The sequence below is a fragment of the Flavilitoribacter nigricans DSM 23189 = NBRC 102662 genome (assembly GCF_002646595.1).
In the GTDB taxonomy this organism is placed as follows: domain Bacteria; phylum Bacteroidota; class Bacteroidia; order Chitinophagales; family Saprospiraceae; genus Flavilitoribacter; species Flavilitoribacter nigricans.
Genome location: NZ_PDUD01000034.1, coordinates 57,672 through 115,342, shown reverse-complemented (window position 1 = coordinate 115,342; position 57,671 = coordinate 57,672). Strand labels below are relative to the sequence as shown.

Annotated in this window: 52 protein-coding genes, 1 tRNA gene and 1 pseudogene (1 of these 54 only partly in view); 25 read left to right on the top strand and 29 right to left on the bottom strand. The window is 50.6% G+C overall.

Annotated features, from left to right (window positions below; genetic code table 11):
• The first annotated feature begins 23 nt into the window (after positions 1–23).
• From CRP01_RS28865 to CRP01_RS28850, 4 genes are all read left to right on the top strand, one after another.
• Entirely contained in the window at positions 24–1,325 is a 1,302-nt protein-coding gene (locus CRP01_RS28865; protein ID WP_099153538.1) for an aminopeptidase P N-terminal domain-containing protein, read from the top strand.
• A gap of 412 nt (positions 1,326–1,737) precedes the next feature.
• A complete protein-coding gene (locus tag CRP01_RS28860; RefSeq protein ID WP_099153537.1) occupies positions 1,738–3,894 on the top strand; it encodes a carboxy terminal-processing peptidase in 2,157 nt (718 codons plus the stop codon).
• 267 nt (positions 3,895–4,161) lie between these two features.
• Positions 4,162–6,039 (top strand): ABC-F family ATP-binding cassette domain-containing protein, encoded by a 1,878-nt coding sequence (locus tag CRP01_RS28855; RefSeq protein ID WP_099153536.1) that lies wholly within the window; start codon positions 4,162–4,164, stop codon positions 6,037–6,039.
• Between the two features lie 163 nt (positions 6,040–6,202).
• Positions 6,203–8,125 (top strand): LamG-like jellyroll fold domain-containing protein, encoded by a 1,923-nt coding sequence (locus CRP01_RS28850; RefSeq protein ID WP_099153535.1) that lies wholly within the window; start codon positions 6,203–6,205, stop codon positions 8,123–8,125.
• 64 nt (positions 8,126–8,189) lie between these two features.
• Here CRP01_RS28850 and bcp read toward each other — a convergent pair whose 3' ends face one another.
• The 17 genes from bcp to CRP01_RS28765 form a co-directional block, all read right to left on the bottom strand.
• Complete coding sequence (gene bcp, locus CRP01_RS28845) at positions 8,190–8,669, bottom strand: thioredoxin-dependent thiol peroxidase (protein WP_099153605.1); 480 nt, start codon at positions 8,667–8,669, stop codon at positions 8,190–8,192.
• Between the two features lie 59 nt (positions 8,670–8,728).
• On the bottom strand, positions 8,729–10,453 hold the full coding sequence (locus tag CRP01_RS28840) for a M23 family metallopeptidase (protein WP_099153534.1): 1,725 nt from the start codon (positions 10,451–10,453) through the stop codon (positions 8,729–8,731).
• A gap of 59 nt (positions 10,454–10,512) precedes the next feature.
• Entirely contained in the window at positions 10,513–11,130 is a 618-nt protein-coding gene (locus tag CRP01_RS28835; RefSeq protein ID WP_099153533.1) for a hypothetical protein, read from the bottom strand.
• 18 nt (positions 11,131–11,148) lie between these two features.
• Entirely contained in the window at positions 11,149–12,030 is an 882-nt protein-coding gene (gene rfbA, locus CRP01_RS28830) for a glucose-1-phosphate thymidylyltransferase RfbA (RefSeq protein WP_099153532.1), read from the bottom strand.
• Between the two features lie 344 nt (positions 12,031–12,374).
• Positions 12,375–12,722, bottom strand: a complete 348-nt coding sequence (locus CRP01_RS28825; protein WP_099153531.1) for an Hpt domain-containing protein — start codon at positions 12,720–12,722, stop codon at positions 12,375–12,377.
• Entirely contained in the window at positions 12,719–14,620 is a 1,902-nt protein-coding gene (locus tag CRP01_RS28820) for a response regulator (protein WP_233752783.1), read from the bottom strand. Before CRP01_RS28820 ends, CRP01_RS28825 begins: the two co-directional genes overlap by 4 nt.
• 310 nt (positions 14,621–14,930) lie before the next feature.
• Entirely contained in the window at positions 14,931–15,287 is a 357-nt protein-coding gene (locus CRP01_RS28815; protein WP_099153529.1) for a hypothetical protein, read from the bottom strand.
• A gap of 4 nt (positions 15,288–15,291) precedes the next feature.
• Positions 15,292–16,701 (bottom strand): 23S rRNA (uracil(1939)-C(5))-methyltransferase RlmD, encoded by a 1,410-nt coding sequence (gene rlmD, locus CRP01_RS28810; protein WP_099153528.1) that lies wholly within the window; start codon positions 16,699–16,701, stop codon positions 15,292–15,294.
• Positions 16,702–16,746: 45 nt separating this feature from the next.
• Complete coding sequence (gene hisIE / locus CRP01_RS28805) at positions 16,747–17,337, bottom strand: bifunctional phosphoribosyl-AMP cyclohydrolase/phosphoribosyl-ATP diphosphatase HisIE (RefSeq protein ID WP_099153527.1); 591 nt, start codon at positions 17,335–17,337, stop codon at positions 16,747–16,749.
• A gap of 9 nt (positions 17,338–17,346) precedes the next feature.
• Entirely contained in the window at positions 17,347–18,102 is a 756-nt protein-coding gene (gene hisF / locus CRP01_RS28800) for an imidazole glycerol phosphate synthase subunit HisF (RefSeq protein ID WP_099153526.1), read from the bottom strand.
• A gap of 77 nt (positions 18,103–18,179) precedes the next feature.
• Positions 18,180–18,899: a 1-(5-phosphoribosyl)-5-[(5-phosphoribosylamino)methylideneamino]imidazole-4-carboxamide isomerase gene (gene hisA, locus CRP01_RS28795; RefSeq protein WP_099153525.1), complete on the bottom strand. Its 720-nt coding sequence runs from the start codon at positions 18,897–18,899 to the stop codon at positions 18,180–18,182.
• Positions 18,900–18,966: 67 nt separating this feature from the next.
• Positions 18,967–19,557: an imidazole glycerol phosphate synthase subunit HisH gene (gene hisH / locus CRP01_RS28790; RefSeq protein WP_099153524.1), complete on the bottom strand. Its 591-nt coding sequence runs from the start codon at positions 19,555–19,557 to the stop codon at positions 18,967–18,969.
• A 24-nt stretch (positions 19,558–19,581) separates the two neighbouring features.
• A complete protein-coding gene (gene hisB, locus CRP01_RS28785) occupies positions 19,582–20,715 on the bottom strand; it encodes a bifunctional histidinol-phosphatase/imidazoleglycerol-phosphate dehydratase HisB (protein WP_099153523.1) in 1,134 nt (377 codons plus the stop codon).
• A gap of 82 nt (positions 20,716–20,797) precedes the next feature.
• A complete protein-coding gene (gene hisC, locus CRP01_RS28780; RefSeq protein WP_099153522.1) occupies positions 20,798–21,841 on the bottom strand; it encodes a histidinol-phosphate transaminase in 1,044 nt (347 codons plus the stop codon).
• Positions 21,842–21,865: 24 nt separating this feature from the next.
• Complete coding sequence (gene hisD, locus CRP01_RS28775) at positions 21,866–23,152, bottom strand: histidinol dehydrogenase (RefSeq protein ID WP_099153521.1); 1,287 nt, start codon at positions 23,150–23,152, stop codon at positions 21,866–21,868.
• Positions 23,153–23,154: 2 nt separating this feature from the next.
• Positions 23,155–24,018: an ATP phosphoribosyltransferase gene (hisG, locus tag CRP01_RS28770; protein WP_099153520.1), complete on the bottom strand. Its 864-nt coding sequence runs from the start codon at positions 24,016–24,018 to the stop codon at positions 23,155–23,157.
• A 179-nt stretch (positions 24,019–24,197) separates the two neighbouring features.
• A tRNA-Phe gene (locus tag CRP01_RS28765) sits at positions 24,198–24,270 on the bottom strand.
• 304 nt (positions 24,271–24,574) lie between these two features.
• On the opposite strand from CRP01_RS28765, the gene CRP01_RS28760 reads away from it, so the two are divergent.
• From CRP01_RS28760 to gldD, 6 genes are all read left to right on the top strand, one after another.
• Positions 24,575–25,396, top strand: a complete 822-nt coding sequence (locus CRP01_RS28760) for a zinc-dependent peptidase (protein ID WP_170110581.1) — start codon at positions 24,575–24,577, stop codon at positions 25,394–25,396.
• 541 nt (positions 25,397–25,937) lie between these two features.
• Positions 25,938–26,477, top strand: a complete 540-nt coding sequence (locus CRP01_RS28755; protein WP_099153518.1) for an RNA polymerase sigma factor — start codon at positions 25,938–25,940, stop codon at positions 26,475–26,477.
• Between the two features lie 119 nt (positions 26,478–26,596).
• Positions 26,597–27,676, top strand: coding sequence for an A/G-specific adenine glycosylase (mutY, locus tag CRP01_RS28750; RefSeq protein WP_099153517.1), 1,080 nt, complete (start codon positions 26,597–26,599; stop codon positions 27,674–27,676).
• A gap of 58 nt (positions 27,677–27,734) precedes the next feature.
• Positions 27,735–28,208, top strand: a complete 474-nt coding sequence (locus tag CRP01_RS28745; RefSeq protein WP_099153516.1) for a single-stranded DNA-binding protein — start codon at positions 27,735–27,737, stop codon at positions 28,206–28,208.
• A gap of 68 nt (positions 28,209–28,276) precedes the next feature.
• On the top strand, positions 28,277–29,725 hold the full coding sequence (gene gldE, locus CRP01_RS28740; RefSeq protein WP_394337776.1) for a gliding motility-associated protein GldE: 1,449 nt from the start codon (positions 28,277–28,279) through the stop codon (positions 29,723–29,725).
• Between the two features lie 50 nt (positions 29,726–29,775).
• Positions 29,776–30,378 (top strand): gliding motility lipoprotein GldD, encoded by a 603-nt coding sequence (gldD, locus tag CRP01_RS28735; protein WP_099153514.1) that lies wholly within the window; start codon positions 29,776–29,778, stop codon positions 30,376–30,378.
• A 31-nt stretch (positions 30,379–30,409) separates the two neighbouring features.
• Here gldD and CRP01_RS28730 read toward each other — a convergent pair whose 3' ends face one another.
• Positions 30,410–30,967, bottom strand: coding sequence for a glycoside hydrolase family 73 protein (locus tag CRP01_RS28730; RefSeq protein WP_099153513.1), 558 nt, complete (start codon positions 30,965–30,967; stop codon positions 30,410–30,412).
• Positions 30,968–31,297: 330 nt separating this feature from the next.
• On the opposite strand from CRP01_RS28730, the gene CRP01_RS28725 reads away from it, so the two are divergent.
• Positions 31,298–31,906 (top strand): tetratricopeptide repeat protein, encoded by a 609-nt coding sequence (locus tag CRP01_RS28725; protein ID WP_143473571.1) that lies wholly within the window; start codon positions 31,298–31,300, stop codon positions 31,904–31,906.
• Positions 31,907–32,135: 229 nt separating this feature from the next.
• A complete protein-coding gene (locus tag CRP01_RS28720) occupies positions 32,136–32,333 on the top strand; it encodes a hypothetical protein (protein WP_099153511.1) in 198 nt (65 codons plus the stop codon).
• 295 nt (positions 32,334–32,628) lie between these two features.
• On the opposite strand, the gene galE is transcribed toward CRP01_RS28720, so the two are convergent.
• The gene (gene galE / locus CRP01_RS28715; protein ID WP_099153510.1) at positions 32,629–33,651 is read right to left on the bottom strand and encodes a UDP-glucose 4-epimerase GalE; all 1,023 of its coding nucleotides are present in this window, start codon (positions 33,649–33,651) and stop codon (positions 32,629–32,631) included.
• A gap of 145 nt (positions 33,652–33,796) precedes the next feature.
• Between galE and cysQ the strand changes: the two genes are divergently transcribed.
• On the top strand, positions 33,797–34,582 hold the full coding sequence (gene cysQ, locus CRP01_RS28710) for a 3'(2'),5'-bisphosphate nucleotidase CysQ (protein WP_099153604.1): 786 nt from the start codon (positions 33,797–33,799) through the stop codon (positions 34,580–34,582).
• On the opposite strand, the gene CRP01_RS28705 is transcribed toward cysQ, so the two are convergent.
• Genes CRP01_RS28705 through CRP01_RS41985 form a run of 3 tightly spaced genes read right to left on the bottom strand, consistent with a single transcriptional unit; the run spans position 34,561 to position 36,258 of the window.
• Positions 34,561–35,418: a YndJ family transporter gene (locus CRP01_RS28705; RefSeq protein ID WP_099153509.1), complete on the bottom strand. Its 858-nt coding sequence runs from the start codon at positions 35,416–35,418 to the stop codon at positions 34,561–34,563. The genes cysQ and CRP01_RS28705 overlap by 22 nt on opposite strands.
• Entirely contained in the window at positions 35,411–36,016 is a 606-nt protein-coding gene (locus CRP01_RS28700; RefSeq protein ID WP_099153508.1) for a DUF1990 domain-containing protein, read from the bottom strand. Before CRP01_RS28700 ends, CRP01_RS28705 begins: the two co-directional genes overlap by 8 nt.
• Entirely contained in the window at positions 36,013–36,258 is a 246-nt protein-coding gene (locus CRP01_RS41985) for a hypothetical protein (RefSeq protein ID WP_143473570.1), read from the bottom strand. The genes CRP01_RS28700 and CRP01_RS41985 overlap by 4 nt, the downstream gene beginning before the upstream one ends.
• Before the next feature lie 28 nt (positions 36,259–36,286).
• Between CRP01_RS41985 and CRP01_RS28695 the strand changes: the two genes are divergently transcribed.
• A complete protein-coding gene (locus CRP01_RS28695; protein WP_099153507.1) occupies positions 36,287–38,146 on the top strand; it encodes a gamma-glutamyltransferase family protein in 1,860 nt (619 codons plus the stop codon).
• 63 nt (positions 38,147–38,209) lie between these two features.
• On the opposite strand, the gene dnaN is transcribed toward CRP01_RS28695, so the two are convergent.
• Entirely contained in the window at positions 38,210–39,325 is a 1,116-nt protein-coding gene (gene dnaN / locus CRP01_RS28690) for a DNA polymerase III subunit beta (RefSeq protein ID WP_099153506.1), read from the bottom strand.
• A 332-nt stretch (positions 39,326–39,657) separates the two neighbouring features.
• Here dnaN and CRP01_RS28685 point away from each other — a divergent pair, with 332 nt between their 5' ends.
• The 8 genes from CRP01_RS28685 (at position 39,658) to CRP01_RS28650 (ending at position 48,855) form a co-directional block, all read left to right on the top strand.
• Positions 39,658–40,941: a M16 family metallopeptidase gene (locus CRP01_RS28685; RefSeq protein ID WP_099153505.1), complete on the top strand. Its 1,284-nt coding sequence runs from the start codon at positions 39,658–39,660 to the stop codon at positions 40,939–40,941.
• A gap of 269 nt (positions 40,942–41,210) precedes the next feature.
• Complete coding sequence (locus tag CRP01_RS28680; protein WP_099153504.1) at positions 41,211–42,242, top strand: rod shape-determining protein; 1,032 nt, start codon at positions 41,211–41,213, stop codon at positions 42,240–42,242.
• A gap of 151 nt (positions 42,243–42,393) precedes the next feature.
• Entirely contained in the window at positions 42,394–43,209 is an 816-nt protein-coding gene (gene mreC, locus CRP01_RS28675) for a rod shape-determining protein MreC (RefSeq protein ID WP_099153503.1), read from the top strand.
• A gap of 2 nt (positions 43,210–43,211) precedes the next feature.
• Complete coding sequence (locus CRP01_RS28670; RefSeq protein ID WP_099153502.1) at positions 43,212–43,736, top strand: hypothetical protein; 525 nt, start codon at positions 43,212–43,214, stop codon at positions 43,734–43,736.
• Positions 43,737–43,739: 3 nt separating this feature from the next.
• Entirely contained in the window at positions 43,740–45,620 is a 1,881-nt protein-coding gene (gene mrdA, locus CRP01_RS28665) for a penicillin-binding protein 2 (protein ID WP_099153501.1), read from the top strand.
• A gap of 76 nt (positions 45,621–45,696) precedes the next feature.
• A complete protein-coding gene (locus tag CRP01_RS28660) occupies positions 45,697–46,839 on the top strand; it encodes a CapA family protein (protein ID WP_099153500.1) in 1,143 nt (380 codons plus the stop codon).
• 114 nt (positions 46,840–46,953) lie between these two features.
• Entirely contained in the window at positions 46,954–47,463 is a 510-nt protein-coding gene (locus tag CRP01_RS28655) for a dihydrofolate reductase (protein WP_099153499.1), read from the top strand.
• A gap of 120 nt (positions 47,464–47,583) precedes the next feature.
• The gene (locus CRP01_RS28650; protein ID WP_099153498.1) at positions 47,584–48,855 is read left to right on the top strand and encodes a DUF2851 family protein; all 1,272 of its coding nucleotides are present in this window, start codon (positions 47,584–47,586) and stop codon (positions 48,853–48,855) included.
• A gap of 73 nt (positions 48,856–48,928) precedes the next feature.
• On the opposite strand, the gene CRP01_RS28645 is transcribed toward CRP01_RS28650, so the two are convergent.
• The 3 genes from CRP01_RS28645 to CRP01_RS28635 all read right to left on the bottom strand — a co-directional run bounded on the left by CRP01_RS28645 (position 48,929) and on the right by CRP01_RS28635 (position 50,253).
• Positions 48,929–49,225 carry a muconolactone Delta-isomerase family protein gene (locus CRP01_RS28645; protein WP_233752778.1) on the bottom strand — a complete coding sequence of 99 codons (297 nt, stop codon included), beginning with the start codon at positions 49,223–49,225 and terminating at the stop codon, positions 48,929–48,931.
• 188 nt (positions 49,226–49,413) lie between these two features.
• Positions 49,414–49,734, bottom strand: coding sequence for a phosphoribosylpyrophosphate synthetase (locus CRP01_RS28640; protein ID WP_099153497.1), 321 nt, complete (start codon positions 49,732–49,734; stop codon positions 49,414–49,416).
• Between the two features lie 81 nt (positions 49,735–49,815).
• Positions 49,816–50,253 carry a (4Fe-4S)-binding protein gene (locus CRP01_RS28635; RefSeq protein WP_099153496.1) on the bottom strand — a complete coding sequence of 146 codons (438 nt, stop codon included), beginning with the start codon at positions 50,251–50,253 and terminating at the stop codon, positions 49,816–49,818.
• 566 nt (positions 50,254–50,819) lie between these two features.
• On the opposite strand from CRP01_RS28635, the gene CRP01_RS28630 reads away from it, so the two are divergent.
• Positions 50,820–52,565 carry a hypothetical protein gene (locus tag CRP01_RS28630; RefSeq protein WP_099153495.1) on the top strand — a complete coding sequence of 582 codons (1,746 nt, stop codon included), beginning with the start codon at positions 50,820–50,822 and terminating at the stop codon, positions 52,563–52,565.
• A gap of 88 nt (positions 52,566–52,653) precedes the next feature.
• Here the strand turns inward: CRP01_RS28630 and CRP01_RS28625 are convergent, their stop codons facing one another.
• The 3 genes from CRP01_RS28625 to CRP01_RS28615 all read right to left on the bottom strand — a co-directional run bounded on the left by CRP01_RS28625 (position 52,654) and on the right by CRP01_RS28615 (position 56,082).
• Positions 52,654–53,580 carry a succinylglutamate desuccinylase/aspartoacylase family protein gene (locus CRP01_RS28625; RefSeq protein WP_233752777.1) on the bottom strand — a complete coding sequence of 309 codons (927 nt, stop codon included), beginning with the start codon at positions 53,578–53,580 and terminating at the stop codon, positions 52,654–52,656.
• A gap of 46 nt (positions 53,581–53,626) precedes the next feature.
• Positions 53,627–54,556, bottom strand: coding sequence for an ATP-grasp domain-containing protein (locus CRP01_RS28620; RefSeq protein ID WP_170110580.1), 930 nt, complete (start codon positions 54,554–54,556; stop codon positions 53,627–53,629).
• A gap of 83 nt (positions 54,557–54,639) precedes the next feature.
• Complete coding sequence (locus CRP01_RS28615) at positions 54,640–56,082, bottom strand: ATP-grasp domain-containing protein (protein WP_099153492.1); 1,443 nt, start codon at positions 56,080–56,082, stop codon at positions 54,640–54,642.
• Between the two features lie 283 nt (positions 56,083–56,365).
• Between CRP01_RS28615 and CRP01_RS43505 the strand changes: the two are divergent.
• Together CRP01_RS43505 and CRP01_RS28605 are read left to right on the top strand one after the other, a co-directional pair.
• Positions 56,366–56,749 (top strand): annotated as a pseudogene (locus CRP01_RS43505) (TraR/DksA family transcriptional regulator); the annotation flags it as partial.
• A 477-nt stretch (positions 56,750–57,226) separates the two neighbouring features.
• Positions 57,227–57,671: the start of a carbon-nitrogen hydrolase family protein gene (locus CRP01_RS28605; RefSeq protein WP_099153491.1), read on the top strand. 1,115 nt of this gene lie beyond the right edge of the window; 445 of the gene's 1,560 nt are visible here — the first part of the coding sequence; its start codon is at positions 57,227–57,229; its stop codon lies beyond the right edge, outside the window.

Genomic DNA, 57,671 nt, shown 5'->3' with positions numbered 1-57,671 from the left:
TCGCCTCAATCACTTTGACGACCATGCGTTACGAACCTTTGAGCTCCGATTTATTCAGATTTAACCGTAAGCGGTTTACGCGAAAAATGAGTCCGGATTCTATTGCTATTTTTCATTCGAACGATCGAATGCCCAGAAATGGCGATACCACCTACCCGTTCCGGCAAGATTCCTCTTTGTTTTATCTCTCTGGCCTGGACCAGGAAGAAACGGTTTTGATCCTCTTCCCGGACTGTATCAAGGATGGCTTCCACGAGCTGGCCTTCATTCGCCGTACCAGCGACCAGATCGCCGTATGGGAAGGGGAGGGGCTGACCAAAGAGCAGGCCCGACAGGTATCGGGTATCGAAAAGATCTACTGGCTGGACGAGATGGAGGTGATCCTGCACGAGCTGATCCTCCTGGCCAAACGCGTCTACGTCAACCTGAATGAACACGACCGTTTTAATTCGGACGTGGCGGATCGAAATCTCCGGTTTACCCGGGAACTGCAGAGCCGCTATCCGGCCCATAAATTCCACCGGGCGCAGCCCATTCTGAAGAAACTGATGATGATCAAACATCCGATGGAGGTGCAGATCATCCAGCATGCGATCGACATTACCGGCCATGCGTTTCAGCGTGTGCTGGAGTTCGTACAACCGGGCGTGATGGAATACGAAGTGGAAGCGGAGATCACGCACGAATTCATCCGCCGCCGCGCCAACGGCCACGCTTACGAGCCGATCGTCGCCAGCGGAAAGAATAATTGCGTACTGCACTACATTAAAAATGATCAGCGATGCCAGGCCGGTGAACTGGTTCTGTTGGATTTTGGCGCGGAGTACGCCAATTACGCCGCCGATCTGTCCCGCACCATTCCCGTAAGCGGGCATTTTACCGAGCGGCAGCGCAAGGTGTACGATGCCGTATTGCGGGTGTTGCGCCGGTCCAGTAACCTACTGGTGCCGGGCCTGACACTCGACGATTATCAAAAAGAAGTCGGCAAACTGATGGAAAGCGAATTGCTGGACCTGGGTTTGCTGGATAAGACCGATATTAAGAACCAGGACGAGAAACGCCCGGCCTACAAGCGGTACTTTATGCACGGTACCAGTCACCATCTTGGCCTGGGCGTGCACGATCTGGCCAACCGCTACGATCCGATCCAGGCGGGTATGTTGTTTACCTGCGAACCGGCGATCTACATCCCGGAAGAAGGATTCGGCATTCGCCTGGAAAACGATATCCTGGTTACGGATCACGCTCCGATAGATCTGATGGACCGTATTCCCATCGAAGCGGAAGAGATCGAAATGCTGATGAATGCAGCGGTAGTCGGCTAGGAATTCGAAATGGAGGCTGTATCGCTACGTTCGATCGCTAAATATTTGACTTTCAGTTTGCTATTTGCCTGAGTGCAAAATAGTTGCCCGCCAACTATCTCCCCCCGAAGCGTCGGTTGAGGCGCATCGACCTAAAAACCCCCAGCCGGTCACCGTTTTTAATGATCTGTCACAGAAACGTTAGAAATAGGTTAAAAACCCGGTTTGGCATGATTATAGCAGAACTTTTTATACAAAAAAAAGTATTTTTATCTGAGGAATGCCGTTAATAGTATGGTGAATGATTAAAGAGTGCCAATTTATTAATCTTAACGCCTGAATTTTACGAAATTCAAATTGGCCAGCGGAATGGTTGGATTGTAAATCCACAATAGATAGCAACCGGCTGTTTCCCCAAAAAAAAAAATCAAACATGAAAAAAGGACCAATCTTTTTTTCCCTGGTAGCATTAGTATTACTAGTCGCTGCTTATTTCCCATGGGTAGACAACGAACAAAAAGAAGCTGTTTTAGTAAGAACTTTGATAAGGGGGCTCGAGTACATGCACTTTGAACCCAAAGAGATCGACGACAATTTTTCCGAGCAGGCTTTTAACCTCTATCTGGAGGATATCGACGGCGCCCGCCGTTTGCTGACGCAGGAAGATATCGCTAAAATGGAAGCGTACAAATTCGAAATTGACGATGAGACCGCCAATGGAGATATGACCTTCTTCAACCTTTCCCTGGAGATCATTGATAATGCACTGACGAAAACGCAGGCTTATTATCAGGAGATCCTGGCCAGCCCTTTTGATTTTGATATCAAAGAAAAAGTTCAACTCAACGGCGAGAAACGCGGCTGGCCGGCCACGGACGCCGAGTTGCAAGACTACTGGCGCCGTTTCCTGAAATACGAAGTCATGCAGGAATACGCCGAAAAACTGGAAGCCCAGCAAAAAGAACAGGAAAAAGAAAACGGTAATGAAGAGATCCTGGCCAAGTCCAAAGAAGAATTGGAGGCCGATGCCCGCCAGGAAGTACTCACACTGTTCGACCGCTATTACGAGCGGCTCCGCAAACTCAAGCGGGAAGACCGCCTGAGTACTTTCCTCAATACCATTACCAGCCTTTTCGATCCGCATACTGCCTATCGCAAGCCATTTGACAGCGAGCAGTTCGATATGCGCATGAGCGGTAAACTGGAAGGTATCGGTGCCACGCTGCAGTCCGAAGGTGATTACACCAAAGTAACCCGCGTAGTGGTGGGAGGACCGGCCTGGCGCGGAAAAGACCTGGAAGCAAATGACCTGATCACCGCAGTTGCCCAGGGTGATGACGAGCCCGTCAACATCAAAGGGATGGTGCTGGATGATGTTGTACAGATGATCCGCGGTAAAAAAGGAACGGAAGTACGACTGACCATCAAAAAAGAAGGTGGTGAAGAGCAGGTGATTTCCATCATCCGCGATGTGGTGGAACTGGAAGATGTATTTGCCAAGTCACTGATCTTTGACGGTGTCGGTGAAGGCGAGCGCATCGGCTATATCTATCTGCCCAGCTTCTATGTGGACTTTAACGATCGCAACGGCCGCTCCTGCGCTAAGGACGTTGCCAAAGAGCTGGAAAAACTAAAAGACGAAGACGTCGACGGCGTTATTCTCGACCTGAGAGATAATGGTGGCGGTGGCCTGAATGAAGTGGTGGATATGTCCGGTCTGTTCATTGAAAAAGGACCGATCGTACAGGTGAAATCCCGTGGCCGCGCTCCCGAAGTACTAAAAGATACGGACTCCAAAGTACAATACGACGGTCCGCTGGTGGTAATGACCAACTTCAACAGTGCCTCTGCTTCGGAGATCCTGGCGGCTGCCCTGCAGGATTACGGTCGCGCGGTGATCGTGGGAAGCAATTCCACCTTCGGTAAGGGTACCGTACAGCGGGTGATCGACCTGGATCGCACGATCCGCGGATTCGATCAGTACAAGCCGCTCGGTGATCTGCACCTGACCATCCAGAAGTACTACCGGATCAACGGTGGTTCCGTACAATTGCGCGGAGTAACTCCGGACATTATCCTGCCGGATGTATACCACTACATCAAAACGGGTGAGAAAGATCAGAAATACCCACTGGCCTGGACGGAAATCGAACCGACCGACTACAGCCAGGATGTGATCCATCTGGATTATATGACTGATCTGAAGGAGAACAGCATGGCCCGGGTAGATGCCAACGACAAATTCCAAAAAGTAAAAGATTACGCCCGCTGGTTCAAGGATCAGCGCGACGATAGCGAATACTCCCTGTTGTTCACCGACTATCAGGCGCGTGAGAAAAAGCAGCAGGAAACCTCCGAAAGTTTCCGTAACCTGATGAAGGAAGGAATTTCTTCTACGGTAAACAATCTGGCGGTGGATATGTCAGAGATCGAAAAGGATGAGAGCCGGGTTGCCCGCAACAAGAGCTTCATCGAATCGAAATCTAAAGATATTTACATCGAAGAGACGCTGAATGTAATGCACGATATTCTGGAAAAAGAAAGCGTGCGGAAAGCAGCTCAGCTGAAGCCGGATCAGGGCCGGAACTAATCCGGATCCAATTCTGCTGACTTCAAGCGGAAAAGACCTCTCAATTCCATCTGGTGAATTGGGAGGTCTTTTCTTTGAGTGGTATAATATTTCAACTAAAAACCGGAAATTATCTCCGGAGACTCTAACTTCGCAACCGAAATAGCCGCCCTGCAGTCGGTTGTTGAAATGGGAAAAATAGTTTTTCTTTACCGTAGCCGTAAAAGCCGGTATCGGATGCCCGGACGGCCCACTGCTCTTCAATTAATACCTTAAAATACAACGACCTTGAACTACCTGACACTGGAAAATGTGAGTAAGATGTACGGCGAGAAGGTGCTGTTCGATAATATTTCCCTGCAAGTGAATCAGGGACAGAAGATCGCGCTCGTAGCCAAAAACGGCTCCGGTAAATCAACGCTGCTGCGGGTGATCGCTGGAAAAGAACCGCCCGAAGGAGAGAACAGCAAGGTAGAACTGCACCGCAGTGTGAATCTGCGGTTTTTGGATCAGGATCCCGATTTTTACGAAGAGCATACCATTCTCGAAGCGGTTTTCGATTCCGATAATCCGATGATCCAGGCTATTAAGGAATACGAACGTACTCTGCTGTTCAAGACGGAACCGGCAGTGGCCCAGGCGGCGATCACCCGGATGGATGACCTCAAGGCCTGGGATTTTGAAGCGCGCATTCAGGAAGTACTTACCCGTTTTGAGATCCACCGGATGGACCAGTTGGTGAAGACGCTTTCCGGTGGGCAGAAAAAACGACTGGCGCTGGCCAAATTGATCATCGACGAACCGGAAATGGTTATCCTGGATGAGCCTACCAACCACCTGGATCTGGATATGATCGAATGGCTGGAAGAATACCTGTCCCAGCCCAACCTGACGGTATTTATGGTGACGCACGACCGTTATTTCCTCGAACGCGTCTGCGATGAGATCATAGAGTTGGACCGCGGCAAGATCTACCGCTATTCGGGTAATTACTCCGCATTTTTGGAAAAGAAAGCCACCCGGCACGAAAACGAGGCCATCGCTCTGGAAAAGGATAAAAAACTGTTTAAAAAAGAGCTGGATTGGGTAAATCGCTCGCCCCAGGCGCGGACCACCAAAGCTAAATCGAGGGTGGATGCCTTTTATGACCTGAAGGATAAAGTAAGCGGCAATAGGGTAGAGGGCGAACTGCAGATCGATATCAAAGGGCAACGCCTGGGTAAAAAGATCCTGGAAGCGCATAATATCGGCAAAAGTTTCGGCGACATAAAGATCATTGAGGGCTTTTCCTATAAGTTCCAAAAGAAAGAGCGGGTGGGCATCGTCGGTCCCAACGGCGTAGGTAAGTCGACCTTCCTGCAACTTCTGACCGAGGAGATCCGACCGGATACCGGGAAAGTGGTGGTTGGCGGTAATACCGTATTCGGGTTCTACAGTCAGGATGGTATCCAGCTGGGCGAGGATAAACGCGTGATCGACGTGATCCAGGATATCGCTGAATTTATTCCGCTGGATAAAGGCCAAAAGCTGACGGCGCCCCAACTGCTGGAACGCTTCCTGTTTGATCGCAAACAGCAGCAGGTGTATGTTTCCCAACTGAGTGGTGGTGAAAAACGGCGGCTGTTCCTGTTGTCGGTACTGATGGAAAACCCCAATTTTCTGATCCTGGATGAGCCGACGAACGATCTGGATATCATGACCCTCAACATCCTGGAGGATTTTCTACTCGATTTCCCGGGCTGCATCATCATCGTTTCTCACGATCGTTATTTCCTGGACAAACTGGTCGACCACCTGTTCATCTTCGAAGGGGAAGGACAGATCCGGGACTTTATCGGGGATTATTCCGAATACCGGGTATTGCAAAAGGAGCGGGAGCGACAGCAACGTCGGGAGGATAGAGCCGAACAGCAACGCAAAAAAGAAGCGGAGCAGGAACAGAAACCCGCAGAAGGCCTGACCTACGAGGAGCGGAAAACCATGAATAAACTGGAAAAAGAGATCAGCAAGCTCGAAGAAAAAAAGAAACAGCTGGAAGCCAAATTCCTGGAAACCGATCAGTTGACTCCCGAACGGATCACCGAACTGGCCAAAGAACTGGATGAGCTCAAAGCCACGATCGAGGAAAAGGAAATGCTCTGGATGGAATACGCGGAAAAAGCCTGATCCGATTCCCCATTGATGCGTCTTCTTTCCGATGGTAGGCGACCAGTCTTAGCATTTGAAGCCCAATCCTTTGCGGTCAGCTATTAAATATTCCCTCCGATTGGTATATTTATAGGCAGTATTTACTGACTACTCTGATAGTTCTTCCGCAAAACGCTTCAAGATGAGCCTGATCCGCGTTCTTTCTCTTCTGATCTGCCTATGGCTGGCCATTCCGTCCGGCTATTCCCAATTCGAAAAAGTGCTGGTACTAAATGGGTGTACCGACTACGCAGAAATACCGGATCATTACCTCGGTATACTGGATGATCATTATTTCACGACTATCGAGTGCTGGATACTGCCGAATTGTATCGACGGCGAGCAGGCGATTTTTTCCAAACAGTGGTGTAATGGAGAATTTGGATATTCGCTTTCGGTGAATGAAGGTAAGTTGCGTTGGGTGTACTCCCTGGACGGGAGCTGTAATTTGCTCAGCATTCATGAAACTGTAGACAAAGTTATCCCCTCCAACGAATTTACCCACGTAGCCATCCGGCACCTGCCCAACTCAACTGAGATGGTGATCAACGGAAAAACCATATCATCGGTACAACTCCAGGGTGAATACGGCCAGATCAAGGACAGCGCGGAACCCCTGCGGATCGGAGCCTACCGGGAAGAAGACGGCTCTATCAATCGTTACTTCAGTGGGTTGATCGATGAACTAAGGTTTTGGAGTGCGGCGCATCTGGATACTACCCTGCAGAAATATATGAATATGCCCATCGAGGGAAATGAGAATGGATTGCTGCTTTATCTGGATATGGAAGAAGAGGGCAAAGGACCCGGAATGCCCCTGCACAATCATTCCAGCCTGGGCAAAGAACAGGATGGCATGGCGGTCGGGGGTACCGCCAATACGCCCTATACGAGCACTTATGCCGATTATCTGAAAAATCCGGTAGACCTGGGAGCGGACCGGGCGATCTGTGACGGTACAGTTACGTTTGCCCTGGATTATGAAAATTATAAAAGTGTATTGTGGAGTACCGGCGTGATGAGTAACTCAATCGAGGTGTCTTCCTTTGGCACCTATTCAGTACTCGCAGAGCGCGAGCGCTGTCGTTTTTTTAGCGATACGGTTGCCGTGGGGCCGGCGGAGTATGCCTACCGGTTTGCAGATTATACGATCTGTCCGGATGGAGCCGTGGTCTTCAATAACCGGACTTATTCCAATGAGGGCACTTACCGCGATACCCTTGCCTCCGTGATGGGGTGCGACACCATTTATGAATTCGCGGTATCCTTTTATCCGCCGCTTACCGCTGCGGTGGAGCTCGAAGCCTGCCCCGCCGGCACGACCCGCTACCAGGGAGAGGAACTGGCCGTAGGCGATACGGCCTCCTTTTTGCTGACCAGCAGTCGGGGATGCGATTCGGTGGTAACGGTGACAGTTGTGCCGCGATCGACGATCCGGGAGGAGTTGGTGATCTCTGCCTGTGAAGGGGTGCCGGCTGTATTTGACGGCATGCCTTTGCTGCCGGGTACCCGTACGGAATTTGCTTATGTGACGCCCGCCGGTTGCGATTCAATTGTCGGGGTAAGTGTGGAACTGGCCCTTCCGATGACCGGTTTTCTGGGGGTAGATCGGGTTACCTGCGCCCAGTCCTTTATCCTCTCCGGGCCGGGCGAACAAACGGTATGGAACGACGGTACCCGAGCGCAGCAAATTACCATCGGCACTTCCGGCGTGTATATTGCCGAATATACCGACCCGGCGGGTTGCATTCATCGGGATTCCGTGAACGTGACCTTTGCGGACAAGACCGTATACGTACCCAATGCCTTCTCGCCCAACGAAGATGGCATCAACGATTGCTTTCAACCGCAGTTCTCCAATGCGGTTACTGTGGAAAATTACAAGCTATTGATCTACGATCGGTACGGAGCCCTGGTATATCAGACTTCGGATCCGGATGATTGCTGGGACGGACGTTACCGGGGAGAGACCATCCGGGGCGTCGTAGTCTGGATGATCCGCGGCGTGCGGGCAGAATGTGAGGAAAATGAAGTGTTGATGGGCGATCTGGCGGTATTACCCTGATCAGATAAGATGAGAAAGGTGGTGGCCGGGTCGGGACATGGTCTGATCCGGACCCGGCCAGCACTTATCCGGCATTTTCGGATTCCAGTACTTCCAGTATCTGGGCGGTGTGGTCTTTGGTCTTTACCTTGTCAATGACCGCTTCAATAACACCGTCCTCGTCGATCACAAAAGTAGTCCGATGGACGCCGATATAGGATCTCCCCATAAATTTCTTGGGTCCCCAAACCCCGTAAGCCTGCAGCGTTTCCTGTTCAGTATCCGCCAGCAGGGGGAAGGGCAAACTGAATTTTTTAATAAAATTCTGGTGTTTCCGCTCCGAGTCGGGGCTAACGCCCAACAGTTCAAAACCCGCATTTTTCAGCTCGGAATAATTATCCCGCAGATTGCAGGCTTCGGCCGTACAGCCGGGAGTGTTGTCTTTCGGGTAAAAGAAAAGGATGAGTTTTTTCCCTTTATAATCCGATAAAGAGACCGTTTCTCCGCTCTCAATAGTCCCGCTGAATTCCGGCGCTTTATCACCTACCTTCAAAGTAGTAGCCATATCCATTAAATTTTTTCGTCTGATAAACGCGAATAAAACAGTCGGCGACCGAAAAGGTTTTAGCGGGTAAAGCTTCTTTCGAATACCGTTTCATTTCCTACCGCATCCGTCAGGGTAAGTCGGAATTCGTGCTGTCCGGGAGGAATGGTATCGTCGAAGTAGTGGGTGATCCGGGCATTTTTAGCATCGTATTTCATCAGCACCCAGCGGCCGTCTACCGTAGCCCGGAATTTTAATCCGGCGGCGGTTCCGCCCGTGCGGAAGTTATCCCAAATGGAAAAATCAATCCGGTCGGCCCCTTTCAGGTTGGAGCTGAAGTTGACCGGACGAATGGTGGGTGGGACTTCATCCACCATAATGCAAAAATCACCGAAGGTGCGGACCCGGGTGGTGAGCATGCCGTTTTCCCACTGGCCGCCGCAGTTGACGATATTATTTCCACACAGGGCAACGAATGCCTTATCCCGCAGGCTTTCCGGTAATACGACCGGCCGGATGGCCAGTTCGAAATATTCGTGAATGGGAAAAAGGTCGTTGTGCAGTTTGTGTACCGATGAGTAAACATTATCGGATCGATCGGTAACTAACTGGTACTGCAGGTAGCAATTTTCGTAAAGTGCTCCCCTGGGAATATGGACGCGAATAGAACCGTTGTCGATCACGCTTTCCTGATTGAAGGGCAGAAAATAATTATACGGCAGGCTTTCTTCCTCCAGATCATTTCCGGGCCTTTGCTTAATCCAGAAAACGAAATAGCTTTGGTTACCGGCCAGGTCCGAGGCGATCATTTCTACCTTTTTGGCGCGTTTGGAGGAAAGGCGCACTACGCCCTCCTCCGGCTGTTCCCGGTAAATGGATAAGCGGTTACCGGGAAGCCGGTAACAACGGTTGAAATAGGCCTTATTTTGTACCTGTTCGGCATAATCGAGGTGGGCATTCAGGTAGCGGGTCTCGTTGAAGGGGAAGGTCTCCATTTCAAACTGATAGATGAGGGAATCCTCCAATTTGACATCCAGTTTATAGATACCGTTCCAGTTATTGACCCCGGTCATATGATCATAGACTTTCAGGCCGAAACCCGCCTGCCGGGTATCTACCACCAGCGTATCTCCCCGTACCCCGTATCCACCGTGTTTGGATACCAGGGAATGGATCTCCGAATCAATAGTTTCCAGCTGTTCGTTGAGGCCGTATACCTTGAGCTGGTGCATGCGTGGACTTTGGTCGTCCGCAACCTTATAGCCAAACAGGAGGGGATTGATCGGCGCTCCCGTTTGGGTATTGCGCATTTCAAAATGGAGGTGTGGGCCGAAGGAATAACCCGTAGTCCCCATTTCACCGATCTTATCGCCTTTTTTCAGTGGGAATTGATCCCGTTCCAGTTCCAGATCCAGATCAAAGCTTTCGTTAGCGTATTGCTGGCTTTTAACGAAGGTTTCTATCTCCGGAATATATTCGTTCATGTGGGCGTATACGCTGGTGTATCCGTTGGGATGGGTAATGTAAAGCGCATTTCCGTAACCACCGCCTTCGATCTTGATCCGGGAAATGTAGCCGTCGGCCACCGTATACAGCGGCACGCCGATGCCGCCTTTAATATCGATGCCGCTGTGGAAGTGGTTGGAACGCAATTCACCGAAAGTTCCGCTCAGGCGCAGTACGCCTTTGACCGGCGGCGCAAAGTAGTCCGTAGGGTAGGGGTCGGTATATTCCCCGGTAAAAGAGTAGAACGAACCGGCGAAAAGGATCGCCAAAAATGAAATAGTTGCAGCAATACGGGACATAGCCTTGGAAATTTTGAGGTTATCAATGGTTCTGGAGGCGATTTTGATCTTTGGTGCCGTTAGTAATCCCGCCGGTAAAGTCCGTGGTACCAATACCGCGGCATCCGGCTGGTGTCGTCGCCTTCGTAGTAGCCCCAGCCAATGATGGTATACCGGTTGTCGGATACCGTCTCCTGAAAATATTCGATCTTCTGGGGAGACGTTTCATGTCGTTGCCAGATGATGGTCTCCGGGCCTTTGGTGCTGCCCTCGTGGATTACGGTTTCATCCGGTTTGTGTACTACACACCACATCTTACCGTCCTGCACTTTATTGACACCGGAACTAACCACAACCCGGCCATCGCGGTACGTATCTTCGATATCCACCCGCTGAAAAAAGGGAGTGAGGGATTCGTACCGCTGGTGTACCCGGATCACGTCCACCGATCTCAGTTCCGGCCGGTTCAGAACGGATGGGGTCAGCTGGTAGAGCAGAGCTTCATCGCGCGGAGCGCCGCTTTCATCCAGGTAGATCTCAAAATCGCCGACCCACAGACCGTGCAGGCTCTGGTAGACATTTTTGTAAACGCTGTCCGCCGGGCTTACTTCCGGAATATTCGTGATATCGTCAATAGCGGTCCGCTGCCCGCAGGCGAGCAGACTAAAGCTGATGATCCAAGCCAGTACGTATTTCATACTTATGCCTTTTACCTGCTAAAAATGGCCTTCTTTTTCTTTCTGGAGAATATCCAGCAGGTATTCTCCATAACCGCTTTTCAGGAATTTATTGCCCAGTCGCTCCAGCGATTCTGCATCGATGAAGCCCATATTGTAAGCGACCTCTTCGATACATCCGATCTTGAGCCCTTGACGGTCTTCGATGACTTCGATAAACTGACCGGCCTGCATCAGTGACTTGTGTGTGCCGGTATCGAGCCAGGCGACTCCCCGGCCCAGCATACCGACTTTCAGTTTTTCCTGTTGCAGATAGTATTTGTTCACGTCGGTGATCTCGTATTCACCCCGGGCACTCGGCTCGAGGTTTTTGGCGATCTCCACGACATTGTTATCGTAAAAATAGAGACCGGGTACAGCGTAGTTAGATTTGGGCTTCGCGGGTTTTTCCTCGATGGAAATAGCGTTGAAGTCCCGGTCAAATTCAACCACTCCGTAGCGCTCCGGATCGGCTACCCAGTAGGCGAAAACGACGCCGCCATCCGGATTGACACTATCGCGGAGTACCTGTTCAATACCCGCGCCGTAAAAAATATTATCACCCAGGATCAGCGCCGCCGGATCGTTTCCAATGAACTGCTCTCCGAGCACAAAAGCCTGGGCCAGACCATTGGGTTCATACTGGGGGATATAGGAAAAGTTACAACCGATCTCACTGCCGTCTCCCAGCACCTGCTGGAAATTCGGCAGGTCTTTCGGGGTACTGATGATCAGAATATCCCTGATCCCCGCGGACATCAAAGTCGAAAGGGGATAGTAGATCATTGGTTTATCGTAGACGGGCATTAACTGTTTACTGACCGCCAGGGTTAGGGGATAAAGCCGGGTACCGAGGCCGCCGGCGAGAATGATTCCTTTCACAATTAGGTTTTTATATACTAAAAATATAGGGCAACCTTCACGTTTTACGGAAGGATGGATCAGGGTTTTTACGCTGATCTTACTCCGAACAACAGCGTTCAGAATACCGATGTTGCCAGGTCACAGGCCCAAAAGGCAAAATACGTGGGGCAGTGTGCAGGGAAACCAGGAGATTCCCTGCAAACCGGGCCAATCCTCGCAGGGATCGTAGCCGGTTAACCGGTGTTTTGCACCATGAGGCGTTGTAACCTGGGTTAAATGTGAATGTTGGGGCAAAGATAAAGAAGTTGAGCAAGAGAAACCGGTCTAATCCAATATCTTAAATAGGTATACGGATGCTTAAATTAATTGGCTAGTTCCTGCTGCAATTCTTTTCGGATAGGGCCGGAAAGGTGATCGTATTTTGATAACCAGGTGCCGAAATCTGCCTCGTAGTTTCTTTCTTCCAGGCAAGACAACATATCCTGGTTAAGGGTAGTCAGTTCCTGATTACCTATAAACGCCAGCGTGGACTTTAACTTGTGAACGATGCTGTGTAATTCTTCCCATTGCTGATCTTCCAGAGCCTGATTCATTTCCGGCACCGCAGCCGAGAGTTCGGCCTGGACCATTTCCAGTAAAGTTTGTCTAAGTTGTGGATCGTCTCCGGCTATCGTATCTAAATATGCTAATTGAATGTACTGATAGGTCATTTAGGTTGAGGTTTCGCAAGATGATAGGTGATTTTTGTGAATAATTCGTTGGGTTTAAATGGCTTTAAAATGTAATCGTTCATACCGTACTGATGGTATTTTCCATCCTCCGAGATGTGGGCGTGTGCCGTCATGGCCAGTATGGGCACCAAGGCCACTTCGCCGTCCATTTCGTTCCGGATATAAGCCGCCGTTTCGAAACCATCCCGGACGGGCATCAGCAGGTCCATTAATATAATATCTACTTCCTGATTTTTGTTTAAAATTTCAATGGCTTCATCACCGTGGTTAGCCATAATGATGTTTACGTTGGGCCATTGTTTCTCCAGGGTTTTTTGGATCACCATCTGGTTGATCTGGTGGTCCTCCACTACCATTATGGTGAACGGCATATCCGGATCGATATAAGGCTGCGGCGTTTCCTGCGGATTCAGCGGTTGAGCCGCCTGATCGGTCTTGAAAAACTTTAACTCAAAAGAGAATACCGACCCTTTGCCTTCTTCGCTTTTGGCCCAGATCCGGCCTCCCTGTTGCTCGATCAGTTTTTTGGCAATGGAGAGTCCCAGTCCGGTACCTTCCGTTATACGATCTTTACTGCTGATCCGCGTAAAGGTTTCGAAAATGGATTCGATCTTATCATCGGGAATGCCGATACCGGTATCTTTCAGATCAAATTGAAGCAAAAAATGATCGTCGGTCTCCAGCGCTTTACGCACATTCAACTCGATGAAACCCTGATCGGTAAATTTGATCGCATTGCCGATCAGATTGAAGAGGATCTGGCTGAGACGGATCTGGTCCCCGTGGATCTGATCGGGAATATCCGGATCCAGGTTGATCTGAAAGATCAGCTCTTTTTCTCCCAGCTTAGGGCGCATAACGGCCTTCAGCTGTTCGGTGAGCTCCAACAGACTGAACTGTTTGTTCTTGAAAACGATCAGCTCGTTCTGCAGCGCAGAGATCTGTAGAATATCGTTGATAATCCCCAGCAGTACGTCCGACGACTGCTTGATGGAGTTGACAAAGTTGAGTTGTTCTTCACTGAGCGAAGAGGATAGCAGCAGGTTGGTCATGCCTACGATCGCATTCATGGGCGTCCGCATTTCGTGACTGACGCTGGCCAGTACCTGTTCGCGGATCTTTGCGGTCTGCTGGGCCAGATCGTGGGCCTTCTTTAATTCCTCCGACTGCATCCGTTCCGTGATATCCTGAATGATACCCGAATACACGTACTGATCCTCTCCGATCTTTTCCGCCTGGCACTGCAGGGACAGACATCTTTTCTGCCCGCTGTTGGTCTGGATCGTGATATCCTTTTTAGCTGCGCCGTTGGGTTTGGTCTCCTGCTCGATCTCCATCAGGGGAGCGAAGGGCGAATCGGGCGCCTGCAGATCTTCACAGGTGAAATGGACTTCCGCCGGATCGAGATCGAACAGACGGTAAGTTTCTTTAGATGCGTAAAAATACCGACCCGCCGGATCGCATTCCCAGTGGCCGATCTGGGCCCTGCGCTGGGCGTCTTCAAGGCGGGAAAGTACATTTTTCCGTTCGATGGAATACCGCAAAGCTTTGGCCAGCTGGTCTCCGTCGAATTCCCCCTTGACCATAAAATCCTGGGCGCCGGCTTTTACGGCCTTTATACCCAATTCTTTATCTACCCGTCCGGTGAGTACGATGATATTGTGATCGGAAAATCGGTGCAGCATGGTTTCCAGGGTCTCGAAACCGGTACTGTCGGGAAGGGTAAGGTCCAGAAGTACGGCGGAAAACTCTTCGGCTTCCATGGCTTCCAGACCGGCATTCAGCGTATGGCGCTTGACAACTTCGCAGGATAAAAGACTGGACTCATTGAGCAATATCTCGATCAGTCGAGCATAACTCACATCATCCTCAATCATCAAAACCTTAGATCTCGTACTGAAACTAGGTAAGCTTTTATCCATCTTTCACTAGTTATAATATGGCGAGTTGTATGCTATCCGTCGGGTTGGAGAAGGCTATTGGGTTTAACCAAAGGGTAACTTCAATCAAGTTTGCTGAAGGTTTGGCTGTTATTTGGCTCCGAAACTACCCGTAATTCGTGAATGCGTCTAAAATATGGGGGAGTGCATTTATATACAAGAATAGGAAATTTTATCGAACCTTGAAAATAAACAGCTAAGAACTTAGTCAGAATACCGGTCTTTTAAAATGCAGCCGACAACTTAACTAATTGTCGACGGAAATTCTTGGAATAAAGACAAATTTGGCCTCCTGCTCATCGACTACGAACAGGCAAAGAAATTCGGCAGGGTCCTTATAGACTTCCCGGAAATGATCTACTTTTCCCATCTCGATCACCTTTTTGGTCGCGAGCTCTTCCAGCGTGGAAGCGTGGATGTAGAGCGGTTCTTCCTCGGTCTGTTCCACGATGGCAATCCCGAGTGGAATGGATTCCGTCAGGATAATAAAAATGGGATAGGAAGAAACGTCCTGGTTCAGGATCGTATCGGCCGCATTGCCCATAACGAGATTATAGGGTGCCAGTTTTTTTGCCAGCTCATCGTATTCTTTCGGATATTGCATCTATCTATTTTAGCGCCAGTAGCGCAACATTCTCTATATGGGAGGTTTGCGGGAACATGTCCACCGGCTTCACTTTTAATACCTTATATTTTTCACTCAGCAACTGCAGGTCCCGGGCCTGGGTCGCCGGGTTACAACTTACATAAACAACTTTCGGCGCTGCCAGTTCAAGCAGCATACTGACTACCTGCGGGTGCATACCTGCCCGTGGAGGATCGGTGATCAGCAGATCCGGTTTGCCGTGTTTTTGGGCAAATTCAGCGGTCAGAATATCCTTAACGTCACCCGCGTAGAAAGTGGCATTCCCGATCTGATTGAGTTCCGCGTTCACCTTGGCGTCCTCGATTGCAGCTTCGATCTCTTCGATCCCAACCACCTGAAGGCATTTATCGGCTACGTAGAGAGCGATACTGCCGAGCCCGGTATAGAGGTCATAGACGTTTTCGGTGCCTTTTAAATCGGCAAATTCCACAACCGTATCGTACAGGGCCTTCCCCTGGTGGGTATTGGTCTGAAAGAAGGATTGCGGGCCGATGCGGAAACGCACGTGTCCCAGTTGCTCTTCGATGTAACCCGGCCCGGAGTAGGTTTCCATATCCACCCCGTAGAGGGAGTCGTTGGCTTTGTCGTTTATACCGTAAAAGACGCTGGTGAGGTCCGGGAACTGTTCGATGACCGTATCGAGAAAGCGTTTGATCTTATCCATGTCGGGCTGCGTAAAGATCACGATCAGCATCACTTCGCCCGTGGTGGCCACCCGTACCACCATCTGACGCATCATGCCACTGCGGGAACGGACATTGAAAAAAGACAGGTCCTGATCATTGGCAATGGCTTTGATGGCGAGCCGGAGCGCGTTGGCGGGTTCATCTTCCAGCCAGCAGTGTTTGATGTCCACAATGTGGTCAAAACGACCCGGCAGGTGGAAACCAAGCGCACCGCTGGGGTCGCGCGGCTTACCGCTGTCGAGTTCTTCTTTGGTCATCCAGGCGCGGTCGGAAAAGCTGAATTCCAGCTTGTTGCGGTAATAGGTCGTCCGTCCGGCCGCCAGAATGGGATACCACTGTTCGACGTCTACCTTGGCAATTCGCTGGAAGGCATCCCGGACGACGGTTTCCTTGTGGCGGACCTGGGCCTCGTAGGTGATGTGCTGCCAGCGGCAACCGCCACATTCGTTGAAGTGCTGACAGAACGGCTCGGTGCGATCTGCCGAATACTTGTGGATCTCTACGACTTCCCCCATGGGAACGCCTTTCTTTTTCCGTCGCACCAGTACATCGGCGACATCGCCGGGAGCGGCTTTGGTGGCAAAAAGCACTTCGCCCTCGGGCGTACGGCCTACGCATTGCCCTTTGTCCGCAATACCGGTAAAAGTTACATCTTTATAGATCGTCGGTTTCCTTCTTCTGCCCATGCCAGCAATGATTCAATTTTAAAGTATTTTGATATTGGTTGGAAGTTATTGGTGCCGGCGGCGCAAGATCGCCAGCACTTCTTCCCACCGATAGCCTTTTTCCACTAACAACACCAGGAGGTGATAAGTTAAATCCGCCGCTTCGTTTAAGAAAAGATCTTTGTCGTTGTCTTTGGCCTCGATCACCAGTTCTACCGCTTCTTCTCCCACTTTTTGGGCGATCTTATTGATCCCCTTCTGGAAGAGGGAAGTCGTATAGGATTTTTCGGAAGGATTATCCTTGCGGTCCTGGATCACATTTTCCAGATGGGCCAGAAAGTTATCCGCCTGGTTGGTCTCATTGAAGCAGGTGTCACTGCCCGTATGGCAGGCGGGACCCACCGGATGTACCCGTACCAGCAGCGTATCCTGATCGCAATCGACTTTGATGTCGACCAGGTTCAGGAAATTACCGGACGTTTCACCTTTGGTCCACAGCCGTTGTTTACTGCGACTGTAGAAGGTCACCCGGCCTTCGGACCGCGTTTTTTCCAGCGCGGCTTCGTTCATATAACCAAGCATCAGTACTATATTGGTTTCGGCATCCTGAATTATGGCCGGGACCAGTCCGTCCCCTTTGGTAAAATCGATATTCATAGCTTGGATTTAAATGCGTACCACTACGCCTTCTTGTTGCAAATATTGCTTGAGGTCGATGATCTCGATCTCTTTAAAGTGAAAGATACTGGCGGCCAGTCCGGCATCCGCTTTACCGGTGGTAAAAACGTCCTTAAAGTGCTCCATCGTGCCGGCGCCGCCGGAGGCGATCACCGGAATGGACAAAGACTCGGATACCCGCGCGGTAATGTCGTTGGCAAAACCCGCTTTCGTACCGTCGTGATCCATAGAGGTGAACAGGATCTCTCCGGCTCCGCGATCTTCGGCTTCTTTCACCCAGGGGAGCAGCGGAATATCCGTCTTGATCCGGCCTCCGTTCAGATGCACGTACCATTCATTGTCTACAAATTTCGCATCTACGGCCAGAACCACAAACTGACTGCCAAAATGTTTGGCCATTTCGCTGATCAGTTCCGGTTGCCGGACGGCCGCGGAATTGATCGAGATCTTATCTGCTCCGGAATTCAGGAGTACCTCTACATCTTCAACTGATCTGATCCCGCCGCCAATAGTGAAAGGGATATTGAGGTGTCGGGCAATTTCCCGGGCCAGTTGCGCCAGTGTTTTCCGTTTTTCGTGCGTAGCGGTGATATCGAGGAAAACCAGCTCGTCCGCACCCGCTTCGCTGTACCGGGCCCCCAACTCAACCGGGTCACCGGCATCGCGCAGGTTGACGAAATTGCCCCCCTTTACCGTACGGCCATCCTTAATATCCAGACAGGGTATAATGCGCTTTGCAAACATGTCTTGTTAATTTAAAAAGTAAAGTGCTCAAACGGCCACAAAAAGCCGAATAACCATGGCGACGTCCCAGTGTCCTATCATCCTACAAACGCCCGCAATTCTCCCAAGCTGATCTTCTGCTCGTAGATCGCTTTCCCGATGATCGCGCCGAAACAGCCGATCTCCGCCAGTTGCTCCACTTCCTGCATGGAAGTAACGCCGCCGCTGGCGATCAGATTCAGGTCCGGGAAGGTTTCCCGGATCTGCCGGTAGAGGTCCAGGGCGCTTCCCGCCAGAAGACCGTCCTTGGATACATCCGTACAGATCGTATAACGAACTCCTTTCGCCAGATAATCCTGCAGAAAGGGGAATAATTCGAGCTGACTTTTCTCCTGCCAACCGCTGACGGCCACCATGCCGTCCTTGACATCCGAGCCGAGGATGATCCGGTCGCTGCCGTACTGCTGCAGCCAGCCCTCAAACAGTTCCGGATCCTTAACGGCCACCGTTCCTCCGGTGATCTGCCGGGCTCCGCTGTCAAAGGCAATGCGTACATCCTCGTCGGATTTCAGGCCGCCGCCAAAATCGATGTGCAGGCCGGTATTGGACGCCAGGCGCTCCAGCACTTTATGATTAATGATCCGGCTGGCTTTGGCGCCGTCCAGATCCACCAGGTGCAGGCGTGTGAGGCCGGCATCTTCAAACTGCTGAGCCACCTCCAGCGGGTCTTCATTGTAGACCTTTTTCTGTTGGTAGTCTCCCTGGGTCAGGCGGACGCATTTGCCGTCGATAATATCAATTGCTGGAATGATTTGCATAAGAGAAGTCGTTGGTCAGATAGAACTTTTATATGAATAGCCCGGATCCGGGCCAGAGCTTTGATCTCTACTGGGCCAGAAAATCCTTCAGGATCTGTTCGCCCACCTTGCCCGATTTTTCGGGATGGAACTGCGTAGCATAGAAATTATCCTTGCGCAATACGGAAGTGAACGGCTGACAATAGTTCGTTGTGGCGGCCGTGTAGGGCCCCTTTTCCACATAATAGCTGTGGACGAAATAAGTGTATTGGCCGTCGAGTTCCGGACTGAGCCAGGTGCCGGGCTGCAGATCAAGAGAGTTCCAGCCCATATGGGGTACTTTCTCACCGTTGCCCGGTTGGAACAAACGCACATGCTGGGGAATGATCCCCAGGCATTCCGTATCGTTCTCCTCGGAATAGTCGCAGAGCAACTGCATGCCCAGGCAAATACCCAGCACCGGCTGAGTCAGACTGCGAATGAGGTCGTCCAGCCCTTTTTGGCGCAGGTGCTTCATCGTCGAATTAGCTTCGCCTACTCCCGGAAAGATCACCTTATCCGCCGTCCGGATCAACTCGTGGTCATCGGTCAGCGTGGCGTCTATACCCGGCAGCCGGTCCATGGCGAATAAAACGGATTGAACGTTGCCGGCATTGTAATTTATGATCGCTACTTTCATTGCAATAAGGTTGACGTTGAGTGGCTATAAAGTACCTTTGGTAGAGGGCAGACGCATGTGTTCCGGATCGCGTTTTTTGGCCATTTTTATGGCCCGGGACCAGGCTTTGAAAATGCCTTCGATCTTGTGGTGTTCGTTGTCGCCTTCGGCCTTCACATTGAGGTTGCAGGCGGCCGTATCGCTGAAGGATTTGAAGAAGTGGTAGAACATTTCGGTGGGCATCTGGCCGATCATTTCCCGCTTGAAGTCGGCTTCCCACACCAGCCAGGGGCGTCCGCCGAAATCAATGGCCACCTGCGCCAGGCAGTCATCCATGGGCAGGCAGTATCCGTAGCGTTCGATGCCCATTTTGTCGCCGAGCGCTTTGCGAAAAGCCTCTCCGAGCGCCAGGGCCGTATCTTCAATGGTATGGTGCTCGTCAATGTGAAGGTCCCCCTTTACATGGACGCTGAGGTCGCTGTTGGAGTGTTTGGCCAGTTGGTCCAGCATGTGGTCGAAAAAACCGATGCCCGTCTGGTTGTCGGCCCGACCGGTGCCGTCGAGGTTGAGCTCGATCCGGATGTCCGTTTCCTTGGTGGTCCGCACCACGGATGCCTTACGGGCCGGCAGTTTGAAAAATTCGTAGATCTCGCGCCAGGAAGTCGTTTTAAGCTGAATAACGTCTTCGAGGCTGGCGGCTTTCCCGTCCAGTTCCCCGGCACCCAGTTTCGGATCGTTATTGATCCAGATGCCGCGGCAACCCAGATTTTTCGCCAATTCCATATCCGTGAGCCGGTCCCCGACTACAAAGGAATTCGCCAGGTCAAAATCCCCTTCCAGGTAATGCGTCAGCAGACCGGTACGGGGTTTGCGGGTCGGAGCGTTCTCGTGGGCGAAGGTGCGGTCGATCACGATCTCCCGAAAGGTGATGCCTTCGTTTTCCAGGGTTTTGAGCAGCAAATTGTGCGGTGGCCAGAAGTCCGTCTCCGGAAAAGAATCCGTACCGAGACCGTCCTGGTTCGTCACCATGACCAGCTCAAAATCGGTTTCCTGTACAATGCGGGAGAGGTGCTGAAATATGCCCGGATAGAATTCCAGTTTATCCAGACTGTCCAGCTGGTAATCATCCGGTTCTTTGACCAGCACACCGTCGCGATCGAGAAATAATATCTTCTGCATGTTATTTTTATTGGGACGCTCTGTCGTACGTCTTATTATTGAGTTTAGTTCCGGAGCTTTCTCCAGGGAATAAGTACATACCCTAATTTTCGAAGGTTTTCAGGGCCGCCATCAATTGCTCATTCTCATCCGGCGTTCCCACCGTAAACCGAAGGCAACCTTCACACATCAGCACTTTGGAGCGATCCCGGACGATGATGCCCCGCTCCGTCAGGTAGTGGTACAGCTTCTGGGGTTCATCCACTTTAGCCAGCACAAAGTTAGCATCCGAAGGATAGATCAGTTGCACGAAATCCAGTTGATCCAAAGCGCTGGTCAGCTGGCCGCGCTGGTCAATGATGGTTTGCAGTTTTTCTTCGTAATCAGTTTCCTTTTGCAGGGCCTCCAGCGCTGCCCGCTGGGTGAGTTCATTGACGTTGTACGGAGGTTTCACCTTGTTGAAATAACCGATGATCTCTTCCGAGGCGAAGATCATACCGAGCCGGATGCCGGCCAGGCCCCAGGCTTTGGAAAAGGTCTGCATGACCACAAGATTGGAGGCGGTGGCCAATTGTTCCGTAAAACTCGGCTGATCCGCAAAATCAATGTAGGCTTCGTCGATAGCGACAATGCCGGGGAACTGCCCGATCAACTGCTGGATAGCCCCGGCATCCAAACTATTGGCCGTCGGGTTATTCGGACTGCATAGGAAAAGGATCTTGGAATGCTGGTCGGCTGCGGCCAGAATACCGTCCACATCCGGTTGAAAGCCCGGCAACAAGGGCACTTTTTTTACCGGCACATTGGCGATGTCGGCACTTACCTGGTACATCCCGTAGGTAGGCGGTAGCGTAATGATGTGATCTTCTCCCGGTTCGCAGAAGATCCGGATCAGCAGATCGATCACCTCATCGCTGCCGTTCCCCAGGGCAATTTGCGAAACGGGAACATGCTTGATCGCACTGATCCGCTCCTTAACGGCCCACTGCAGCGGATCGGGATAACGGTTGAGCCCGTTCTCAAAGGGGTTCTCGTTGGCATCCAGGAAGATGTCGGCCCGGCCTTTGTATTCACTGCGGGCGGAAGAATAGGGCGTCAGTCGGCGGATATTGGGCCGTACCAGCGCTTCGATATTTGTTGTAGTCATAATCGAAAACGGATTATGGGTAGATCAATTGGTCAATTTTCGGAGGCGGATACTCACCGCCTGTTTGTGGGCCTCCAGTTCTTCCGCGGCCGCCATGGCCTCCACCGTTGGCCCCAGCCGGCGCAGCCCCTCCGGACTCAGCCGCTGAAAAGTGATCTTTTTAACGAATGCGTCCAGGGAAACGCCACTGTAGGAACGTGCGAATCCGTTGGTCGGCAGCGTATGGTTGGTACCCGAGGCGTAGTCTCCCACGGATTCGGGCGTATAATTCCCCAGAAAGACGGATCCTGCATTGATCACCCCTTCCGCGAATTCATCCACTTGTTTCAGCGAAAGGATCAGGTGTTCCGGAGCATAAAAATTGATCATCTCCAGAGCTTCCTGTCGTTCGGTCACTACCATGGCGGCGCTGTTATCCAGCGCAGCGCGGGCGATCTCGGCCCGGGGCAAAACTTCCAGTTGGCGATCGATCGCCTCTCGTACGTCCTGAATGAACTGCTCGGTAAAACCGATCAGTACCACCTGGCTGTCCGTACCGTGTTCGGCCTGAGACAGCAAATCGGCGGCTACGTATTCCGGATCGGCAGTCTCATCGGCGCACACCAGTACTTCCGACGGTCCGGCGGGCATGTCAATGGGAAGGCCCGCTTTGTTGACGAGCTGTTTGGCGGCCGTCACGTACTGGTTGCCGGGGCCAAATATTTTATAAACCTGGGGAACGGATTCCGTTCCGTAAGCCATGGCGCCAATGGCCTGGACGCCACCGATCTTGAAGATCTTGGTAATGCCCACCAGATCCGCCGTATAAATAATGGCGGGGTGGATGCCCCCCTGGTGCGTCGGTGGTGAGCACAGTACGATCTCCCGGCAGCCGGCGAGGCGGGCCGGGATCCCCAACATTAATACGGTGGAAAAAAGCGGTGCCGTTCCGCCGGGGATGTAGAGGCCGACTTTTTCGATGCCGACACTTTTGCGCCAGCAACTGACGCCCGGCATGGTCTCCACGACCTGGGGCTCCTGGTGCTGACTGGCGTGGAAGCGCTCGATATTTTGAGCGGCCTGCTGAATGGCGGCCTTTAATTCCGGATCCAGGGATTTGCGGGCGCGGTCGATCTCCTCGGAAGTGACCAGCATGTGCTCCGGGCGGACACCGTCAAACTTTTCGGTATAACGGAGTACGGCCGCATCGCCCTCGGCTTTGATCTCCTGCAGTACGCCGGCTACGGTATTTTCCAGTTGGGAATGATCCAGAGCGGGTCTTTGCAGGATATGATCCCAGTTTTCTTTATTGGGTTGGAGGTACGTTTTCATAGTTACAGGATCATTTTTTCGATAGGAACTACCAGAATACCCTGAGCCCCGGCATCCTTCAACTGATCGATGATGTCCCAGAAGCGGTCTTCGGCGATCACCGTATGGATAGAGCTCCAGCCCTCAGCGGCCAGCGGCATTACGGTGGGGCTTTTCATGCCCGGTAGAACTTTGATAATGGTCTCCACCGAAGCGTTGGGTGCATTCATCAGCAGATACTTGTTGCTGCGGGCCGCCAGGACGGACTTTATCCGGAACAACAATTTGTCTAAAATGGCCTGGAGTTCGGTACTGAGTTGTTCACCGGCGACAATAGCTGCTTCGGATTTGAGAATAATGTCTTTTTCTTCCAGTCCGTTTTTGAATAGGGTGCTTCCGGAGCTGACGAGGTCGCAGATCGCATCGGCCAGCCCGATGTTGGGCGCAATTTCTACAGAACCGGATATTTCGTGGATTTCGGCGGAGATCTGGTGGCGATCGAGGTACTGGCGGAGGGAGTTGGGATAGGAAGTCGCGATCTTTTTGCCGTTGAGGTCTTGCGGGCCGGAGAATTCCGTGTCTTTGGGAAGTGCGATGGAGAGGCGGCAGGTCGAAAATCCGAGGGGCAGTATTTCTTTAATGGCCTTTTGTTTTTCGACCACGGTGTTCTGCCCGATGATCCCGATATCGGCGACTCCATCCTGGACGTATTGCGGAATATCGGAATTTCGCAGGTAGAGGATATCGACGGGGAAGTTGCGGGCCCTGGCCTTCAGTTGATCCTTACCGTTGTCGATACTGATGCCGCATTCTTTGAGGAGTTTTAGCGAGTCATCCAGTAAACGGCCGGATTTTTGAACGGCAATTTTCAGGCGTGTTGTTGACATGATTTTGGATTCTGGACATTCTGAAAATAAAAAAAGAGGTTTACCGACAAATGGTAAACCTCTTTTTAGCTTTAGTGCTGATATGCTAGTTACACAAAGGAATCACCATTCGCCCCGGGGAGCAAAGAAATGATGGTGATGATGACGATGTGTAAAACGCATAATGGTTATTATAGAAGTGGTGCGGGGCAGAATCGAACTGCCGACACCAGGATTTTCAGTCCTGTGCTCTACCAACTGAGCTACCGCACCATAATTTCAATTGTGCCCTTTTTCGTAAGGCGGAGCAAAAATAGGCGGTTTTTTTAAAAAACACAACATCCGCCAAAAAAAATGTGAATATTTGAGAAAAGATACCACTTCATCCAATATATAGCTGTTCTTAAAGGGTTGTATTTTGGCGCGATCGTAGCGTTTGATCGCAATTGCCCGACCGGAAATTTTTTTTAGCCGGATGGGTGGTCATTCATTTAAAGCACGGAGGCCGCAAAGTCACGCTGGAATTCAGCGCAGCGCCGGTCTGTTGCCTCGGGATAATATAGAAAACGAAAAAGATATGCCATCAAGGATCATTGCGGTTCCCCTTATGTTACTCGCCGGATTATTCGGTTATCTGACTTACGAATACGGAGAACATTACACTTACGGTTTGGTCCTTGCGGTGGTCTTCCTGGTACTGGATTTTGTGTTTGCTCCCCAGATCAACTGGTGGTGGTGGATGCGTTTTCCGCCCGATCTGCCCAAGAGCCTCCACTTACCGGTTGAACAGACTCCCTTTTACCAGCGCTTGTCGGAAGAGGATCAGCGCATTTTCCGGCGACGGGTATTTCTATTCAGTCAGGCTCAGATATTTCGTCCCCAGGCGATCAAAGAAGTTACGGAGGATGTGAAAACGGCCATCTCCACCGCGGCGATCCAGGTGAATTTTCACCGGCTCAACTTCCTTTATCCGGATTACGAAAATATCATCGTCTACCTCCATCCTTTTCCTTCGCCCCAGCACCCGGACCATATGCATGCCTCCGAGTTGTTTGAGGACGAACACGGCAACGGCCTGATCTTTTCTATAGAACACGTACTGCGCTCTTTTCTCGAGCCGGCCGCCTACTATAATGTCTGTATCCACGAATATGCACTCCTGCTGGTAAAGACTTCTCCGGAAGTACAGTTCCCGGAGGTAGGAGAGGAGCACTGGCCGGCCCTGGAACAGATAAGCGGGTTCACCCGGGAGAAGCTGCTGGAATATATCGGGCTGGAAGAAATGGATCCTTTACTGGTGGCTATTCACCATTATCTGGTCTTCCGGGAACGTTTCGATTCGGTCCTTCCGGATCTGGCCGAGGCATTGGATGCCATTTTTCGCCAAAAACCACAATAAGGGGTCTGAAATCATGCCTCCGCAATCCGAACGCTGCATTTTATCGTATCTTAAAGTATATCACCGGTTAGATTCAATACCGGTTCTGAACCGACCACCGACATCAATTGCACATCTTGTTTAACGCTATCGGAGCACCGGTAGCCTGACTTCCAATGTTTACCGGTTATTCTAAAGCAAAGATTTTTCGCTTAAATTATTGTTATTCAGTTGTTTATGGGCTGAATGTGTGACATTTTAGGGTAATTGTCACACCGGTTCTGTCTCTCGGAGATTTCTGGCAAGTCACCAGGAATAAGCAGGGTTTTACAACTTTCATTTATTATTGAAAATAAAATTTATGCTCGGTTAAATTGCAAAAATGTGTTTAATTAACTGATTTACAGGAAATTAAAATTAATATAATAATTTAAAATTAAAATAATTGCATTCTAAATAAATATTTTTTTGTCCATAATTTGGAATTTTGTTTAAGTTTTGTGTAATTTTGGTTCAACAAATCGGATATATTTCCGTTGCCCGTTAAACAAAGTCCAAAATTATGTCTCAACTAGAGTTTTACACCCGTTTCGATCAGCTCTCTACTCTATTGCAGTCATTTGCCTACAATCTGACCAAAAACACCGAAGATGCGAAAGACCTGTTTCAGGAAACCGCTTTTCGGGCCATGACCAACCGGGATAAGTTCCGGCCGGGTACCAATTTGAAAGCCTGGTTGTTTACCATTATGAAAAATATATTCATCAACAATTACCGGAAGAAGGCCAAGGCTAACACGATCATGGATTCAACCGATAATCTATACTACCTGAACTCGGGTAAACAATCCATAGCCAACGGAGCCGAATCCAATATTATGATGGAAGAACTGATCCAAATGATCTCCGGTCTGGATGACAGTATCCGGATCCCTTTCCTGATGCACTATCAGGGATTCAAATACCAGGAGATTGCCGATCATCTGGATCTGCCGCTGGGTACCGTAAAAAGCCGGATATTTTTTGCCCGCAAGGAGCTTAAAGAATTGATCCGGGGGCATTACGGCAGTCTGGAACTGGCGCAAACTGCTGCCGCTCGCTAGCACGGGGAGGCAGCACGGGATTTCAACGGAATAGATCCAGCCGAAAATGATCAGGGCGATGGGGATACGGACCCCCATCGCCCTGATTATTTTTATTTTTGCGGAGATCAAATGAAACTATGGTAGACACTTCATTCGCAACATATTTTCGGGAACGCCTGCTAAACTGGGCGGCGGAGATCGAGCGGCCAATGCCCTGGAAGGGCGAAAAAGATCCTTACCTGATCTGGTTGTCGGAGATCATTCTGCAGCAGACCAGGGTAGAGCAGGGAATGCCCTATTTTGAAAATTTTAAACGGGATTATCCCACCGTGCAAGCACTGGCCGAAGCTCCGGAAGACGAGGTCATGAAGCTCTGGCAGGGACTGGGGTATTATTCCCGGGCGCGCAATCTGCACGCTGCCGCCAAGATCGTCAGTAGCACATACGAGGGGAAATTTCCCGCGGATCACCGGCAACTGCTATCCCTGCCGGGTGTAGGCCCGTATACGGCGGCTGCAATCGCGTCCTTTGCCTTCGCTTTACCCTACGCGGTGGTGGACGGCAATGTATTCCGGATCCTTTCCCGGGTACTGGGCATCGATACGCCGGTGGATACGACGGCCGGGAAAAAGGAGTTTGCCCGCATCGCGCAGGAACTGCTGGATCAGGAAGACCCCGCCCGTTACAATCAGGCGATTATGGATTTCGGGGCCCTGAAGTGTGTGCCGCGCAATCCGGATTGCGAGCGGTGCCCCCTGGCGGATCGCTGCATAGCCCTGCGGGACGGACTCATTGATCTGTTGCCGGTAAAGGAAAAGAAACTCGTCAGGAAAGACCGGTATTTTCAGTATTTCATCCTACAGTGGAAAGATCAGGTGGTCATCCGCAAGCGGACCGCGAAAGATATCTGGCGAAAATTGTATGAATTCCCGCTCATAGAAACTACCGGAATAGAGTTTGGGGGCTGGGCGCAGAGCGATCTGTGGCGGGAATTGGGACTGAAAGAAGCCGGTGAGCTGAAACGCACGGCCGGCCCGTTCCGCCAGCAACTTACCCACCAGCGGATCGTGGCGGTATTCCGGGAAATTGAACTTGCCGGGCCTCCATCGGAGCTTCCGGAGGACTACTTGGTGGTAGATCGAAAAAACTTAGCTAAATTTGCGTTCCCTAAGCTTATAGATTGCTATTTACGGGATAATTCTTTAAATTTATTTTAAGAGAAGTGTATCGTGCATTTCTCAGATTTGATCACGTTTTTTTTAAACCAACTTGCTAATGGTTAATCGCGTAATACTGATCGGTAATCTCGGAAGAGATCCCGAAGTACGTCGCTTGGAGAATGGAGCGGTAGTGGCTAAATTTTCGATCGCTACCAATGAAAATTATAGAGATAAGAGTGGAGAATGGCAGAGCCTTACCGAATGGCACGATATCGTGATGTGGCGCTCCCTGGCCGAGCGGGCAGAGGGCCAGTTGAAGAAAGGCATGCCGGTTTATGTGGAAGGGAAACTGACCCACCGTACCTGGGAAGACCAGGATGGCAATAAACGCAAAACTACCGAAGTGGTAGCTAACTATTTTCGCTCACTGGCTTCCCGTCGGGATGGAGAAGGCAACAACAGCTACTTCCCATCTGCGGACGATGAGTACCCGGGCGGCGGATTCAGCTCTTCATCTGTGGAATCAGATAATTCCTCTTCCGAAGCACCTGTTTCATCAGATGCGGCAGATGATGATTTACCATTCTGAGCAAGAAGGACTGATGGTCGAGGCTTCCCGGCCGGGAATCACTCCAACCCGTCTTCCTGCCTTGCCTATTGTTGCACTTAATTACGGATTCATTGGAAACCGAACCTGGTAGGCTACTTTCAGATAACTTGCCCTTGCTATTGGCGATACCTCCAACTGAGGTCTTTCTGGGAATACTGGCAATTTTATTTTTATTGTTGTGTTCTGCCCTGGTTTCGGGCTCGGAAGTCGCCTTCTTTTCATTGACCCCCAATGATTTTGAGAAACTGCAGCAGGATAATTCCGGAAGCAGCCAGCGCATCCTATACTTAAAGGACAAGCCCAGAAAGCTGTTGGCCACGATATTGATCAGTAATAACTTCATCAATATCGGCATCGTCATTCTTTCGGAGTTTGTACTCAGTAATCTGATCTCTCCGGATATCTTCGACTATTGGGCGGAATCTATTTCCGTGGGTATCCCCTGGTTGTCTCTTTCCAAAGAGGGACTTGCTATTACGTTCAACTTTCTTATCACGGTCGTGTCCGTCACTTTCCTGCTGGTTCTCTTCGGGGAAGTAGCGCCCAAGGTATACGCGCGGATCAACAACCTGCGTCTGGCCCGCATTATGTCCACCCCGCTGGATATCCTGATGCGGATCCTGAACCCCTTCAGTGCCATCCTGGTCAACTGGACCAAAGTGCTGGAAGGTCGCCTGCTCCTGACGGCAGCGGGTGCGGGTCTGGCCAGCCGGGAAGATATCGACGAGGCGATCGAACTGACGGTAAGTAACGGTGAGGACTCCGGTCAGGAGGTGGACCTCTTGAAGAGTATCGTCAAATTCGGCGAAGTGTCCGTCAAGCAGATCATGCGGTCCCGTATCGACGTCATTGCCGTGGATCACCGCATCAGCTATCCCGAATTGCTCGAAGTGGTAAAGGAATCCGGCTACTCCCGGATCCCGGTCTACAATGAAGATTTCGATAATGTGATCGGCCTGCTCTACGTCAAGGACCTGCTTGGATATTTGCACCACGACGAATCTTTTGCCTGGCAAAAGCTGATCCGTACGAACATGCTCTTTGTACCGGAGGCGAAAAAGATCGACGACCTGTTGCGGGAATTCCAGAAAGAACACCTGCACATGGCCATCGTGGTGGACGAATACGGCGGTTCGGCGGGGATCGTTACGCTCGAGGATATTATGGAGGAGATCATCGGGGAGATCCAGGATGAATTTGATGATGACCCCGAGGTGATCTACCACCAGATCGACGACAACAACTTTGTTTTTGACGGTAAGACCCTGCTCAACGACGTTTGCCGGATCGTGGGAATAGATACTTCTACCTTTGACGAGGTAAAAGGCGAAGCGGATTCCGTAGCCGGTCTTTTACTGGAACTTACCGGCGATATGCCTACCGAAGGCGAGGAGATCGTGCAAAAAGAATTCATCTTCCGGGTACTAAAAGTAAGCGAACGACGTATTGAAAGTATACAGTTTACTTTACCCGAGACGACGGCTTCCACAGTTTGAGGTCCGTACTTCCGGATCATCGCTCCCAATTTTTCAAAAGCATACTATTCATGACCCGATATATCAGCTCGTTTTTTTTACTCTGTCTTTTACTGATCTGTTTTGCCTGTGGAGAAGAAGGCGTGATCACGCCCCGTCCGAGAGCTTATCCCAAAATCGATTTTCCAGTGAAGAATTACGAGGCGTTCGATAAGGATTACTGCAATTTTAGCTTTCAATATCCCGCTTATACGGAGATCGTGCAGGATACCAGCTTTTTTAACGAAAAGCCGGCCCATCCCTGCTGGTTTGATATCTTCTATCCTTCCTTCGATGCGCGTTTGCATTTTACCTACGCATCGGCGGATAGTCCGGAAGCATTGAGCGAACTCAAAAACGATGCATTCGAACTGGTGGACTGGCAGAATAAGCGGGCTAACTATATCGAAGAGATCCGCATCCAAAAACCGGATGCTAATTTGGAAGGCATGGCCTTTGATATTACGGGGCCGGCCGCTTCCCCTTTTCAGTTCTATCTGACGGATAATCGTGAGCATTTTGTGCGGGCTTCCCTTTATTTCAATACCCACATCAATCCCGATTCTCTGGCTCCGCTGTACGATTTTGTGAAGATGGACATCACCCACCTGATCGATACTTTCGAGTGGGAATAGACCCGGCAGGGGGGCTTTGAATCGTACCGGTCTAATTGACCCGGTGGAGATGATATTTTTCCACCATGCGGATCAGCTTGTTTGCGTAAGCCGGATCGGTAGCGTAACCGGCATCCTGCAATCCCTGGGCCCATCCTTTATAATCCTTCCAGGATAGATCGAAAAGTGCGGCGTAACGGACGTCATTATTGAGCCAGTCGGCAAAATCGCGGTAACTTTCCTCTACATTGTCGTACGCCCGGAAACAAGCCTTGATCCGGGTTGCTTTTCCTTTTACGTATTCTTTGGTACCACTGCAGTATCGGGCCCCGGCGGTGCCTTTGCCTTTCATGCCAAAGTGGTTTTTTCCCTCCTGGGCCAGTTTGCTTTTTCCCCAGCCGCTTTCGAGGGCACCTACGGCGAGGATGATCGCCGGGGGTACGCCGGTATCCCAGCCTACATCCAGGGCCGTTCTTCCGAATTGTTGCACGTAGGCTTCGGCCTGTGCGGGCCTTTCGTATACGGCCCGGGAATTGGGCCACACCCAAAACGAGATCAGAAAGACCAGATAACACAAAAGCAAAAAACGAAGATGGCGTCTTATACGCATGACCTAAATATTATACCTCAAGATATTTGGTAAATAAATGGGTTAAAGATGCGGGGGTGGATCGACGAGATCCGGGGCAAAATTCGGGATTTTTTCAGGTTTAAACAACCACCCGGGAAAAATGGATCCGGAAGGCAGCGTTCGGCATTGCCAGACGCTCTTTTGATACGCGCGGAGCGCCTGCGGGCCGAAAAAATAACGACTTATTAGAGCGGTAAATTGCCGGGAGTCTCTTGGTGCCTGTTGGCTGCTTTGATCCTGTTTTTCCCAGGCTTGGTCCTTAAAACTGGAGATTGCCGGATAAAAGGGATAACTCTAAATAAAAAAATTATGGGATGGTCAGGTTGGGATATGCCCAAAGAACACAAGCTGAGGAAGAACCGGAAAGTATTCGCCAGAAGAAAAGCTCAGGTCGAATTCAAAAGGCGGACTGCGGGCGGAAGTGGGCAAGGGGCTGATACTCCGGTCCGGCGGGATACACCGAGGTGGTCCCGGGACCGAAAAAGTCCCGTCTGGCATTACCTGCTGATGATCTTCATTTTGGGTACGGTAGGGGTGTTAACGTGGAGTGTATTCCGCGGCTATTGGACCTTCTCCGGGGAACGGGAAAAACTGGCTCTGGAAAATGAAGCGTACCGTCGCCACCAACTGGAACGACAAAAACAGGAAGCAGTAGCGTTGGCAATCGACAGTGGATGGGATGCCCTGTCCCACCGGGAATATACGGTGGCTGAAGAGGAATTTGCCCAGGCACTCCGGCTTTTTCCGGAGCATCCGGACGCCCGGCGGGGCCTGGTTTGGAGTCGGGTCCTGATCTGCGAGACAACCGCTCAGGATTGCCGGCAGGCACTGGAGCTTCTGAATGCTTATCTGGCGGATAACCCGGATGCCGAACTCTCCATTTACCAGTCCCGGCTGCAGGGCAGGGGGCAGAAGTAGCTGATCTTCGGAGGGTTACCGGATGGCCGTAAAGCAGAAAAACCTTAACAATCCGGCAACAAAACGCACATGACTACCATAAACTGGTGTTAAATAAGTAAACAGAGGGTAATGATTTTCCTTTTCATGACATATAGTATATAGAGAAGCGTCTAAAAAAGCCTAGTAATTATCGAAAGAAATGGCTGATCTACCAATTGGATGCTAGCTTTGACTAAAACACAGGACTATGAAAAAGCAATTTAAAAATCGTCTCGAAGCCATTGACTGGATGGCCGAATTCGCCGAAAACGAAGGACAATTCGAAGTCCTGCGTGAACAGCTTGAATTCAATTTCATTTATACCGGTACGTTGTTTCTGGATATTGGTGAGAAGCCCGCCGAAGTAGTGTGGCTGGGACAAAAAGAAACGCCGAAACGTCTGTGAAAATCGGTTGGTCAGGCAAGTCGCCACTTAGGGCAGTCCATGCATCTATCAGATCATTTCCTAAACCCGGTAAACAGCAAAATGCGAGCTTTGGAGCAAAGGACAAGGAGTAATACGAACGCTGTACAATTGCTCCGTTGGGTCCAGTGCTCCTCCACTCTTATACCTTTTCAGATAAGCGGAGAATTATATGTGGTGCCGAACGGTAAAGCCCGGCCCGTTTTAAAGAGCTTAAATATAGAGGCTTTTATTGATAAGTAAACTATCTGATCTCCAAATAAATGGAAACTTAGCGCTATTTACCCGAACGGGCGCGCTCCCAGGCCCAGGCCGACTCCATAATAGCGTCGATATCCCGCTCCGGTTTCCAGCCTAATTCCCGTTCCGACCGTTCTTTATCGGCATAAATAGCCACCACATCTCCCGGCCGCCGGGGACCAATCTCATAATTCAATTTTTCACCGGATACTTTTTCGAAAGCCTTGATGGCTTCCAGTACGGATACGCCTTCGCCGATCCCGAGATTAAAGATCTCACAGTTGGTGGCGTTCTTTTTCTGCAGCAGGAATTGCAGTGATTTCGTATGCGCGTTGGCGAGGTCCATCACGTGGATGTAGTCCCGGATGCAGCTGCCGTCCCGGGTATCATAATCCGCACCAAAAACGGTCATGGATTTCCGTTTTCCGATAGCCGTCTCCGTGATCACCGGCACCAGATTGCTGGCGGGGTTGGAAGGCGCTTCGCCGATGATGGCACTTTCGTGGGCACCGGCCGGATTGAAATAGCGGAGCAGCACGGCCTGGTGATCCGGATGTACTTTGGCAAAATCCCGGATGATCTGTTCACCCATCTGTTTGGTGCGGGCGTAGGGCGATTCCGCTTCCTGAAAGGGCGTATTTTCCGTAACCGGAAGTTCTTCGGCATTGCCGTAGACGGAACAGGAGGAGGAGAAGATGAGGTTCGCCACCTCAAAGGTTTCCATACAGGTAAGCAGATTGATCAGCCCCAGCAGGTTGTTCCGGAAATAAGCGAGCGGTTTTTCTACCGATTCGCCCACCAGTTTGTAAGCAGCAAAATGAATGATCCCTTCGATATCCGGATGATCCCGGAAGACCTGGAGCAGACTGGCCAGATCAACCAGATCAATACGGTAGTTAGTGACTTTTACGCCGGTGATCTTTTCGATCCCCTCCAGTACATCATCATTGGAGTTGGTTAGATTATCGATGGAAACTACCTCAAATCCGTTATTGATCAGGTCTATAATGGTGTGGCTGCCGATGTAACCCGTACCGCCGGTGACCAGTACTTTGCTCATAATTTTGCTTGTTTTGAATGGCGAAGGTACTGTTTTTAGATTCAAAATGGGACCGGTGGCCGACCTTTATCGGCCAATATATTTTGCTCCCTCCGGAATCCTTCTAACTTTGCCGGCTCAGATTTTTGTAAAAAACCAAATGCCCATGATTAATTGGAAAGACCTCGCTGAAAATGTTATCGAAATTGCAGAAGCGGCGGGTGCCGCCATCCTCGATATTTACCGCAATGAGGCCGATTTTAACGTTGAAATGAAATCGGATGACTCCCCGCTCACCAAAGCCGACCGGGCGGCTAATGCCGTTATCTGTGAAGGCCTGGAAAATTTATCTCAGGTATTTCCAATTGTTTCCGAAGAGAATAAAGCCATTCCCTACGAGGAGCGCAAGGATTTTGCCTACTACTGGCTGGTAGATCCGCTGGACGGTACTAAAGAATTCATCAAGCGCAATGGCGAGTTCACCGTCAATATCGCATTGGTGTACGAGCAGCAACCGGTATTCGGCGTGGTGTATGCACCCGTACTCGAGGAAATGTACTGGGCGATTAAAGGGCAGGGAGCCTGGATGCGCAAAGGAACAACGCAGCAGACGCTCCGGGCAAATACCTTCAGCATGTCCGACGAAGGTTTGAAAGTCGTGTGCAGCCGTTCTCACCTCAACGAAGGGACCCAGGCGTTTATCGACGCCCTGAATCAGCCGGAAAAAGTATCCCAGGGAAGTTCCCTGAAATTCTTGCTGATGGCCAAAGGTGCCGCTCACGTGTATCCCCGCCTCGGACCGACGATGGAATGGGATACGGGCGCCGCTCAGATCGTTTTGGAAGAAGCCGGCGGAAAAGTGATCGACGAGGAGACCAAAGCGCCGCTGCGCTATAATAAGGAGAACCTGCTGAACCCTTATTTCATCGCCTACGGCAATATAACCGACTGATCGCTTCGTTGAAAATACCAGCCCAATAGCGCCGGAAGCGCAAAACCCAGGGAATTCAGGCTACCGTGTACCGCGTACATCCAGGGAATAGAGAGCCACGGGATCGGATGGTAGTACCGCCATCCGTATAAGATCGCCAGGCTCATACCCAGCAGCAGGGATACGCCGGCTAAAGACCAGCAAATACTGCAAATGACCGCTTGCTTTCCAAAAAAGGCTGCCCGCAGATAGCTCAGGCCGACCGCTATACCTCCGGCAGCCATGATCAGCACCGCAGCGGTTTCTATCCACGGTGACCAACCCCACTGGGAGGTGGTAATGCCCACCGCCGTCAGTGGTACTCCGAGTGCTACCGAACTGAGCAGATAGTTGACCCATTGCGGATGCTCCCATTGCAGGGCTTTACCGGCAAGCCAGAGCAGGGCAAAGCCGGCGTAATGGAAGTGCACCGCGGTGAGCAGTACGATCAGCGGATCAAACCCCAAAGGTTGCCAGCTAAAACGGTCAGCTACGGCCCACATAGCGCCGATACACAGGTAAACCAGTGCCAGTAGCCGGACGAGCCAGAAAAGGGACAAAGGCGCTTGCCTGGATCTCCATTGTCGATAGACCGATAGCAAAATATAACCTGAGAATAGTAACCAGGGAGTGGCCAGCAGTCCACTCAGCGGCCCCGGACCCAACAGGTGAGCAAGGAGTAAAGAACCGGCGGCAATGGGATAGTAAGCCTTTCCGGCCGCGGTTGGGCCGGTACCCATCCGGTCGGTTTTCAGCGCCAGAGGAACGATCAGGCCAACGGCGAGTAGTAATATGCCCTGTACCCAGAGATTATCCATGATCGGCCGTATTGTGGGTTAAATTTTTCATCAATGCCATGGATTCCCGGACAAATCGCCGTTGCTGACTGCGGGCAAAGGGATAGACCAGCCTTACGATCAAGTAGGCCGGGCGGGAAAACGCCTTGATCTTATACCAGACCTTTCCATGCTCATCCATTTCCACCAGAAATAGTTCTTCTCCCGATTCTACGTGTCCCGGCAGGGTGCCGTAGGCAAACCCGAAACGGCTGTCCTCGTCAATGGTATATCGGATCTCGCTGGAGTTCCACCACCATACTCCCAATAATTTAAAAAGTACCAGGACCTGTTGGCCGGTTGTGATCGGAGCGTTATCCGGATAGACTTTAGTCCAGTTGGGAGGAAACATCTTCCAGTTCCGGATCGCTGCTTTGGCTGTCGCAAAAACGGAGGGCCCGCTTCCCAGACAGACCTTACGTTCATCGTAATCGTATTTTCCGGTCAGCGGCGTATTTAGTTTTTCCCGAAAGTCAAGGCGGGTACCGAATTGCCCGGGATAGACCGGGGATAAAGTCTTTCTGCTGATCAGGAACTGATCGAGCTGGAGAGGAGTGGGCGTAGTGAAACCTACTTTCATAGTAGCGGATTTATGGTGATTGGATGCAGGAATGGCGGTAAATCCGGCCAGACCCGGTTTTCATCCGTTTTAATAGCTAACAAAAATAAACTTTCATTAGTTTCAAAAAATATTGAAAATTTTAATTTTGAACTGATCTGGCCTGATTGCTCTTGAATATTTTCTAACTTAACGTGAGCTATTATCTGCAGGATGAGGGCTTTACTGGCATAGCCGGTAACGGCAATAAGTAAAGTGCCCACTTGTCAAAACTCACCGAAAAAAGGGGATATGAAAAAAATTACGATCAGTCTGCTGTTACTTTTATGCATTCAGTCAGTACTGCCGGCCCAACGTAAAGAACGCACGGAAAAACCGGCCCTACACGGAAAACACTGGATGGCGATCACCGGTAAACCGCTGGGTGCCACCGCCGGAGCCATGATCTTTCAACAGGGCGGTAATGCGATAGACGCGGCCTGCGCAATGTTGGGCGCCACCAGCACAATGTGGGATGTACTCAGTTGGGGAGGGGAGACCCAGGCCCTTATTTACAATCCGAATACCGGTAAGGTGATCGGCATTAATGCGTTGGGAGTAGCGCCGACGGGTGCGACCCCCGAATTCTTTAAGGACAAAGGCATGAAACATCCCCCGGAATACGGTCCGCTGGCTGCCGTGACTCCCGGAACTCCTGGAGGTTTAATGCACATGCTGGCGGAATACGGTACGATGAGCCTGGCTGAAGTGCTGGCGCCGGCGATGGAAATGGCGCGGGGGTATCCGATCGAAGCCCAGGCGGCCAATTCAATCGAAAAATACCGGGAAGAGATCGAGCAATGGCCCTATTCCCGGGAGGTGTTCTTCACGCATCCGGGAGAAGAACGGGTAGCGCCGCATCCCGGCGAGATCTTCCGGCAGCACGACCTCCTGAATACGCTGGAAAAACTGGTGAAAACCGAAGCGCAGGCCCTGGCCAACGGCAGCTCACGCAAAGAGGCGATCTATGCAGCCTACGATCGTTTCTACAAAGGAGATATTGCCCGGGAATTTGTACGCGGCTGCCAGGAACAGGGCGGACTGATCACCCTGGAAGATCTGGCCAACTGGAAAGTGCTTACCGAGGAACCGGTTACGACCAATTACAAAGGGATCGATGTGTTTAAGCTGACAAGCTGGGTGCAGGGACCGGTCATGCTGCAGGCCCTGAATATGCTGGAGAACCTGGACCTGAAATCGATGGGCTACAATTCCTCCCGCTATATCCACGCCATTTACCAGGTGATGAATATGTCCTTTGCGGATCGGGATTTTTACTACGGCGATCCCTACTTCCCGCCGGAAGAACCCATTTTAGGTTTGTTGTCTAAAGAGTACGCCAAATCCCGCGTCAAAGAGATCGATTGGGAAGCCAATGATCCTAACGTAAAACCGGGTAACCCCTATCTGTACCAGGCCGGAGATAATCCATTCATTGATCTTTTGAAAAAATGGGAGGGCTCGGCTGTGGATCCCGCCCGGCAAACCCCGGAATGGGAAGAACAGTTCAAAAAGGATTTCCATGCGGGAACGACTACCATTCAGGCAGCAGATGCCGAAGGATGGGTAGTTTCCGTTACGCCCAGCGGCGGCTGGATACCCGCCTGCATCGCGGGTCGTACGGGGATCGGAATGAGCCAGCGGATGCAGAGCTTTGTGCTGGATGCCCGGCAAAATCCCTACAATGTACTGGAGCCCGGTAAAAGGCCCCGTGCCACCCTCACCCCCAGCATCGCACTGAAGAACGGCCAGCCCTACATTTCATTCGCCGTGCAGGGAGGAGATACCCAGGATCAGAACCTGCTGCAGTTCTTTCTGAATATGGTAGAATTCGATATGACGGTACAGGAAGCCGTGGAAGCGGCCAATATCAACAGTTTTCAACTGCATAATTCCTTCGGGGAGCACGAGATCAAACCGGGAGAATTACTATTGCGGGAGGACATCCGGCAGGATAGCACTATTGCTCCCACTCTCGAACGGATGGGCTATAAGCTCAAATACGAATCGCATACCTCCGGACCGATCAATGCCATCTTTTTCGACTGGCAGAACGGGAGTATGTGGGGCGGTTCCAGTAATTACGGGGAAGATTACGGTATTGGCTGGTAACGATATGGCGTTCGGTACCCGGCGAATGTAGTTTCCGCCGGGTATCGGGCCCTTTACCGTTGATTAATTGCTGAGCATAACGGGCATCACAAGCATCAGGATCTCCTCGCCGTCCACTTCATCCACAGGCAGCAGAATACCCGCCCGGGAAGCAGTTGCCAGTTCCATTTTTACTTCGTCGGATTCCAGTACCCCGAGCATTTCGATCAGGAACTTGGCGTTGAAGCCGATATCCAGCTGATCGCCGTCGTACGTACAGGCCAGTTGCTCGGTAGCTTCGTTGGAGAAATCGAGGTCCTGAGCGGATATGGTCAGACTGCCGTCATTGATATTCAGGATAACCTGGTTGGTTGTTTTATTGGCGTAAATGGCGATCCGTTTCAGCGAATTTTGGAAATCCGTGCGGGAAACGCTCAAAATATTCGGATTATCCACCGGGATCACGGCATTGTAATCCGGATAACGCGAATCGATCAGGCGACAGACAAGATTGGTATTCTCAAAGGAGAAAAAAGCATTGGACTTGTTGAAAGACATTTTCACTTCGCCACCACCGGGCAGGGCGTTTTTCAACAGGTTCAGGGCTTTCTTCGGTACGATGAAGGAGGTGGATACTTCACTACTCACATCGGAGAAGGTGTATTTTACCAGTTTGTGGGCATCCGTGGCGACCATAATGATCTTACCGAAGTCGATCTGGAAATACACACCGGTCATAGCCGGGCGAAGTTCGTCGTTGCTGGTCGCGAAAAGGGTCTTGGTAATACCCTGTCCGATCGTTGACGCGGCCACTGTGACGGTATCCACGGTATCCGGCTCGGGGATCCGGGGAAAATCCTGCCCGTTCTCTCCCGCCAGCCGGTATTTACCGAAGGCCGAGGTGATCTCTATTCCGAAGTTCTCATCATTGATGTTGAACGTAATGGGTTGTTCCGGTAACGCTTTGAGGGTTTCCAGAAGGATCTTGGCCGGAATGGCCACCATGCCGTCCGAATCGGCCATCACTTCAATGCTGGTGGTGATCGAGGTTTCCAGATCCGTGGCGGCAATCGTAAGCTGATTGTCGGAAATGGTAAAGAGAAAATCCTCCATGATGGGCAGAACGGGGTTGGAGGCTATGGCTCCACCGACAACCTGTAAGTATTTGAGTAACTCGGAAGAAGAGACGCTGAACTTCATCTTCAAATGTATTTTATTGTTAGGGCGTAGTGTAACTCGCAGCGGGATAGATCTTTGTGGATCGAATGGAATTTCACCGCACAAGCATTATATAGGCGCCAAAGTGACAAAAATAATCCTAATCAGCAATAATAAAAGGATTAAAAACTAACACCTTGTTGATAAGTGTCAGTAGGGAGGCTTTCCCGGCCCGGTCGATGCGGCCCGGCGAAGCGCCGAAAGCCCCGGTAGTGGGCTACCGGCTGCGGGGGTAAAATCCTTCGCTGTTTGGGCTAAAAGCCTACTTTTCAGGGAGAATTGCGTATCTTCGTCGGCCAAATTTTGCAAACAATATGCCGGACAGAAGTCACCCACCTTTAATTCACAACATCGGTCAGTTGATCCTGCCTTTGCCCGAGCTGATCCACCTGGATAACGGCATACCCGTATATGTAACCAATATGGGTACGCAGGACGTGATCCGCCTGGAGATCGTTTATCGTGCCGGCCGCCCTTTTGAGCAGAAACAGCTCGCCAGCCGTGCTACCGCAGCGATGCTGAAAGAAGGAACGCGCCAACACGACGCTGCCGCCATCGCTGAAACCATCGATTTTTACGGAGCCAGCCTCAGTCAGCCTTTTAATCTGGACACCGGCAATCTGGTGTTATACAGTTTGTCGCGTCACTTCGAATCCGTTTTGCCGCTCTTTACCGAAATGCTGGACAGTCCCGTATTCCCGGAAGACGAACTGCGGGCTTTTGTAAAACGCAATAAGAAGTCACTGAAAACGGATCTGGCCAAAACGGACGTCGTTGCCTACCGGACGGTTACCGAAAAGGTTTTCGGGGAAGATCACCCCTACGGCTACAACAGTACGCTGGAGACCTACGAAGAGCTTGGGCGCGAGGATCTGGTGGCGCACTTTGAGCGCTGTTACGGCATTGATAACTGTACCGTATTCCTCAGCGGACGCATCACGGATTCGGTGATCCGGGCGCTGAATGCGCAGATCGGACAACTGGAGCGTACCGGTCGGCCGGAGTCCTGTTCGATGGCGGTACACGCACCGGCCCGGGGCTACAACTACATTCCCCATCCGGATTCCGTGCAGACGGCGATCCGGATCGGTCGCCGGGTATTCAGTCGCCACCATCCGGACTATCCCGCTTTTTTTGTGTTGAATACCATACTCGGCGGTTATTTCGGGTCCCGCCTGATGACGAATATCCGCGAGGACAAAGGCTATACCTACAATATCTATTCTTCTCTGGACGTGATGCGCAACGACGGCGCTTTTTACATCGGAACGGAAGTAGGCAACGAATTTGTCGAGGACACCCTGCACCAGATCCGGCTGGAACTCAAATCGCTCATTGAGCACCCGGTAGAGGAGGAAGAGCTGACCATGGTCCGCAATTATCTGATGGGGAATTTTCTATCCATGCTCGACGGGCCTTTCAACGTTGGGGAAGTCGTCCGGACCATGGTGGGAGATGACCTGCCATTTTCTTTCTTCTCCACGCTGGTGGAAAGCGTTAACACGGTAGAGGCGGAAACTTTGCAACGGCTCGCGGTGGAATACCTGCAACCGGAAGAACAGTGGGAAGTAATTGTAGGAACGAGGCAGGGTAGTTAGCGTTTAGGCCGGCCTGAAGTTTTTGCCTTTCCGCATATACTTTGCCGCCTTTATTTACCGTTTCCCGTCCGTGCAGCTTCATTTTTTGTCCGTTATTAAGCCTATTTTTAAATTAGATCTATAACTGTTTGAATTTCTTGGAAATATCGCAACTGATATTTCTATTTACCGTAAAAAATAATTTCTTTTGCGGCTATTAGAAAAGAATGTAACTTTGGCGGCAAAGTCAACCCATTTTTGATTTCTGAAAACAGGAGGAAAGAAGGAGAATGAAATTATTCAGCTTTTTTAAGCAAGAATTAGCGATAGACCTGGGCACAGCCAACACGCTAATCATCCAAGATGGAAAAGTCATAGTCGATGAGCCCTCCATTGTGGCGATCAACCGGCAAACCAATGCAACAATTGCGGTGGGGATTAAAGCCATGCAAATGCATGAAAAGACCCACGAGAATATAAAGACCATACGTCCGTTGAAAGATGGCGTAATTGCCGATTTCCAGGCGGCTGAAAATATGATACAGGGGATGATCGCCATGATGGGCAATCGTCGCCGTTTTTTTTCGCATCTCAAGATGGTCATCTGTATCCCTTCCGGTATTACCGAAGTGGAAAAAAGAGCGGTATTCGATTCCGCCGACCATGTTGATTCCAAGGAGACCTATCTGATCCACGAACCTATGGCTGCGGCACTGGGGATCGGTCTGGACGTTGAAGAACCCGTCGGTAATATGATCATCGATATCGGAGGGGGGACCACGGAAATTGCCGTGATCGCGCTTTCGGGTATCGTTTGTGATCAATCCATCCGGATCGCAGGGGATGAGCTGACCTCGGACATCATCAGCTACATGAAGCGACAGCACAATATCCTGATCGGTGAAAGAACCGCCGAACAGATCAAGATACACGTGGGTTCCGCGCTGCACGAACTGGAGAATCCGCCGGAAGATTACGCCGTAAACGGCCGTGATCTGATGACGGGTATTCCCAAGCAGATCAAGGTGAACTACAGCGAGATCGCCCACGCACTGGACAAATCCATCTCCAAGATCGAAGATGCTGTTCTGAAGGCTCTGGAAACTACGCCGCCGGAACTGGCTTCCGATATCTACCGCACCGGTCTTTATCTGACGGGCGGCGGAGCACTCCTGCGTGGCCTGGATAAGCGGATCGCACAAAAAACAAAACTTCCGGTACACATTGCCGAGGACCCGCTGCGCGCTGTGGTTCGCGGTACGGGCATTGCCCTGAAGAATACCGATCGTTTCTCATTTCTGATCGATCGGAAGAGCGTTTAAATTTTAGAGTTCAGGCGTTAGTTATTAGGCGTCAGGTGCCAGGAGGTAGGTGTCAGGAGTCAGGGGGGAGAGCAGCTTAGAGCTTTTATTGGTGCTCTCTCCTGACCCTTGTTCCTGCCCATTTTGTCCTGCCCCTGTATATTTTTTGATTATGACTACCTTCAAAAGAGTAAGGCGGTTTGGCAGTTGGGTTACGTTTCTGGTACTGGAAGCAATTTCCCTGACGCTGGTAGTGGAGTACAACCAGTACCAAAACCAGATCTTTGCCCACTCTGCAAATGTAGTTACGGGTACCCTCAACGACCAGAAGTCCGGCGTCTTTCAATTCCTTTCGCTCACCAATGAGAATGAGCGGCTGCAGGAAGAGAATGCCCGCCTGCGCAAAGCGCTCAGCGCCATGCAGGCTACGGTAGCCACGCCCGACAGCAGTGCCCGTTTTCCCGATTCTTTGCGGCAACGCTACGAATTCCTGCCGACAAAAGTGATCAACAAAACCTTGCTGGGACAGAATAACTACTTTACGATCGACCGCGGCACCCGGGACAGTGTGGTGCGGCATATGGGCGTGATCGGAGACCAGGGGCTGATCGGTATCATTACCAACGTATCCAGACACTACGCCAAAGTAATGACCATTCTGCACCCGCAGACCCGGATCAGTGCTTCCATCAAGGGGCAATCTTATTATGGCTCTTTGCTTTGGGAAGGTAGGAATCCCAATATTATGACGCTGGAAGATATCCCTAAAATAGTGGACGTTTCGCAGGGAGATACCATAATCACCAGCGGCTATTCCAATATTTTTCCTCCAAATATCGTAATAGGTACGGTTGAAAATTCAGAATTGAAGCCGGGCGACGGTGGTCGTACCATTTCCGTAAGATTGATCAACGATCTGTCGAGCCTGACCTATGCTTACGTGATCAGAGACCGCATGGCTTCGGATCTTAAAAAATTGGAGGAGTAATAATGGGAAATATCATTTCCATCAACGTCATCCGCTTTTTCGTTATCTTTTTCCTACAGGTATTGGTGCTGAAGCCATTGTCAATGGGCTGGATGAGCAATTACTTCTATTTCAACATCCTGTTGTACCCGCTCATCATCATTTTGCTTCCGATGCGGACTCCGCAGATCGCGATCCTGCTGATCGGTTTCGGTCTCGGATTCATGGTGGATATGTTTTACGATACGCCGGGCGTACACGCCAGCGCTACCGTAGCTACCGCCTTTTTCCGCACCTGGGTGCTGGCGCAACTGGAACCCCGGGACGGTTACCAACTGAATATCGGTCCTACCAAGGAGCGTTTTGGCTTTCCCTGGTTTGCGCAGTACGCCATCATCATGATGCTTTTCCACCTTCTTTTCTACTTTGTCGTGGAGACCTTTGCCGTGCAACATGTGTTAAGAATACTCGCAAAAACCTTTTACACTTTTGTTTGGTCAATTATTGCTGTATTTTTGTTTACACAGGTTTGGAATACAAAAGATTAAAGCATGTCACTAAAAGGATTACAGCGGATGCAGGCAATTCGGGTCATTTTTGCCCTTTGCGCCGCCATGCTGATCGGGAAGGCCCTGGACCTGCAAATTCTGAATACTCAAATCCGCAATAAAGCCCGCGTCGCTACCCGGGACCTCTATACGCTCTATCCGCCCCGTGGCGTCATGTACGATCGCGACGGCCACCTGCTGGTCACCAATAATACCGTTTACGATATTATGGCCATCTATCACCAGATTGACTGGGCCATGGATACGACCAAGTTCTGCGAGCTGCTGGGCATCAGCAAATCCTATTTCAAAGATAACGTCAATAAGAACTGGGGCGATCCCCGTTTCTCCAAGAGAAAACCTTTTGTCTTTCTGAGTAAAGTATCCAAAAAGACCTACGCCAGTTTCCAGGAAAGTATGTACCAGTTTCCGGGCTTTGTGGCCCAGAAACGGGACGTACGCGGCTACCCGCACCAAAATGCGGCGCACGTACTCGGATACATCCGGGAAGTTAACCGGCAGGAAGCGGAGGATGATTCGCTGGACTATACTCCGGGCGATTATATCGGGGCCAGTGGTCTGGAGAAGACCTACGAAGCCGAGCTGAAAGGGGAAAAGGGACACCGCTACGTTCTGAAAGATGCCCTGGGACGTCCGGTGGATTTTCTGCAGGATTCCGTGGATCAGAAAAGCCCGGTCTCGGGTCTGGACCTGTATACGACCCTGGATCTCAAGCTGCAGGCCTACGGCGAATACCTGATGCAAAATAAGGTAGGCAGTATTGTAGCGATCGAACCTTCTTCCGGCGAGATCCTGACGATGATCAGCGCGCCTACCTACGATCCCAACCAACTGACGATCAATCAGACCAGGAGCAAAGCTTATACCGCACTGAACCAGGATACGCTCAAACCCTTCCTGGACCGGTCGATCATGGGTTTTTACCCACCGGGCTCACCCTTCAAAACACTGGTAGCCTTGATTGCGCTGCAGGAAGGCCGGCTGAGCCCCAACCGGACGATATTCTGTCAGGGAGGATACTTCCTGAACGGTCAGAACCTGATGAAATGCCACGGCCACCCCACCTGTACCAATGTACAAATGGCCATTCAGCACTCCTGTAATGCCTATTTCGCCACGGTTTTCCGGGATGTCGTAGACCAGTTCGGGCCGGAGAACGTCGCTGTCGGACTGGATACCTTTAACGCTTACCTCGATCGCTTCGGACTTGGCAAAAAACTGGAAGTAGACCTGCCGAGCGAGCTGGCTGGAAACTATCCGACCCCGGATTACTTTAACAAGGTATATGAGAATGAATCCAGCTGGAAATCGGTCTGGATCCGTTCACTGGGTATCGGGCAGGGTGAACTGGGACTGACAAACCTGCAGATGGCCAACTTAGCCGCCATCATTGCCAATCGAGGACATTATTATACGCCGCACCTGGTGCGCGGTTTTCAGGCGGGAGAAGATTCCGGTCAATCGAAGAACGTAAGGTTATTAGCCCATCCGCGCCACGAAACCGGGGTGGGCTCCGAGCATTTTCAGACCGTAGTGGACGGAATGGAAATGGTGGTTAAGGCGGGTACGGCCCGTTCGGCCGCTATTGGAGATATTGTAGTGTGCGGTAAGACCGGTACGGCCGAAAACAGCCAGCGCGGCGGCGCGGACCATTCGATCTTCTTTGCTTTTGCACCCAAGGATAACCCGCAGATCGCTATCGCGGTCTACGTGGAGAACGGTGGCTGGGGTGGTTCCTACGCAGCGCCTATTGCCAGTCTGATGATCGAAAAGTACATCCGACCGAACGGCGAGATCGAGGGCGCTTACCGCAAGTATCTGGAAAAACGTATCGTGGAGACAAACCTGATCGGTTTGCCCTGATCGCACTTGATCATAGTCCCTGATTATCCACAACCGACAATTCAACTTTTAACGGCTCAATATCCAATATTTGCCTATGCAAAGCAGTAAATGCTACACGCTATTTTTAGGTCTGTTACTGACGGTCTCCGCCTGGGGCCAGGATAATCAGGAGTTAAGATTAAAACTTCTTTTCGTTGGGGATATCATGGGACACGACTCCCAAATTGAAGCGGCGGAGGTCGTAAAAGATTCCCTGTACGATTACGAACCCTGTTTTGAATTCGTGGAGCCTTATCTCGAAGATGCGGATATGGCGGTCGGTAATCTGGAAGTCACGCTCCCGGGCAAACCGCCCTACAAGGGTTATCCGCAATTCCGAAGCCCGGAAGATCTGGCCTTGTCGGTGCGCTTCGCCGGTTTTGATATGCTGGTAACGGCCAATAACCACTCCAATGATGCCGGCCCGAACGGGGTGATCAATACCGTGCAGCTGCTGGATAAATACGATTTTTACCATACCGGAACATTTCAGAACCAGGCCGAGCGGGATGCCTATTATCCGCTGATCGTTTATCGGGGCAGCTTCAAACTGGTTTTCCTCAACTATACCTACGGCACCAACGGGCTGAAGACCCGCCCACCCGCGGTGGTTAACCTGATCGAAGAAGAACAGATCGAAAAGGATATGGCGGATGCCCGGGAAATGGGCGCGGATGCCATCATCGTGGTCATGCACTGGGGAAATGAATATCAGCGTAACGAGAATAAAGAGCAAAGTGAACTGGCGGATAAGCTATTCGCATGGGGTGCGGATCTGGTGATCGGCGCGCATCCACACGTGGTCCAGCCGGTGAAAGAAAAGACGGTAAAACGGGCGGACGGCTCCGAGAAGAAAGTAGTGGCGGCCTATTCCCTGGGGAATTTTATCTCCGGCCAGCGGCGCGAGCATACCGACGGCGGCATGATGTTCTCCGTAGAGCTGGCCAAAGATATGCAGACCAACCAAACCCGGCTCGCAGATCACAGTTACACCCTGGTGTGGCGCTATATCGAAAAGAACAAGGACGGCTCCCGTACCTACCGGGCCATTCCCATCCGGGAATTTGAAGGGGAAAACCCTCCGCTCGTACTCCCGGATGCGGATCGCAAGGCGATGTTGCAATATGCGAAGAGCACCCGGGCGCTGCTGGAACAATTCGACAGCAGAGAGCGGGAAGTAGTGGTACCGGCGAATTAGCCGGATCTGATCTGAGGAGTGGGTCTTACCTATCTCCACTCCCGATGGGTCAGGGAATACGATCGGGGTAATCGACAACTGAAGATATTTTGCATCTTTGCAAAAAAATGAACTATGCTGGTTTCCGCAATCGTAGCTGCTGCCCGTAATCGTGTGATCGGTAATGACGATAACGAGATCCCCTGGTACCTTTCTTCGGATCTCAAATATTTTAAAAAGACTACGCTGGGGCACCACGTGATCATGGGGCGCAACACCTTCAGATCCATGGGACGGCCGCTACCCAAGCGAACCAACATCATCCTTTCCCGCGATCCTTATTTTGCCGCTTCGGGTTGTCTCGTTGCCCGTTCTTTACCCGAAGCCCTGGGGCTGGCCTACGATAATGGAGAAACGGAAGCCTTCATCATCGGCGGCGGAGCGATCTATTCCCTGAGCCTGCCTTTACTGGATAAGATCTATCTTACGGAAGTTGATGCCGCTCCGGAAGGGACGGTTTATTTCCCGGAGGTGGACTTTACCCAGTGGGAACTGCTCTCCAGCGAATCTCATCCCGCTGATGAAAAAAACGATCACGCCTACACCTTCAAGGTCTACGAGCGGATCGGATCGGAAGAAGAGTAGTGGCTTATAATTTGTTGGATAATTTTGAAATTAAAATTTTTTATTATAAATTTAGATCAAAGAAAAAATGATCGCCCAAAACCCTATACGGGAAAATGGTGATCCATAAACGCCGAAACCATGCAAGAAGATCTCCTTCATTTTGCCTGGCGGCTGAAACGCTTTGATCTCTCTGAATTACACACTACCGATGGCGAACCCATCGAGATCCTCCATTTTGGAGAGGCGAATCGTCACGCCGGACCAGACTTCCTCAATGCCCGCATCCGAATCGGAAAGACCCTCTGGGCGGGAAATGTAGAAATGCACTTAAAAGCTTCCGACTGGGAACTCCACCACCACGGGGCCGATCGCAATTACGACAATGTGATCCTGCACGTAGTGCTGGAAGAGGACCAACTCATCAGCCGCTCTTCGGGCGAAAAGATCCCCTGTCTGGAGTTGAAAAAAAGGATACCCAACCGAGTATCCCGTATTTACAAAAGCTTACTAAATAATGAGTACTGGATCCCCTGTCAGCACCAGTTCTTCCACGTCAATCCGGCGGTGAAGCAGTTTTGGCTGGATCGGCTCCTCGTGGAACGCCTCGAAGCCAAGACCGATCAAATGGTGGACCTGCTGGAGCAGAACCAATACGATTGGGAGCTTGCTTTTTATCAGCTACTGGCAAGAAATTTCGGTATGCGGGTCAATGCGGAACCCTTTGAACAACTAGCCCGTTCGCTACCCTTACACCTGTTGCAACAGTACAAGGACCGGCTTTTCCGGCTGGAAGCCCTGCTGTTCGGTCAGGCCGGGATGTTGGAAGAAGAACTGAACGATGCCTATCCCCGCAAACTGCAACAGGAGTACCGGTTCCTGCGGCACAAACATCAGCTGCAACCCATTGCGGGGCACCAGTGGAAATTTCTGCGGATGCGGCCGGCTAATTTTCCTACGATCCGGATTGCCCAGTTGGCCATGCTCCTGCATCAGAGTGCCCACCTGTTCAGTAAAATGCTGGCGGCCCGCGATGTGAAGGAAATAGAGCATATGTTCGCCCTGAAGATCTCCAATTACTGGCGCGACCATTACACTTTTGATAAAGCTTCCCGGAGCCGGCAGAAGACGCTCGGCAAAACGGCTATCCATCTGTTGATCATCAATACCATTGCTCCGCTGCTTTTTTTGTACGGCAACTGGAAAAAGGAAGAAAAATTCAAAGATCGGGCCTTGCACCTACTGGAAGCATTGCCCCCGGAGAAAAACCACATTATTGAACAGTGGAAAACGCTGGGAATGAGTGTGGATTCGGCCTATGCCAGTCAGGCTTTACTACAGTTGAAACATCGGTACTGCGAGAAGAAAAACTGCTTGAATTGTGCGATCGGGAATGCCCTGTTGAAGGCCTGATTTGAGAAGAAGGGTGGGAGAGAAAAAAAGGGCGGCGCTATTCCGGGGAGCGTCCCTCGAATAGCGCCGTTTATTAGTTTAGCGAAAATTGCATCAGCATGTCGGCACTGTTGTGGAACATCAGCTCGGACAGGTTGGGAGTCATGAAATCACTCAGGGGGAAAGTCGAAACGATCTCCATAGCTTCAAATTCGGAAGCGGCGGACATGATCACCCACAGTCGGCTGCGGTCCATAGACAGTGAATAGGACTTAATTGTGCCTTCTGCCAGCATCTGATTGATAACATATCGTTGTTGAGGAATGAGCGCCATGAACTCTTCATCCATTACTTCGGGCAACTCAAACTCGATCATATAAGTATGTTTCATTTGCTTCATTTAGATATTGAAAACGCACAGCTGGTACAGATTGTTGAGCTTTGCGTACAATCTTAACGGAACATTATCACTTGTACGGCCCTGTAATTAGCTGGTTTTAAAAATTTTATTTCGTGCCGTACGATTACTCTACTGCTTAAGATACGCAATTTTCGACAAAAAGGTTCTGCGCAGCGGACTTATCCGATATGATCCGGATGGCGGTCCATTCGCAATCTCTGAGCCATTTCCAGCGAAAGAGAGTCGGCATAAGTACCGTAGGCATCTACGAGAGTACCTTTTTCTCCACTGGCCGTTTCGATCACGTAAATAACCGAATTGTCATCGGGATTGCTCATTCCCTCGAAGCGATAGCTACCGACGACCTTGAAATCCTTGGGAGCAAAATTCTTGTTGAGTTTTTCGCAGCCTAGTTGCTTCTCTTCCAGGTTAAAGTCGTAGGTATATCCCTGGTCTTTCAGATCTTCTAGGGCCTGGGATAGGGTGTCGTAAGCTTTCATGGTTGAATGTTTTTTGCGGTTTTAAAAAAGGGTCTTTCAAAAAATATAGATACGTTCAGAGGGTTCGCTTTAGTGAAGGAGCTACCCGGTGAAGCCAATTTTTTTATGCGTACCGTCGCAGTACGGTTTATTGCTGGAACCACCGCAGCGGCAAAATGCCGTCGTCCGGTGTTCGTGACTAACCTCACCGTTGTGGTGTTTGACGGTAAGATTTCCGAATACCATCAGGGGGCCGTTCTCGACTACCTCCACGATGCGATCCACATCAATTTCCGGTTTTTCCACCTCGCTGTCGTCATTGACGTAATAAGATAACGCACCGGAAGGGCACTTTTTAATCTGCTTCATGATCTCCTGGGAAGATGCGCCTTCCACATTGACCCAGGGCCGCGCCTGGGGATCAAATACCTGCGGCAGTCCGTTGAAACACATCTTGGAGTGAATACATTTATCCGGTTGCCAGACTACGGTGATCTCACCGTTGGAGTATTCCTTTACTGTTGGTTTATCGTTACTCATATTGGGTGTTTGAATGTTCAAATTGGGTCTCTGATGTCGGAAGAGAATGATCGCTGAAAGGCCGGAGGCCGTCAACTAAATCGAGCTGTAGGACTTCGGGATTTGGGCTTCCATTCTCCACACCGCCAGATGTATCTACTAATTGAACAGCTGTAGCACCAAGGAGTTCAGTGATTGCTGCCGTTCCGGCCGGTACCACCGTTCGGCCATCGCGGCTGGTAAAGCGGGGATATTATAATGTTGCCGGTGGCGGGATCTTAGCGGCAGCAGGCTGGTACCGAAGAAAATCGCTTATGCAACAATTCAATGGCGACACCCATAGTTTTTCAGCAAAAAAGTGGGAAAATGTTTATTTTGACCCCAAATAATGTTAAAGCAGGAAATTTTATAATAATACGAGGCGTTATGGGAAAAATGATTTGTTTCAGATTAGGACTTTTTTGAAACAATTACCCGGTTCCCGATTCGATACCGGCCAGAGTCATCCCCCTGCATTTGGCCGATTATTTAAAGGTAGTTGATAGCTGTTGTGCTTATTGATTACTCCCTCGTAAACTCAAATGATAATGAAACAATTCTTTAGTGTAATTCTCAGCCTTCTACTTCCACTATTCGCAGTTGCCCAGAGTTTTTATACCGTCAATGTCGGCACCTTTGTGGATGCTAAATCCCCGCAGTTCGATGATATCCGTTCGTTGGGTTTTGTGTACGCCTACGAAATGGAAGGAGGCCTCAGCCAGGTCTATCTCGGTGGCTACGATGATCAGGCTAAAGCCGATAAAGCCGCCGATGCCATTCGGAAAAAAGGTTATCGTTCGGCCTACGTAGAAGAACGTCCGCTGGCCCAGGGGCAGGTAGTTACGGTGATCCAGCTGGCTACCCGGGAAACGGATAAACTGATCGACTGGGAAAAGTTCGAACCCTACGGACCGCTATACGGCATTATCAACGAAGGCCAGATCAAGATCGTAACGGGGATCTATCCGGATGTTGAAGCGGCAAAACCGCTGCTGCCGAATTTCCGCTCCGGTCCCTTCAAAGATGCTTTCGTTAAAAATGTAAACAATACGCTGTTGATCCGGATCAATCAATTTGAGACCGGATTGAAGCAACCCCTGATACCGATCTCTCTCGATCCCGCTGCATCCGCATCAAGCGGTAGTACGCCTACCAACCGGCCGACGGATTACGGAGTCATTCCGGGAGATGACAGACTGGCCGCCAAATCCGGTACCAGTCCGGTGACGTCACCGACCGTACGGGAATCCGGTACCTTACGCTCCAATATTCCGCGCACCAATGCCGGAAAAATGGAAATTCCGGATATCAATTCAAAAGTAAAGCGCCGTTCGGCTCTGGAACTGCAAAAGATACTGAAGGCCGAGAATACCTATACCAGTACCTTGGACGGTTACTATGGTCCCGGTACGGAGAATGGTTACAAGCTGTTTAAACAGACAGATCCCACTTATCAGAAATACCTGGTACTGGCCCGCTATTTTGATCCTACGGTGAAGGCCGGCGCCGAAGGCCAGTTGCAACTGGCGATCAATAATCTGCTGGACGATCCTTCTGCCCCATTGACCGTGGAGAGTTCCACCACTCCGATCGCTAAGGCTTATCAGGCCTATATCCTTTTCCGGACCATGGGCCCGGGCAATGATGTAAACGCCCTGATGAATCAGGCTATTCGGGCCTCTTATAATAGTCAGACGGGAGGACCCAGAGCCCCCTTCGACTATAATGCCACCTATGCCTACCAGGGATTGGATCAACTGATTCTTCACCTGCATTATCTGCACGCAGCTCCCGGAAACGATATTGCTGCTCCCTGTTGGTTGTACGAAGAACACCCGGCAGAAACAGCAGCGGCCCACGCTTCCTTCGCCCGCTACAGCAGTGAAACCTTCAAACTGCAATCCTGCGATCAGTTCCTGAGTTGGGAAGAGATCCAGGTGCTGGAATCTATCGCTTCTGACCTGAACGCCGATGCCAAACCGAACGAAAATGTGATCGCTACCTACGCTTCGGCCCGGGCCCAGCTCTTCCTGGCTCCCCGTGCGCTGGACGCTCAGGAAAATCAGTTCGTCGATCAGTGGAATGATCAGTTGTGGGCCAACCTCAACGCCTGGGGATCAAGAGACCCGCTGCACCAGAAACTGGTGACGGCCTTAAAAGTAGCGTACTTTCAAAGCCAGGTGCGACTGGAAGACTACTATATGAATAAAGGATTTAGTCTGGCGGAAGCCAAAGGACTGGCGCTGGCTACCCTGAAAACGATCGTAGGGTATCCGCTGGAGCGTTTTGTATAAGCTGATCCGAAAATAAGCAATAACAGAGGTGAGGAATGGATTGATGTATTCATTCCTCACCTCTCATTTTAGGCGGGCATTTTCGGGATTATTCTTCCCGAATGATCCCCAGGTGTAAGATGCGTCCGCCGGTCTGATTGATCGGGCTAACGCTTTTTCCGATCACCACACCTTTTTCCGGCGCTCTGTATTCCCGGATAAGATCTCCGAAAATATTGTGCATTCTGGCTACTACCTGGTTTTTTTCAACAACCTCCGCTACCTGGGGCAATACATTGAGTATACCACCCCGATCCGTATACAACCAGTAGGAACGATCGCAGATCACCGGTAAATTCTCGCCTAATTCAATTTCTCCGTCGGTGAGCCCGAGGTGGATGAGCAGATTGTGGATGCCGGTCAGTCCGTTGCGGATATAGCCCTTCTGGAAGGTATTGGGATTGCCTACCTCCAGGGTAATGGCGTGGATACCCAGTGATTCGGCTGCGCCCCGCAGGGTGCCGTCCAGTGGAGGGTTATGGACAACGATCTGGGCATTTTGCAGCATCGCCATTTTGCGGGTGATCGGTTCGGCCATATCGGCGCGGATGTAATAGGAGTTGATACGCCCGGTACTGGCCGTATGCAGATCGAGCAGGTATTCGAACTGACTGACGATCTTATGAAAAAACCGGTAGGCGTATACTTCGCTGACGTTGCCGTCGGATTTGCCCGGCATGATGTGGTTGAGATCCTTTCCGTCGATGAACCGCCGTTTCCGCCGGAAAAAAGAGGGGGTGTTTACCACCGGTATACCCACCACAATACCCCGCAGTTCTTTGGGATTAACTTCTTTCAGGAAACGTTGGATGATCGGAATACCGTTTAATTCGTTGCCGTGTACCGCAGCGGTGAGCCCCACTACAGGACCTTTCTCCGTGCCTTTGGCCACAATAATGGGTATGTTCATGGGCATGCCCATGCCGTCTGAAACGAGTTGCAGCCAAAATCTCTTGATGGTACCCGCAGGAACCATATCCAGGTCTAGATTTTTGACAATCGGAATTTCAACTGGAACAATGTTAGTCTGGATCTCCATAAATTTCATCATTAATGTATTGCCAGAGTAGGGCAGCAGCCCGGCTAACCACCGGCTGGCCGTTTAGCGCTCCCATCTGAGGCAATCCGCCGATACTAAGTGTATTAATCTCTGATAATATTCTTTTACCCTGATCATCAACCAGGGTGTCAAAGCCGAACATAGCGATGCCTTCCCGCTGCAGCACCGGACCGATAACCTGAGCCATCCGGGTTTCTTCCGGGGTAAGTTCAGTACCGGTAGCCTGTCCGCCCTGAGCAGCATTACACAGCCAGGCTCCTGGCGGCGGCAGTCGCAGTACGCCGCCGAGCACCTGCTCGTTGACGACTACGATCCGTTTGTCTCCCTGATTGACGTTCTTCAAAAACTTCATGGCCAGGTAGGGCTCGGGAGCTTGTTCGTAACTGCTGAGAAAATCTTCCAGCGAGAGCTCCTGGCCGTCCACTTCTACCTGTTCTCCCTGGATCTTTACGATGCCTTTGCCACCGTAGTTGCGCAGAGGTTTGAGAACGATCGGGAATTTTTTACTGAAGGTTCTGATGTCCTCTGCGTTTTCGCAAAGTTTCATCTCCGGGCAGATCTCCGGAAAGTTCAGCAAAAAGGCCTTATTCGCAGTTTTCATTAGACCGCTGGGGCGGTTGATGATCTTTTGGTTCGGAAAATGGGTGGTCAGAAACCTGAGAAACCCATTATCCAGGGGAGGAGGGAGCCGCAAAAAAATGGCGTCATAATCCTGTAACTGAATTGCCCGGAGCCCGGTCCGAAAATGAATGCCGTCAGGATGGAAGGCGAAATCTTCGGTTACCGGACTTGCCAGTAGCGACTCGGCGCTTTTTCCGGAAAAAAAGGCCCGGTTCTCTTCCCAGCCGCGTGAGGCAATATCGATCCTTTCACAGAGGGGGTGTTCTCGCATAGCCCGCAGAAGGGCAAAAATCGAATTCTCTTTATTTTGACTACTGTGGTCGGTTAAAACCAATAATGTATACTTCATCAAGCCTATTGCAGGATCTCCCGAATGAATGCTTCGTCATCGTTGAGGGACTTAAAGAGGCGCATCCGGAATTTCCCTTGTTTATTAAACAGCGTTTGAGCCATCTGGTCAATCGCTACTGTTGATAATACCGTCTGAATATAGGCTTCAATGAGGTCATCCATGCCTATACCCAGTTTGTTGAAGTCCCGGCGATCCATCAGCAACAGGCGGGTGGTATCGCTGTCCCAGCGCCCATCGTCCATTTTGATGGATAGGTTGGTCCCCAACATTTCCCAGGAGTCGCTGCTGTCGGTCAGCGTATCCTCCAGTGGTTCGGCGGCCCGCCGCGCGTACACGCAGAGCGGTCGTAAACCATGAGCCGTGGAACTGATCATCATCCGCAGGTCGGCAACATACGTTTTCCCCTTACTGTTGGGGATCGTTCCCACGTGGTACAGTCTTCCTTTGGTACCTTTCGAACTCCACTGGTAATTTCCGATCAGACTTTGCAAAATAAAGCGATCGTACTGAAAATCCATTTCCATGAAATCTTCCAGTTCCTGTTCGGAGACAATCGTAAAAACACCCTGCCCGGCATTGCTGTACGGGACCTTGATCACCGCCTGTCCTCCCATTTTCCGGATCCAGAGTGGGATCTCGCCTTTGCGAACATCCCAGATGGTTTCCGGCAGGTTGATGCTGAGGCCACTGCCTCTGAGCTCGGAATTGAACATATCATAAGCCTTCGCCGCTACCAGTTTATTCCGCCCCCCCGCCAGACAAGCTACCGTAGGGTTGAGTATACGCGTTTTGGTATGCAGCGGCAAACGGTTCCAGGGGCGCTGGGTCAGATAGCGGAACGCCGCCCGAATGGGTTGCCATTTTCCATTCTCATCCCGTACTTCCATCACCTGGTCCACAAAACGCACCGCAGGATCCTGATCATCCTGGTAAAAAGATACGTAATAGACCGGTTCCTGAAAAACATCGGCGATAACCGCCGCGTAGCCGGATACTTCCATGGGGTTTTTATCGTACACTACGGCGAGTGCACCCTTGATCTTGGGGCGTTTCTCTTTAAGGTACTCTTTGAAAGTCCGTTCGATCAGCCAGCGATAGCTTCCCTGTTCCTGGTTGTCGTCTACCAGGGGCATCGACTTTTGTCCCGACGGGCAGGAATTATTTTCAATAATTACCATTTGACGTCGACCACCGGCCGAAGTCACGTTTAAAAGGTCCGCACCGGCCCACAAAAAATATTTACTCTGATATGCCAGGATCTCGTGCAGACGTTCGGCTTTTACTTTCGGGTGTAGGTGGCAGTACCGGTTGACGATCCGGTCTTTATTGAGGTTCAAAAAAAAGTTGACCATCGGGTGGATCGTAGCATTCAATGCCTTGGGATACCAGTGCTGGTGAGATTCGAATTCACCCGGGCCAATAATTTTTGCACTTTTAAAATCCATCTATTCTATTTTATTTGGAAGGGTTTTCCAGTAAGATTTGTTTGATTTTTGGCGCAAAACTACGCTATTCAATAGTTTCAATCCGGATAAATTGACCTTTCTTCTAATATTTTTGTATTTTCTTATGTAACTTATTATTAAATGGAGCGTTATTTATTTTTTAATGTAAAATTTCGCCCTCGCCAAAAAATGACATATTTATTTTGGCAGTATTTTTTTTGCATAAGACTTGCATTATTGGGTAAAATTTACTGAGATTTGCGCCATTACTTTTTTAACATAAATGATTAACGGTATGCCATCAACCGGAACGGCAAGATACTCTGATCAGGAACTGGAAGAATTTAAGGTCCTGATCGATAAGAAGCTGGAACATGCGAAGGAGCAGTTACAAAATTTGCAGGATCAGATCCTGGAGATCACGGAAAACTCCGGCGATGAACACGGAGGAGACTGGGTAGATGACAGTAGCACCAACACGGAAGTGGAGATGCTGAATACTATGGCAATCCGCCAACGGAAATTCATTGCGGATCTGGAGAATGCACTGATCCGTATCAAAAATAAGACTTACGGAATTTGTGTCATCACCGGCGAACTGATCGATAAGCGCCGCCTGTTGGCGGTACCGACCACAACCAAGAGTTTGTCGGCCAAAACGGAACAAAACAAACAGGAGGAAAGTAAAACTACGACCCGCCTGAACCAGAATCCTTACGTTAAGAAGGATCCGGGTAAAAAAGCACCCAAAAAGATCATTACCAAGGTGATCAAAAAGTCGGGTGGCACGGTGAAACCGGTTGTTCCCAAACTGGATGACGACGATGATGATGAAGATTACGGATTCGGATCAGATCTCGATGACGATCTGGATCTGAAAATCACCAAAAACATATCTACCGAAGATCTCGATCTGGACGATATCGCCGATGATGACGATCCCAGTGACGACATCGACGATATGGCGGATATGGACGAGGGTGAAGATGATGATGACTTCTAGGAGGTCGCATCGCGTCTAATCCGAAGGAGGTTGTGGTAACTGGCTTTACTACAACCTCCTTTTATTTAGGTGCTTACCTAAACACTCCCTGACCAGCATGCGTTAAGTAATTGTTTCCTAAGCAATATTAAAAGTACAAGTATGTCGATAACCAAAAGTGGATTGGGAGAAACTGAAACCTCCACACGGATTGAATTACGCAACCTCGCGCTGACCGATTTCCTGCAACTTCGGGACTCCATGGCCAAGGCCTACCCGACCTGGGAGGATTTCTGGACCAAGAAACAGCTCAAAAAACTGCTGACTATTTTCCCCGAAGGGCAGTTGGTAGTGCTGGTCAACGATACCGTAGTGGGAGTGGCCCTGTCAATTATCGTGGATTATTCCCAGTTTGGCAATGACCATACTTACGAACAGATCACGGCTCAGGATACTTTTAACACCCACGATTCCGATGGGGATGTCCTGTACGGTATCGAGATCTTTATTCATCCGGAATACCGGGGCATGAGGCTGGGCCGGCGACTGTACGATGCCCGGAAGGAGTTGTGTGAAAATTTAAACCTGAAAAGTATCGTCTTCGGTG

What these genes read in the sequence shown, in the direction of transcription:
- CRP01_RS28760 (WP_170110581.1), top strand. Translation starts at nt 24,575, where the DNA reads ATGCCATCAAGGATCATTGCGGTTCCCCTTATGTTACTCGCCGGATTA.
- CRP01_RS28640 (WP_099153497.1), bottom strand. Translation starts at nt 49,734, where the DNA reads ATGAAAGCTTACGACACCCTATCCCAGGCCCTAGAAGATCTGAAAGAC.
- CRP01_RS28620 (WP_170110580.1), bottom strand. Translation starts at nt 54,556, where the DNA reads ATGCGAGAACACCCCCTCTGTGAAAGGATCGATATTGCCTCACGCGGC.
- hisG (WP_099153520.1), bottom strand. Translation starts at nt 24,018, where the DNA reads ATGTCAACAACACGCCTGAAAATTGCCGTTCAAAAATCCGGCCGTTTA.
- gldD (WP_099153514.1), top strand. Translation starts at nt 29,776, where the DNA reads ATGACCCGATATATCAGCTCGTTTTTTTTACTCTGTCTTTTACTGATC.
- CRP01_RS28655 (WP_099153499.1), top strand. Translation starts at nt 46,954, where the DNA reads ATGCTGGTTTCCGCAATCGTAGCTGCTGCCCGTAATCGTGTGATCGGT.
- hisB (WP_099153523.1), bottom strand. Translation starts at nt 20,715, where the DNA reads ATGCAGAAGATATTATTTCTCGATCGCGACGGTGTGCTGGTCAAAGAA.
- mrdA (WP_099153501.1), top strand. Translation starts at nt 43,740, where the DNA reads ATGTCACTAAAAGGATTACAGCGGATGCAGGCAATTCGGGTCATTTTT.
- mutY (WP_099153517.1), top strand. Translation starts at nt 26,597, where the DNA reads ATGGTAGACACTTCATTCGCAACATATTTTCGGGAACGCCTGCTAAAC.
- CRP01_RS28745 (WP_099153516.1), top strand. Translation starts at nt 27,735, where the DNA reads ATGGTTAATCGCGTAATACTGATCGGTAATCTCGGAAGAGATCCCGAA.
- CRP01_RS28650 (WP_099153498.1), top strand. Translation starts at nt 47,584, where the DNA reads ATGCAAGAAGATCTCCTTCATTTTGCCTGGCGGCTGAAACGCTTTGAT.
- CRP01_RS28695 (WP_099153507.1), top strand. Translation starts at nt 36,287, where the DNA reads ATGAAAAAAATTACGATCAGTCTGCTGTTACTTTTATGCATTCAGTCA.
- hisF (WP_099153526.1), bottom strand. Translation starts at nt 18,102, where the DNA reads ATGTTTGCAAAGCGCATTATACCCTGTCTGGATATTAAGGATGGCCGT.
- CRP01_RS28820 (WP_233752783.1), bottom strand. Translation starts at nt 14,620, where the DNA reads ATGATTGAGGATGATGTGAGTTATGCTCGACTGATCGAGATATTGCTC.
- hisC (WP_099153522.1), bottom strand. Translation starts at nt 21,841, where the DNA reads ATGACTACAACAAATATCGAAGCGCTGGTACGGCCCAATATCCGCCGA.
- hisH (WP_099153524.1), bottom strand. Translation starts at nt 19,557, where the DNA reads ATGAAAGTAGCGATCATAAATTACAATGCCGGCAACGTTCAATCCGTT.
- CRP01_RS28815 (WP_099153529.1), bottom strand. Translation starts at nt 15,287, where the DNA reads ATGCAATATCCGAAAGAATACGATGAGCTGGCAAAAAAACTGGCACCC.
- bcp (WP_099153605.1), bottom strand. Translation starts at nt 8,669, where the DNA reads ATGGCTACTACTTTGAAGGTAGGTGATAAAGCGCCGGAATTCAGCGGG.
- CRP01_RS28725 (WP_143473571.1), top strand. Translation starts at nt 31,298, where the DNA reads ATGGGATGGTCAGGTTGGGATATGCCCAAAGAACACAAGCTGAGGAAG.
- CRP01_RS28630 (WP_099153495.1), top strand. Translation starts at nt 50,820, where the DNA reads ATGAAACAATTCTTTAGTGTAATTCTCAGCCTTCTACTTCCACTATTC.
- CRP01_RS28860 (WP_099153537.1), top strand. Translation starts at nt 1,738, where the DNA reads ATGAAAAAAGGACCAATCTTTTTTTCCCTGGTAGCATTAGTATTACTA.
- hisIE (WP_099153527.1), bottom strand. Translation starts at nt 17,337, where the DNA reads ATGAATATCGATTTTACCAAAGGGGACGGACTGGTCCCGGCCATAATT.
- CRP01_RS28755 (WP_099153518.1), top strand. Translation starts at nt 25,938, where the DNA reads ATGTCTCAACTAGAGTTTTACACCCGTTTCGATCAGCTCTCTACTCTA.
- CRP01_RS28670 (WP_099153502.1), top strand. Translation starts at nt 43,212, where the DNA reads ATGGGAAATATCATTTCCATCAACGTCATCCGCTTTTTCGTTATCTTT.
- hisA (WP_099153525.1), bottom strand. Translation starts at nt 18,899, where the DNA reads ATGCAAATCATTCCAGCAATTGATATTATCGACGGCAAATGCGTCCGC.
- CRP01_RS28835 (WP_099153533.1), bottom strand. Translation starts at nt 11,130, where the DNA reads ATGAAATACGTACTGGCTTGGATCATCAGCTTTAGTCTGCTCGCCTGC.
- CRP01_RS28705 (WP_099153509.1), bottom strand. Translation starts at nt 35,418, where the DNA reads ATGGATAATCTCTGGGTACAGGGCATATTACTACTCGCCGTTGGCCTG.
- CRP01_RS28685 (WP_099153505.1), top strand. Translation starts at nt 39,658, where the DNA reads ATGCCGGACAGAAGTCACCCACCTTTAATTCACAACATCGGTCAGTTG.
- CRP01_RS28825 (WP_099153531.1), bottom strand. Translation starts at nt 12,722, where the DNA reads ATGACCTATCAGTACATTCAATTAGCATATTTAGATACGATAGCCGGA.
- galE (WP_099153510.1), bottom strand. Translation starts at nt 33,651, where the DNA reads ATGAGCAAAGTACTGGTCACCGGCGGTACGGGTTACATCGGCAGCCAC.
- dnaN (WP_099153506.1), bottom strand. Translation starts at nt 39,325, where the DNA reads ATGAAGTTCAGCGTCTCTTCTTCCGAGTTACTCAAATACTTACAGGTT.
- CRP01_RS28635 (WP_099153496.1), bottom strand. Translation starts at nt 50,253, where the DNA reads ATGAGTAACGATAAACCAACAGTAAAGGAATACTCCAACGGTGAGATC.
- CRP01_RS28615 (WP_099153492.1), bottom strand. Translation starts at nt 56,082, where the DNA reads ATGGATTTTAAAAGTGCAAAAATTATTGGCCCGGGTGAATTCGAATCT.
- hisD (WP_099153521.1), bottom strand. Translation starts at nt 23,152, where the DNA reads ATGAAAACGTACCTCCAACCCAATAAAGAAAACTGGGATCATATCCTG.
- CRP01_RS28720 (WP_099153511.1), top strand. Translation starts at nt 32,136, where the DNA reads ATGAAAAAGCAATTTAAAAATCGTCTCGAAGCCATTGACTGGATGGCC.
- CRP01_RS28850 (WP_099153535.1), top strand. Translation starts at nt 6,203, where the DNA reads ATGAGCCTGATCCGCGTTCTTTCTCTTCTGATCTGCCTATGGCTGGCC.
- CRP01_RS28645 (WP_233752778.1), bottom strand. Translation starts at nt 49,225, where the DNA reads ATGAAACATACTTATATGATCGAGTTTGAGTTGCCCGAAGTAATGGAT.
- CRP01_RS28680 (WP_099153504.1), top strand. Translation starts at nt 41,211, where the DNA reads ATGAAATTATTCAGCTTTTTTAAGCAAGAATTAGCGATAGACCTGGGC.
- mreC (WP_099153503.1), top strand. Translation starts at nt 42,394, where the DNA reads ATGACTACCTTCAAAAGAGTAAGGCGGTTTGGCAGTTGGGTTACGTTT.
- CRP01_RS28730 (WP_099153513.1), bottom strand. Translation starts at nt 30,967, where the DNA reads ATGCGTATAAGACGCCATCTTCGTTTTTTGCTTTTGTGTTATCTGGTC.
- CRP01_RS28660 (WP_099153500.1), top strand. Translation starts at nt 45,697, where the DNA reads ATGCAAAGCAGTAAATGCTACACGCTATTTTTAGGTCTGTTACTGACG.
- rlmD (WP_099153528.1), bottom strand. Translation starts at nt 16,701, where the DNA reads ATGGGCAGAAGAAGGAAACCGACGATCTATAAAGATGTAACTTTTACC.
- CRP01_RS28840 (WP_099153534.1), bottom strand. Translation starts at nt 10,453, where the DNA reads ATGTCCCGTATTGCTGCAACTATTTCATTTTTGGCGATCCTTTTCGCC.
- CRP01_RS28865 (WP_099153538.1), top strand. Translation starts at nt 24, where the DNA reads ATGCGTTACGAACCTTTGAGCTCCGATTTATTCAGATTTAACCGTAAG.
- CRP01_RS28700 (WP_099153508.1), bottom strand. Translation starts at nt 36,016, where the DNA reads ATGAAAGTAGGTTTCACTACGCCCACTCCTCTCCAGCTCGATCAGTTC.
- cysQ (WP_099153604.1), top strand. Translation starts at nt 33,797, where the DNA reads ATGATTAATTGGAAAGACCTCGCTGAAAATGTTATCGAAATTGCAGAA.
- CRP01_RS28625 (WP_233752777.1), bottom strand. Translation starts at nt 53,580, where the DNA reads ATGGTTCCTGCGGGTACCATCAAGAGATTTTGGCTGCAACTCGTTTCA.